Source organism: Frigoribacterium sp. AC394, assembly GCF_979258095.1.
Genome location: NZ_OZ409834.1, coordinates 2338066 through 2393830 on the forward strand (window position 1 = coordinate 2338066; position 55765 = coordinate 2393830).

A 55765-nucleotide genomic window follows, 5' to 3' on the forward strand; every position below is an offset into this window, starting at 1 on the left:
CCCGGGGCCGCCGTGATCGACGTGGGCATCACCCGCGTGCTGAACGACGAGACGGGCAGGTACCGGCTGCGTGGCGACGTCGACCCGGCGGTCGCGTCGGTCGCCGGGTTCCAGTCGCCCGTGCCGGGCGGGGTGGGGCCGATGACGCGCGCCATGCTGCTGAAGAACGTGGTCGAGGCCGCCGAGCGCTGATCCGCTGGGGCGCGCGTCGACCCCGGACCACGACGCCACCGACTCGACACGACGCCACGACATCCGGTGGCGTCGTGTCGACTTGGTGGCGGCGTGATCCTGCACGACGCCAGAAGGTGGACACGACGCCGGGTTTAAACCCGGCGTCGTGTCCACCTTCTGACGCCCTGGCGCGCTAGGCGTCGCGGCGCGCGCCCTCGTCGGCGTTCACCGTGAAGACGGTCGGCGCCGCGAAGCCCGCCTCGGCGAAGGCCGCGACGACGGCCTGCTCGACCGCGGCGCGTGCCTCCGTCGGCACGAGCGCGATCGCCGAGCCGCCGAAGCCGCCGCCCGTCATGCGGGCGCCGAGAGCACCCGACGCCTGAGCGGTGGCGACCGCGAGGTCGAGCTCGGGCACCGAGATCTCGAAGTCGTCGCGCATCGAGACGTGCGAGGCGTCGAGCAGGTGCCCGATCGCGCGGGCGCCGTCGGTGCGCAGCGTGCGGACGGTGTCGAGCACGCGCTGGTTCTCGGTCACCACGTGGCGCACGCGACGGAACGTCTCGTCGTCGAGCACCTGCTCGGCACGAGCGAGGTCGTCGGCGTCGAGATCACGCAGCGACGAGACGCCGAGGGCTGCGGCCCCTCTCTCGCAGGAGGCGCGGCGATCGACGTACCCGCCGGTCGCGTGCGCGTGCTCCACCTTGGTGTCGACCACGAGCACTTCGAGGCCGGCGGCGGCGAAGCCCAGCTCGACGACGTCGGCGTCGAGGCTGCGGCAGTCGAGGAACACGCCCGAATCGGCCCGCCCGAGCAGCGACGCGGACTGGTCCATGATGCCGGTCGGTGCGCCGACGGCCTCGTTCTCGGCGAGCTGCCCCACGGCGGCGAGCGTCGAGCGGTTGACGTCGATCGACCAGAGCTCGGCGAAGGCGAGCGCCACCGAGCATTCGAGGGCGGCCGACGACGACAGGCCGGCGCCGACGGGCACGTCGGACTCGACGAAGAGGTCGAGACCGGTGGCGGTCGACAGGTCGACGCCCGAGAGGTCTCCGCCGGCGGCGCTGAACGCGGGGGACTCGGCACGGGTCGGGGCGACCTGCAGCGCCCAGGCGATGCCGAAGACGTAGCTCGACCAGCCCGACATCGACGCCGGGTCGAGGGCGTCGAGCGAGATCTCGTGCACGCCGGCCTCGAACGACGACGAGACGCGGAGCAGGCGATCGGTGCGGACGCCGACGGTCACGGTGGTGCGTCGGTCGATGGCGAACGGCAGCACGAAGCCGTCGTTGTAGTCGGTGTGCTCGCCGATGAGGTTCACGCGGCCGGGGGCCGACCAGCGGCCGACGACCTCGGTGTCGAACACGTCGGAGAACCCTCGGGGTGTGGTGGTGTCGGTCATGCTCGTTCGATCGCCTCTCTGATCAGGTCGGCCTGGGCCTCGGGGACGAGGTCGCCGATCCAGGCTCCCATCGCCGCCTCCGAGCCGGCCAGGAACTTCAGCCGCTTCTCGGCCCGTCGCGGCGACGTGATCTGCAGGTTGAGCCGCACGGTGTCGCGGCCCACGTTGACAGGAGCCTGGTGCCAGGCCGAGATGTACGGGGTGGGGTCGCCGTACAGCGCGTCGACCCCCCGCAGGAGGCGCCGGTACATGATCGCGAGCTCGTCGCGTTCGTCGCCGGTCAGCCCCGCGAAGTCGGGCACGTGACGGTGCGGCAGCAGGTGGATCTCGATCGGCCAGCGGGCCGCGAAGGGCACGAACGCTGTGAAGTGCTCGCCGGCGAGCACGACGCGCGGGCCCTCGCGCTCGGAGTCGAGCAGATCGGCGAAGAGCGTCGGGCCGTACGACTCGATGCTGCGCAGCAGACCCAGCGTGCGGGGCGTGATGTACGGGTAGGCGTAGATCTGACCGTGCGGGTGGTGCAGCGTGACGCCGATCGCCTGGCCGCGGTTCTCGAACGGGAAGACCTGCTCGATGCCGGGGAGCGCCGACAGCGCCTCGGTGCGGTGCGCCCACGCCTCGACGACGGTGCGGGCACGGGACTCGCTGAGCTCGGCGAACGAGCCCTCGTGCTCGGGGCTGAAGCAGACGACCTCGCAGCGGCCGACGCTGCGGCGCGTGCGCCCCATGCCGAGGCGGGCGAGGTCGTCGACGCCCTCGGGCGCCTGGTCGTCGGTGAGCAGGGGCCCGAACGAGGGCGAGCGATTCTCGAAGACCGCGACGTCGTAGATGTCGGGGATCTCCGACGGATTGGTGGGCGACGCCGGGGCGAGCGGGTCGAGCTCGGCAGGCGGCAGGAACACGCGGTTCTGCCGTGACGCGGCGATCGACACCCAGTCGCCCGTCAGGACGTCCTGTCGCATCGTCGCGGTGTCGGGGCGGGGGTCGAGCACGCGGGCGTCGGCCTTGCGGTCGGGGCCGAGCGTGGTGTCGGCGTCGTCGAAGTAGATGAGTTCACGCCCGTCGGCGAGCACCGTGGTGCGGGTGGCGATCGACGCCATGGGGGAGCCTCCTCGGTCGTGCCTCGCACCGCGGGATTTGCAGTTGCGAAAGCACCTGAAAGCATACGAAAATGACGGGGTGAACGCCAGCCCGATCGACGAGCAGCTGCCGGCCGGTCGCCGCCGTGACCGGATCGCCGACCTGGTCGGTCGGCGCGGCTTCATCCGCACCGCCGAGCTCGCCCGCGAATTCCGCCTCTCCGAGGTGACGATCCGCACCGACCTCGAGAGTCTCGCCTCCGACGGTCTGCTCTCACGCGTGCACGGGGGTGCGCTGTCTCTCGACCGGCCGGTCGTCGAGCGCCCGTTCGAAGAAGAGAGCTCGGTCGGCATCGAGGCCAAGCGGGCCATCGGGGTGACCGCCGCCTCCTTGGTCCGGTCGGGCGACTGCGTCGTCATCGACGTCGGCACGACGACCACCCAGATCGCCCTCGCGCTGCTCGAGCGAGACGACCTCGACGACGTCGTGGTCGTGACCAACGGTCTGACCATCGCGCTCGCGCTCGAGCAGGCGGTGCCGCGCTTCACGGTGATCGTGTCGGGTGGCACGCTCAGGCCGTTGCAGCACTCGCTGGTCAATCCGCTCGCGACCAGCGTGTTCGCGAGCATCACGGCCGACGTGGCCTTCATCGGCTGCACCGGCGTCGACGCCGCGCACGGGGCGACCAACGTGAACCTGCCCGAGACCGATCTGAAGCGGCTGATGACGCAGACCGCGCGGCGGTCGTATCTGGTGGCCGACGGGGCGAAGCTGGGGGAGGCGCATCTCGGCGTCATCGCTCCCCTCGACACCTTCGAGGCGCTCGTGACGGCCGGGGCGTCGGGTGCTCAGATCAGCGGACTCCGAGGTGCGGGTCTCACAGTGATCGAGGCCGATCGGGACGACGACGACGCGGCCGAGCGTGACGATGGCGGCCATCACCGCGACGGCCATCGACGCGAGGGCGATCACAGCCTCGAGCGTGACGAGACAGGAGACGCGACATGACCGAGCCATCCAGCGAGGGCCCCCGACCGGCGACCATCCATCCGCCCACGGGTGCGCAATACCGCCTGTCGCTCGACGAGGCCGGGCACGAGGTCGGCGCGATCGTGACCGAGGTCGCGGCGGGCATCCGGGCGCTGTCGGTCGACGGGCAGGCGCTCACCGAGACCTTCGCCGAAGACGAGACCCCGCCGTCCGCCTGCGGCATCACGCTGTTCCCGTGGCCGAACCGGGTCGACGGCGGCCGGTGGACCCTCGACGGCGTCGTGCAGCAGCTCGATCTCACCGAGCCCTCGAAGGGCAACGCGTCTCACGGCCTGCTGCGCTACACCGCCTACCGGCCCCTCGTGGTCGAGCGGCATGCGGTGACCCTCGGGGCGACCGTCCACCCGCAGCACGGGTTCCCGTTCCAGCTCGACCTGACCGTGCGGCACGAGCTGGTCGTCGACGGCATGCGGGTCACGCAGACCGTCGCGAACGTCGGTCGGGGTCGGGCGCCGTTCGCCGTCGGCGCCCATCCGTTCCTCCGGGTCGGCGACCACGACCCGGCGACGCTGCGGGTGACGCTCGATGCGGCGACCAGGTCCGAGGTCGACGACCGCAGCATCCCGACGGGTACGGCGCCGGTCGCCGGCACCGAGTACGACCTCACCGCCGGGCCGCTCGTCGGCGACCTCGATCTCGACACCGGGTACCGCGACATCGCTCCCGACGACGCCGGCATCCGCCGGACCCGCCTCACGGCCCCCGACGGCTGGGCCACCGAGCTCTGGCAAGACGAGGCCTTCCCGTTCGTGCAGGTCTTCACGCCTCGCAACTTCCCCCGCGGGGGAGTGAAGGGGCTCGCGGTCGCAGCCGAGCCGATGACGGCTCCCGCGAACGCCCTGGCGACGGGTGAGGGGCTCGTCTGGCTCGACGAAGGCGAGACCTGGTCGGCCCGGTGGGGCATTCGGCGGACCCGCGGTTGACCCCGATCCGCTGAGCGGCTGTCCTGTTTGCGCACTCTCGCGCAGATCGTTTCTTTGTATAGAAAAGCGCGATACCGTGAATCGTCCGGCTGGTTACCGGACGACAGTCGCCGGGTAACGCAGGCGGCCGCTCTTTTCCTGATCCGAATGGCGGCCCCGCCCGCCCGGTGCATCGTGCCCCCGGTCTCCACGCCCCGTGCGTCGGAGCCGGGGGCGCGGTCCGTCACGGATGCGGGGGCACTGCGCCGAGGCGTGTCGCGGTGGACGGAGCGCCGTGCTCGACGCCGGAGAAGAGTGGGCCCCATGGGGCTCGAACCCATGACCCGCGGATTAAAAGTCCGATGCTCTACCAACTGAGCTAGAGGCCCTCATCGACAACAATACGGGATCATGCGCGGCGCCGTCGTCGCTCGGACGACCCGCCGGGGGAGTGAGTGTCAGGGGTCGCGCCTATCGTTGAGGCGATGCCAAGAGACTTCCACCGCCCCACCCAGTTCTCCGGCGCCGAGTTCGAGGCCTTCCAAGGCGGAGACGACCCGGCGACGATTAACCGCGTCGCCCACGAGTCGGCCGCGGCGCTCGTCGCCCGCGTCAAAGACGACCCGTCGCCCGAGATCCTCGACCGCCTCGTCAGCTACACCGACCTGCACGGCATCGATGCGGTCGCCGAGCTGTGGGCTCACGCGGGGGCCCACACCCTGCCCGGCGCCCTCTGGCGCATCTACCTCGTGCGGGCGGTCATCCGGCAGAACCCGGCCGACATCACGTTCCTCTTCGAGCGCGGCGTCGAGTCGTCGTCGACCATCGACCCCATCGTCGCGGGCGCCCCGGCGCCGGCCAGCCCGGAGGAGATCCTCGAACTCGCCGACCTCATCCTCCGCGGCGTGTTCGTCGGCGACTTCGCGACGGCGCTCGAGCGCGGGGCGGCGTTCTGCCGCCTCGCCTCCGCCGGGGCCACGAATCTCGCAGACGACCACGACTCCATCGGCTCCGACCACGCCTCCGACCTGACCCGCCGGGCGCTGCGGCTCTCCGAGCTCGCCGTCGACCTCGTGGCCTGCGCCCACCTCTGGCGCACCGACAGCCTCGACTGACCCCTGCCTCGCGCCACCCGCCCGACGCAAGTCGGCGGGTGCATCAGGTCGCGGATTTCGCACCCGGCGAACGTCGAGGCGGATGCCCGAGACAGCGGGTAACATCGACTCTCGCCGGGCCGCAGTAACCCCGGGCTCCAAATTTAGCCGCTTCGAGCGGCCTCGCGCCGAGAGGCGTTTCTGCGGCCTGGCACCTCTTCCGGCTGAAGCCGACATCACCAGTCGTGCATCGCCCGCAAACTCGCCCAATCCGGCTGCGAGCTCGTGCCGAACCAAGAGTGTGAGAGCGCAAGCTCCTCCGCCGGTTCCGGTCTCCCTAAGACCGGGGTCAGCGGTCCGCTTCCTCCACGAGGCCCTCGGCGTGTTTACCATCCCAGGCGGTGCGCCTCGCGGAGGGAGCGGACACACTCCACGTCACCCGACGTGCTGTCCACAATCGCAGGCGCGAAGCGTCCTGCACGACCCGACGAGGCCGTCACGATCCAGTCGTGAACAGGTCCCTGAGAAGCGGACGGAGGTGAACCCTGACATGCTGAAGCTCGTGACCCGAGAGACCGAGATGCCCGACGCGGCGCAACCGTCGTCCCCCGACGAGCTGCTGCACAGGGTGGCCGACGGCGACCAGGTCGCCTTCGGAGAGCTGTACGACCAGACGGCGCCACGGGTGCTGGGTCTGATCAAGCGCCTCCTGAAAGACCACTCGCAATCCGAAGAGGTCGCCCAAGAGGTGTTCCTCGAGATCTGGCAGACGGCGTCGCGCTTCGACACGACCCGCGGCAGCGCCGCCAGCTGGATGCTCACCATGGCTCACCGGCGGGCGGTGGATCGCGTCCGCGCCTCGCAGGCCGGTCGTGACCGCGACCTCCGGATCGGCGTCCGCGACATGGCTCCCGAATACGACTCGGTCACCGAGTCGGTCGAGATCCGCATCGAGCACGAGCGCGTCGAACGGGCTCTGGCCCGATTGACCGAGCTCCAACGCCAAGCGGTCCAACTGGCCTACTACGGCGGCTACAGCCACAGTGAGGTGGCCACCATGCTGGGGGTGCCGATCGGCACCGTCAAAACACGACTCCGCGACGGAATGATCCGACTTCGCGACGAAATGGGGGTTGCCTCGTGAACGACCGCAACGAACCCACCGGCACCGATGGTGTCGGCGAAGCGACGGAGAACCTCTCCGGCGCCTACGTGCTCGACGCCCTCGGCGACGACGAGCGACACGCCTTCGAGGGACTCCTCGACGGCTCACCCGATCTGCAGAGAGAAGTGGCCGATTTGCGCGAGACAGCACTGTTGCTCGCTCACGCGGCACAGCCGGTAGCACCCTCGGCCGAGCTGCGGAGCTCGCTGATGGAGAAGATCGCCCGGACTCCCCAGCTGCCGCCGCTGCGGCAGCCCGAGGCCGAGACCGCCGGAGGCGCGGGTGACGAGCACGAGCGCGTCGAGCCCCAGCGTCGTCCCGTCCCCGAGATGGAGCCGACCGAGACCGAGGCGCGCATCCTGCGTCCGACCGGTGCTGCCGAGCGTCGCTGGTTCACCCGCCCCGCCGCGATCCTCGGCGCCGCCGCAGCCGCTGCCGGTCTGTTCTTCGGCGGAGGCGCCGTGATCTCCGCAGTCAGCGGCCCGGGCCAGTCGCAGGAGGCGACGGCCTCGGCTCTCGACGAGATCTACGCCGCGTCCGACTTCCAGCGCACGGTGGCCGAGGTCAGCACGGGCGGGACGGCCACGCTCGTCTGGTCGAACGAGCTGCAGCGCAGCGCGATCGTCGCCGACGGTCTCGAGTCGCTGCCCGGCGACCGCACCTACGAGCTCTGGTACATCGGCGACGACGGCCCCGTCCCGGCGGGCACCTTCGACACGACGACCGACTCGGCCGTCACGCAGGTGCTCAAGGGCGAGATGTCGCCCGGCGACGTCGTCGGCGTCACGATCGAGCCGGTCGGCGGCTCCGACCAGCCGACCACCGAGCCGATCGTGGCCCTGCCGAGCGCCTGACGCGACGCGACCCCGAGAACGACGAGAGGCGCCCCACCTGCTGGTGGGGCGCCTCCTCGGCTCTCCGGGGTTCTCGACCGGCTGGGGCCCGGACCGGCCGGGGGGATCGATCAACCGAAGCGGCCCGAGACGTAGTCCTCCGTCGCCTGCACGCTCGGCTTGGAGAACATCGTGGCGGTGTCGTCGTACTCGATGAGCTTGCCCGGCTTGCCCGTGCCGGCGATGTTGAAGAACGCCGTCTTGTCGCTGACACGGCTGGCCTGCTGCATGTTGTGGGTCACGATCACGATCGTGTACTCCTGCTTCAGCTCTTCGATGAGGTCTTCGATGGCGAGCGTCGAGATCGGGTCGAGGGCCGAGCAGGGCTCGTCCATCAGCACGACGTCGGGCGAGACCGCGATCGCGCGGGCGATGCAGAGACGCTGCTGCTGCCCGCCCGACAGACCCGAGCCGGGCTTGTCGAGGCGGTCCTTGACCTCGTTCCAGAGGTTGGCGCCCTGCAGCGACTTCTCGACCAGGCCGTCCTGGTCGCTCTTCGACATGCGGCGGTTGTTGAGCTTCACACCGGCGAGGACGTTGTCGCGGATGCTCATCGTCGGGAACGGGTTCGGGCGCTGGAAGACCATGCCGACCTGACGACGGACGAGCACCGGGTCGACGCCGGGGCTGTAGAGGTCGTTGCCGTCGATCAGGACCTCGCCGTCGACGTACGCCCCGGGGATCACCTCGTGCATGCGGTTCAGCGTGCGGAGGAACGTCGACTTGCCGCAGCCGGAGGGGCCGATGAAGGCCGTGACGGTGCGGGGCTCGATGGTGATGTTGACGTCTTCGACGGCCTTGAACTTGCTGTAGAAGACGTTGAGGTCACGGACCTCGATGCGCTTGGACATGGTTCCTCCGGGTGGTTCCTGGCCTAGCGGCCGAGCTTGGGTGCGAAGATTCGGGCGATCAGACGGGCGAGCAGGTTCAGCGCCATGACGATCAGGATGAGGGTGAGGGCCGAGGCCCACGCACGGTCGATGTAGGCGGCCGCGTCGGTGCCCTGGCTCACGTACGAGCTGTATGCGAAGACCGGCAGCGACTGCATGCGGCCGTCGAACAGGTTGTAGTTCATGCTCGCGGTGAAGCCGGCGGTGATCAGCAGCGGGGCGGTCTCGCCGATGATGCGCGCGATGGCGAGCATGACACCGGTCGTGATGCCGGCGATCGACGTGGGGAGGACCACCTTGAGGATGGTCAGCCACTTCGGCACGCCCAGTGCGTACGCCGCCTCGCGCAGTTCGTTCGGCACGAGCTTGAGCATCTCCTCCGTGCTGCGGACCACCACGGGGATCATCAGCACGGCCAGGGCGACGGAGCCGGCGGCGCCCATGCGGACGCCTTCGCCGAAGAAGATGACGAACAGGGCGTAGGCGAACAGACCCGCGACGATCGACGGGATGCCGGTCATGACGTCGACGAAGAAGGTGATCGCCCTGGCCAGACGGCCCGTGCCGTACTCGACGAGGTAGATCGCGGTCAGCAGGCCGATCGGCACCGAGATCACCGCGGCGAAGGCGGTCATCAGGACGGTGCCCACGATGGCGTGCAGGCCACCGCCTCCTGCGCCGACGACGTTGCGCATCGACTGGGTGAAGAAGTCGCCGTCGAAGCGACCGGAGCCGGCCGTGACGACCGTGATCAGCAGCGAGACGAGCGGGATGAGGGCGATGATGAACGCCGACCCGACCAGGGTCGTGACGACGCGGTCCTTGGCCCGGCGGATGCCCTCGACCTGCATGGCGACCACGAAGACCAGAGCCGCGTAGAGGACGGTGCCGAGGATGAGCGCGGGCACCCAGTTGAAGCCCTCGGTGACCCCGGCGGCCTGCAGCAGGGCGAAGACGACGCCCATGATGATCCAGCTGCCGATGAGGATGACGACGGGGGCGCCCTTGGGCAGGCGTCCGGTCGTCAGGGTGTTGACGGCCTGGCTCTCGCGACGCACGCCGCTCGTGGTGGGGGTGGTCGTGGCCATCAGTTCGCTCCCGAGAAGGCCTTGCGGCGGTTGATGACGAAGCGGGCGATCGAGTTGACGATCAGCGTGATGACGAACAGCACGAGGCCGGTCGCGATCAGGGTGTTGATGCCGATGTCGTGCGCCTCGGGGAACCTCAGCGCGATGTTCGCGGCGATGGTCGACGAGTTGGTGGACGTGAGGATCGCGGGGTTGATGACGAGCGCCGGCGACAGCACGAGGGCCACGGCCATCGTCTCGCCCAGGGCGCGCCCGAGACCGAGCATGGCGGCGGAGATGATGCCGGGGCGGCCGAACGGCAGGACGGCGATCTGGATCATCTCGAAGCGCGTGGCGCCGAGGGCCAGCGCGGCCTCTTCGTGCAGCACGGGCGTCTGGAGGAACACCTCGCGGCTGAGGGCGGTGATGATCGGCAGGATCATCACGGCGAGGACGATGGAGGCGGTGAGCAGCGTCCGTCCCGTGCCCGACACCGGGCCGGCGAAGATCGGGATCCACCCGAAGGTGTCGACCAGCCAGGTGTAGAACGGCTGGATCGCGGGGGCGAGGACGATGCTGCCCCAGAGGCCGAACACGACCGACGGCACGGCGGCCAGCAGATCGATGATGTAGCCGAGACCCTGCGCGAGGCGGCGGGGCGCGTAGTGCGAGATGAAGAGCGCGATGCCGATGGCGACCGGCAACGCCATGAGCAGGGCGAGGGCCGCCGCGTAGACCGTTCCGAACGCGAGGGGGCCGACGTACTGGAAGAACGAGTCGGGGAATCCCGAGAGCGAGATGTCGTCGGCGTTCGCGGTGAGCGCCGGAATGCTCTGGACGACGAGGAACAGCGCGACCGCGGCGAGGATCGCGAGGATCAGCCCGCCGGCGACGATCGTGCTGCCCGCGAAGATCCGATCGGCGGGACGACGCCGGGGTTTTGGCGCCTGGTGCGGCGCCGAGGTCGTAGCGGGGGCGGTCATCGGACGGATCCTCCGGGTGATCGGTGTTCGAGTCGAGCGGGGCGATTCAGGCAGACGGCCCGGGAACGCACGCGGTGCGCCCCCGGGCCTGTCGTGTGGTGCGGGTCGTTACTTGATCAGCTCGATCGCGGTGGCGACCTGGGTCGAGAGGTCGCTCGAGATGGGAGCCGAGCCGGCGGCCTCGGCCGCGACCTGCTGGCCCTCGTCGCTCGTGACGTAGCTCAGGTACGACTTGACCAGCTCGCCCTGCGCGGCGTCCTCGTAGGACTCGCACGCGATCAGGTAGCTGACGAGGACGATCGGGTAGACGCCGGCGGCATCGGAGGTGCGGTCGATCTCGATGGCGATGTCGCCCTCGGTGCGGCCCTCCTCCTCGGGGGAGGCGTCGACGATGGCCGCGGCGGCCTCGGGCGAGTAGCCGACGAACTCGTCGCCGACCTTGACCTTGGCGACACCGAGGTCACCGGCGCGCGAGGCGTCGGCGTAGCCGATGGTGCCGGTGCCGTTGGTGACCGCGTCGATGACACCGGAGGTGCCGGTGGCGCCCTCGCCGTCCTTCGTCGGCCAGACGCCGTCCGCCTCGGCCGTCCACACGTCGGGGGCGGTCTTGTTGAGGTAGTCGGTGAAGTTCTCGGTGGTGCCCGAGTCGTCGGCGCGGTGCACGGCCGTGATCGGCGTGCTGGGCAGGTCGACGCCGGGGTTGTCGGCGGCGATCTCGTCGGCGTCCCACGTGGTGATCGAGAGGTTGAAGATGCCGGCGATCGTGGCGGGCGACAGGTTCAGCTCGGTGATGCCGTCGAGGTTGAAGACGACGGCGATGGGCGAGACGTACGCCGGCAGCTCGACGATGCCGGTGTCGGGCGTGCAACCGGCGAAGGTGCTCGACGAGATCTCGTCGGTGGTGAACGCACGGTCCGAGCCGGCGAAGGCGGCCGCACCGGAGATGAAGCTCTCGCGCCCGCCACCCGAGCCCTGGGGGTCGTAGTTGACCGTGACGCCCTCGTTGGCCGTCTGGTAGCCGGCGACCCAGGACTCCTGCGCAGCCTGCTGCGACGAGGCGCCGATGCCGGAGATCGTGCCGGAGAGGTCGGAACCGCCCTCGGCGGAGCCGGCCGAGCCGCCTTCGTTCGTGGCGCAGGAGGCGAGGAGCATGGTGCCGACTGCGGCGATGGCGACGAGGCTGCCGGTGCGCTTGAAATTCAAGTGTGATTCCTTCTCGGGTGGTGACGACTGTGTTCTGAGACCGGGTTCCGGCCCCTGCGAGACGCTACGTCGACGGGTTAACCACGGTCGCCCGTCTCGGTGAACGGCAGGTTAACGGGCGGGGAACATCGGAGGCGTCCGCGGCGGCGCTCCGACGCGTTCCGCGCGCCAGGGTGTTGGTGTGCAGATCGCGACGGATCGGGGCCGAAACGGGGTGTTTCGACGAAGATGAGCGGCGTGTCGCGGCCGTCTGGTCGGGTTCAGCACGGCTGCAGCCGTCCGCGCAGTCGCGATTTGCTCGCGGGGCGCGGTCGCGATTTGCACAGGGGCGGGCGCGGTCGCGATTTGCACAGTCGTCGGGCGCCGCGCGCGGGCAGGGCGGCGCCGCGCGCGGGCCGGGCGGCGCAGCGTCAGGCGAGCGGGCCGTGCGTCTCGACGGCGACCAGCGAGGCGTCGGTGGTCGACACGTGCAGCACCGTGTACTCGCCCGGCGACAACGAGGAGGCGCGGCGCAGATCGAGCCGTTCGCCCCCCTTGGTCGCGAGCGCGATCTGACGGATCAGCTCGGGCAGCACGGGGCCGTGGCTGCAGAGCACCGCACTGGTGCGCTTCTTGAGACGTTTCGCGACGACGCTCGCGACGTCGTCGGAACCATTCTCGAAGGAGTCCTGGCTGATGGCGTCGGTCTGCTTGACGCCGACGCGGGTCAGAGTCGAGAGGGGCTCGAGCGTGGCCAGGCAGCGGGCGGCCGTGCTGCTGACGATCCGCTGCGGCGACCAGGCGGCGATCCCGGGGGCGATCGACTTGGCCTGCCGCCGACCGGCGGGGAGCAGCGGCCGCGTGGCGTCCGAACCGCTCCAGTCGCCGGGGGCGGTCGTCTTGGCATGACGCAGGGCGACGAGCGCGAAGGTGCGGGCGTGCTTCGCCGCGACGCGGTCGGCGAACCGGGCGAGCACGTCGGCGTCGCGCTCGTAGGTCAGCTTGGCGCGGGCCTTGTCGATGCCGACCCACTCGATGGCGCCGACCTCGCTGTTGGGTGTGAACTCGCCGGCGGCGACGAAGGCCTCGTCGGTGACCTCGGCGGCCCAGTAGTGCACGATCTTGTCGCGGCCGCCGGGCATGACGTACTCGACGTGCCCGAGGGGGGCGCCGAGGGCGACCCGATAGCCGGTCTCCTCTCGGATCTCGCGCACGGCCGCCTGCGGCGTCGACTCGCCGGGGTCGACCTTGCCCTTGGGCAGCGACACGTCGCCGTGATGATCGCGGTGGATCAGCAGCACCCGGGCCTTGCCGTCGACGAAGCGGAAGAGCACCGCGCCCGCGGCGACGACGGTCGTCGAGGCGACGGTCACCGGCTGCTCCGCTTGCGCTGGTTGATCTGCTTCATCAGCGCGTTCTGCAGGTCGACCAGCGGCCGGCCCGACTCGTCGCGCGCGTGCCTCGTCCACGTGCCGTCGGCCTCGAGCCACCACGAGGCGGTCTCGTCGCTCATGGCGCTCTCGAACAGCGACGCCACCTCGTCGAGGTGGTTCTGCTGGGTGAGGCGGACGAGCGCCTCGACGCGGCGGTCGAGGTTGCGGTGCATCATGTCGGCGCTGCCGATGAACAGCTGCGGGTCGCCGTCGTTCGCGAACCAGAAGAGCCTGGAGTGCTCGAGGTAGCGGCCGAGGATGGATCGGACCCGGATGGTCTCGCTCAGCCCCGGCTGCCCGGGCTTGATGGTGCAGATGCCCCGCACCCACACGTCGACCGGCACCCCGGCCTGGCTGGCCTTGTAGAGCGCGTCGATGATCTGCTCGTCGACGATCGAGTTGATCTTGATCTTGATGCCCGACGGGCGACCGGCCTGGGCGTTCTCGATCTCGTTCTGGATCTGCTTCAGCAGACCGCGGCGGAGATAGCGCGGCGCGACCAGCAGGCGCTTGAACTTCTTCTCGATGGCGTAGCCGGAGAAGCTCGTTGAACAGACGCGTGAGGTCTTTGCCGACCTGGTCGTCGGACGTGAACAGGCCCATGTCTTCGTAGATGCGGCTCGTCTTCGGGTTGTAGTTGCCCGTGCCGATGTGCGTGTAGTGCTTGAGCGTGCCCTTCTCCTGGCGGATGACCAGGGCGAGCTTGCAGTGCGTCTTCAAGCCGACGAGGCCGTAGACGACGTGCACGCCGGCCTTCTCGAGCTTGCGGGCCCAGGTGATGTTGTTCTGCTCGTCGAACCGGGCCTTGACCTCGACCAGCGCCAGCACCTGCTTGCCCGACTCGGCGGCATCGATCAGGGCCTCGATGATGGGCGAGTCGCCGCTGGTGCGGTACAGCGTCTGCTTGATGGCCAGCACGTTGGGGTCGGCGGCCGCCTGCTCGAGGAACGCCTGGACGCTCGTCGCGAACGACTCGTACGGGTGGTGCACGAGGATGTCCTGGCGGGCGATGCTGGCGAACATGTCGGGCTTCATGTTCGGCTCGGTCGGCTGCAGCTGCACGGCCGTGGTGGGCAGGTGCTTCGGGTACTTGAGGTCGGGGCGCGACATCCTGGTGATCTCGAACAGCCCGGCGAGGTCGAGCGGCGCGGGCAGCTTGTAGACCTCCTGGTCGGTCACGTCGAGCTCGCGTACGAGCAGCTCGAGCGTCACGGGATCCATGTCGTCGGTGATCTCGAGACGGATCGGGGGCCCGAAGCGACGACGCAGCAGCTCGCGCTCGAGGGCCTGGATGAGGTTCTCCGACTCGTCTTCGTCGACCTCGACGTCTTCGTTGCGGGTGACGCGGAACACGTGGTGCTCGACGACCTCCATGCCCGGGAACAGGTCTTGCAGGTGGTTCGCGATGAGGTCCTCGAGGGGGATGAACCGCACGCGCCCCGATTCGTCGTCGGGGAGCTGGACGAAGCGCGGCAGCATCTGCGGCACCTTGAGGCGCGCGAACTCCTGTCGCATCGTCTTCGGGTTGCGCACCCGGATGGAGAGGTTGAGCGACAGCCCGGAGATGTACGGGAACGGGTGCGCCGGGTCGACGGCGAGCGGCATCAGCACGGGGAAGATCTGCTCGGTGAAGATCTCGCGCATGCGCACGCGGTCGGCCTCTTCGAGGTCGGACCACTTCTCGACGTGGATGCCGGCCTCGTCGAGGTCGGGCTTGACGATGTCGAGGAACGCGCGCGCGTGCCGCTCTTGCAGCTCGTGCGCCTTGTTGCTGATGTCGGCGAGCACCTCGTTCGGACCGCGGCCGACGTTGGTCGGCACCGCCAGACCGGTCGCGATGCGACGCTTCAGACCGGCCACGCGGACCATGAAGAACTCGTCGAGGTTGCTCGCGAAGATCGCCAGGAAGTTCGCCCGCTCGAGCAGGGGGGTGCTCGGGTCTTCGGCGAGCTCGAGCACCCGCTGGTTGAACGAGAGCCAGCTGAGCTCGCGGTCGAGGTACCGCTCGGCGGGGAGGGTGCCGTCTTCGAAGCTGACGATCTCGTCGAAGTCGTCGAGGAAGTCGGGGGTGACGCCGGCGCCGTCGACTCGGGGTTCGCTGTCCATCGTCCTATCGTGCCACCGCCCGGGCCCCTCGCGACGCCGCTCAGGTAAACGGTGGATGACGAGGGCCGACGGGTGCCCTGAGGAGGAGCGGTGCGGGTGTCAGAGAGCGCCTCCCCGCAGTCGCGCGACCGACCGCCAGGTGATCGTCCGCCAGAGCCATTCGACCGGCCCGTACGACAGGCGGGTCAGCCACAGGCGGCTCGCCACGGCTTGCACGACGAGAAGCCCGAGGGCCAGCAGCAGCCCGGGGGTCGGGTCCGATCGCTCCGATGCGTCGACGCCCGGGACGAGCGCCACGAGGGATGCGATCACGATCGAGGCCGACAGGTAGTTCGTCAGGGCCATGCGCCCGAGTGCCTCGAAGGCGGCGGCGAGGACGCGTCGCACCGGTGTTCTCCAGAGCAGCGCGAACCCGGTGACGTACGCGACGGACAGGACCATGCCCACCGATTCCGCGACGAAGCCGTACGACAGCTCGGGGCCGAGGAGGAGCTGCAGGGCGGCGCCGGCTGCGCCCACCAGGGCTGAGACGGCGAACACCCGGACGACGCGTGGCCCGCCGCGCTCGAGGGCGGCGGGCAGCCCGAACGACGCCGAGGCCGAGCCGAGCGCCAGCAGGCCCGGGACGGTGGCCATCCCGCCGCCGACGGCGAAGCCGGCCGCCAGCAGCACGACCCCCGCCACGGCGACGATCACGCGGGGGGCGAGGATCGCGAGGGGCAGGATCAGTAGCCCGCCGACGGCGTAGATCCGCAGGACGTCGCCGGGGAACACGAGCGCGTGCAGCAGGCCCATGCCGAACAGGGCCCCGAGTCGGAGCAGCAGGGGCGGCCACGGCGACGAGCCCCGGCGCCGCGCCGACGACACGATCAGCTGCAGGCTGAGGCCGAAGAGGAAGCAGAAGATCGGGACGAAGCGCGACTCGACGAGCAGATCGAGTGCGGTGGCACCCACGCTCGGCCGCCAGTCGCCGGCCTCGAGGCCGTAGCCGAGCGTCGTCAGCGACCCCACGTTGGTCAGGAGGATGCCCGCGAGCGCGAAGCCCCGGATCGTGTCGACGAGCCGCCAGCGGGTCGACGGCGATGGCGAGGGAGGCGCGGTGACGAAGTCGAGAACTGGTCCGGTATGAGACATGTCACGATCCTGTCACCGCGCCTCCCGAACGACGTCGTCCCATCGGATGACATCGCCGGGGCGGTGTCGTCCGATGGGACGAGGGTGTTCGGGCTTACTTCTCCTCCTGCTTCAGCGCGAGGCCGAGAGCGAAGAACGTGGGCGCCCAGTGTCCGATGAAGATGCCCCAGCGGTCGGACTGCGCCTTGTCGGACGAGTCCTTGCCCTGCGAGGCGAGCCAGGCGACGAGCGCGATGACGATGGAGGCGAAGCCGCCCCAGTAGGCGTGCTTGCTCTGGACTCCGAGGTCCGAGACGAATTTGACGGGGTTCATGATGATCTCCTGTGCTGCGGTCGAGGCGGGGTCTGTTCCGGTCGACCTCAATCCACACCCTGCCGCTGAGAGCGCCATGGCAGATCGTCGTCCCCCTGGGGAGTAGGCGCCCTCGCACCCGTCAGCGGCCCGATCTGTACCCCGTCCTGTACCCCTTGCCGGGGCGAGGGCCCGATGTCCGAGCTAGGCCCAGCCGCCGACGTACCCCTCGACGTCGGGTTCGTCGACGAGTCTCACCACGGAGGGGCTGCAGCGCACGACGGTCTCGTGCAGTGCATCCGAGCCCCAGCGTCGACCTCTGATCGCCGCTCGCCGGGAGCTGACGGTGAGGAGGGTCGCACCCTCGTCGTCGACGTAGACGATCGCCCCGGGCCCGCGTCCGTCCAGCTCGGCGACGGCCCGGCGCAGCTCGCCGTCGCGCACCCGCACCGGTGCGTCGGCGACCACCACGTCGACCCTGACCCGGTCGAGCCGACGCCCGTCGACCGCCAGCCCCGCGTCGCCGCCGACCACAGGCGCACCGACCGGCGCCCCGCCCGGCGCCCCGCCCGGCGCCCCGACGACCGACGCCTCGGGCACCTCCGCCAGGATCGAGTCCAGGCAGACGAACCGCGCCGCCTCGCCTCCCGTGAGCGGCCCGTGCAGGGCGACGTCGGCGTGCGGCCCGCGCAGCGCCCGGCCGCGGGACCCGGGGGCGGGCACGAGATCGGCGAGCAGCAGGGCCTCGGCGTTCTTCGCCCGTTGTCGATCGGCCAGGTCGCGGCCCGACCACTCCGGCCCGTCGTGCCAGGCCACGGCCGATGGCACGTGCGCCAGCACACCGCCCGCGAGCCAGGCGCGGTAGGCCCACTCCCAGTCCTCGCCGCCGTAGCGGGTGAACGTCTCGTCGTAGCCGCCGGTGTCGGCGAACAGGTCGGCCGAGCAGGCGGTGACCGCGCCGATCACGAAGCGGTACGAGCGGTCGTCGGCGTCGAGCAGATCTCGCGAGTCGGCGTACGCGCGGCGGAGCCAGGCCGGCTCGTCCAGTTCGAGTGCGGGGGCGACCTGCTCGACCCGTGCCTCCTCGGGGGCCCGATCGAGCGCTGCATGACGTCGGCGACCGGCCGCGACGACGTCGGAGGCGAGGGCGGGCAGACGGGTCAGCTCGCGGACGTAGTCGGGCTCGGGCGCGGTGTCGGCGTCGAGGAAGCACAGCACGTCGCCGTCGGCCACCGAGGCGCCGAGGTTGCGGGCGGCGGCGAGGCGGAAGCCGCGGTCCTCTTGCACGACGAGTCGCACCCCGTCGGGCACGCGCGGCGTCTCGGGCGACCCGTCGTCGACCACCACCACCTCGAGCCGCGAGGTCGGATGGGTCTGTCGGGCGAGGGCGAGCAGCGTGCGGTCGAGCTGCGCCTGCTGCCGGTAGTGCGCCACGACGACCGTGACCGAGGGAGGCGCGGGTGGCGTCACCCCGTCGAGGAGGTCCCAGCGGTTCCCCGGCAGGGCGCGCCCCCTCCCGGGACGGGGCGTCGGGCCCGTCACGGGGCGACCTCGCCCCACCACGCCAGGTGCGCCGCGGCGGTGTCGTCGAGCGTGGGGGCCAGAGAGGTGCCGGCCGGAAGCGCCGTCGACCGCGGGTCGCGGTGCGCGGCGAGCAGTGCGGCCGCCAGGGCGCCGTCGGACTCGGGGTCGTACAGGGCGATGCTGCCGGGCCGGAGGGCGTCCATCTCGCGGGTGTACCGGGTGTCGGCGACCACGGCCCGACGACCCTGCTCGGCCCAGTCGAGCAGCGAGCGGGACGCCGACCAGTGGCGGTGCGCCACGAGGGGCACGACGGGTGCGTGGAACGCGGCGGCGTAGGCCTCGTCTCCGAGGCGCCCCGTCACCTCGAAGCGGACGCCGACCGCCGTCGCGGCCGACGCCAGCGCGTCGACGTCGCGCTCGTGACCGGCAGACGGCCCGCCGAGGGCCACGACCGTCGCCGATGCCGCCTCGCCCCGGCGCACCAGGTCGCCGCAGGCCGCGATCGCGTCGTCGTGCCCCTTGCCCGGATAGACGTAGCCGGCGATGACGACGCGCAGCTCGGACGGGTCGGCCGCAGGAGGCGCGGATGCGGCATCCACGCCCCACCCCGCCGATCCCGCCGACACCGCCGCCGCGAACGGCGCGCCCGGTCGCGTCCCGAGCGGGGCGACCAGCACGCGGGGGAGAGCGTCGTCGACGTGCTCGGCCAGCAGCGACCGCTCGTGCTCGCTGCTCACGACGACGCCGTGGGCGGCCCGCGCCATGCGGCGGTACGCGGCGGCGCGCCGGTGCACGGCGGTCTCGCCGTCCGACGGCTGGGGGAGGTCGTGCAGGGTCACCGTCAGCGAGGTGAGGGCGGCCAGCCGTTCGATCCGATCGGCCGCGTCTTCGAGACTCGACCCGAACAGCTTGTCCGTCACGTGCAGATGGACCCGGGCGGGGCGCTCGTCGGCGACGAGGGTCTCGGCGAGCTCGGCCGTCGCGACATCGCGACGCCGCACCGCCGGGTCGGCCTGGATCAGCGAAGCGGCGACGTCGGACGCGTAGGCCGTCACGCCGTGAGAGGACGGGCCGACGACGATGCAGAGTGGGGTGGGCACGCGTCGGACGTTACACGCGGCAGCACCCGCGCCCGAGCGCCTGCCGAGGCCCCTGTGGAGAACACGGACAGCACGCACCCGATCGGCCTCCCTGGGAGTACGTTCCACAGGTGGCCCGAGTCGTCGTCGACGATCGGGCGCCGAGAAGCGGAGGAAGCATGACGCGCCCCTTGCGCGTCGTCGCCGTCCCCGCCTCGCACCCCTACGTGCGTCGGGTGACCGCCGACGACGCGATCACACTCCACGACGACCCGCGCCCCGACGGCGCCGCGCCGGGCGTCTGGTGGCCCCCGGTGGTGCTCGACGCGGCCTGGATCCGCGCCCACGCCGACGAGGCCGACCTGCTGCACATCCACTTCGGCACCGAGTCGTTCGACGTCGCCCACCTCGTGGACGCCGTCGACGCGGCCCACGCCGTCGGCTGGCCCGTCGTCCAGACCGTCCACGACCTCGACCACCCGCAGCTCGCCGACGCCGACCAGGGCCGCTACGTCGCCCAGCTCGACGCCCTGCTGCCCCGCGTCGACGCGGTTCTGACCCTGACCGAGGGCGCCGCGGCCGAGATCGCGCGCCGCTGGGGAGTGGAGGCCGTCGTCGTGCCGCACCCGCGCCTCCTCGGCCCCGAGTCCACCGCCGACACCGCCGACACCGCTCCCATCGGCTTCGCCGCCGAGGGGAGGGTCGTCGGCCTGCATCTGAAGGACCTCCGGCCCGGTGTGGACGGGCCGAGCGCCACGACGGCGCTCGTCGCGGCCCTCGACCTCCTCCGCGCCCGCGGGCACGCCGTCACGGGCGAGGTGCGCCTGCACCGCTCCGTCCGCGACCCCGCCGCCCGCGACGAGGTCCGACGCCTCTGCGCCGCCTCCGACGCGGTCGTCCTCGTCGAGCACGACCGCCTCGACGACACCGCGCTCGCCGCAGGGCTCGCCCGCCTCGACGCCTGCGTGCTGCCCTACCGGCACGGCACCCACTCGGGCTGGCTCGAGCTCTGCTGGGACCTCGGCGTGCCCGTCGTCGCACCCGACACCGGGCACTACGCCGACCAGCACGACGACCCGACCGTCGCCTCCGCCCGGTTCGCCGCCGACGGCTCGGCGCTCGCCGACGCCCTCGACGGGGTGCTCCGGGCGGGTGCCCGCCCCGGCACGACGCATCGACGTGACATCATCACCGCACGATCGGCCGAACGCGACCGGGTCGACAGTGATGTCGTCCGCTCCCACCTGGCCGTCTACCGCGCCGCCCTGGCGCGTCCCCGAGCTCGGCCGGCACCGTCGGATCCCATGATCCAGCCCGCCCGACGACCCGCCCCGCCCGCCGAGAGGACTCCTGCGTGACACCGCCACGACCCTTGCGCATCGCCACCATCGCCCCCCTCCGGTTCCCGATCCGACAGCCGCACGCCGGCGGCGTCGAGTCGGCCCTGTGGAACGAGGTCGCGACCCTCCGTCGACGCGGTCACCACGTCGACCTCGTCGCCCCGCGCGGCTCGGACTTCATGACCGACGGCCCCGCCGAGTACGTCATGCCCGCGGTCGCCTGGGCTGATGGCGAGATCGCCGCAGACGACACCTACCCGGCCGGTTACCTCGACGACGCGCTTCCCCGTCTCGACGCCGCCCTCGACCGCATCCGCCGTCACGCCGACGAGTACGACGTGGTCGTCAACCACTGCCTGCACGGTCTCCCTCTCGAGCGGGCCGGATCGCTCGGGGTCCCGGTCGTCTCGACCCTGCACACGCCCGTCATCCCCGAGCTGCTCGCCGCCGACCGCGCGTCGGTCGGCGGTCGCAGCACGTTCCTGTCGGTCAGCCGCCACACGGCCGACGAGTGGTCGGCCGTGGGCGTCGACTCGGTCGTGCTGCCGAACGGCGTCGACGAGTCGCTCTGGCCTCAGGGGCCGGGAGGCGCGGGTCTCGTGTGGTTCGGACGTCTCGTCCCCGAGAAGGGCACCCACCTCGCGATCGAGGCCGCGCGCCTCCTCGACCTGCCCCTGACGATCGTCGGTCGCATCGGCGACCAGGCCTACTTCGACCGCTTCGTCGCGCCCGCGCTCGGCGACCGGGTCGCCTACGTCGGGCCTCTCGGGCAGGCCGAGCTGGCTGACCTCGTCGGTCGGAGCGCCTGCTCGCTCACGACCCCGGTCTGGGCCGAGCCGTTCGGGCTCGTCGTGCCCGAGGCGCTCATGACGGGCACCCCCGTCGCCGCGCACGACGTGGGGGGCGTGACCGAGATCGCCCGTGGTTCCGTCGGGATCACCACCGTCCCCCTGGGCGACCCGGCCGCGTTGGCCGTCGCCGCCCGGGACCTCATCGAGGCGTCGCGCATGCCCGGGGGGCGCGACGACATCCGCGCCAGCACCATCGCGCGCTTCTCCCTCGGAGCCCGGGTCGACCGCCTCGAGGAGGTGCTGCGCGCGACTGTGCGCCGCGAGGGTCTCCGCCGCGAGGGTCTCGATCACGACGCGCTCGAGGTCGACGCGCTCGAAGCCGACGCGTCGGACGCGTCGCACGCCGAGCGGCCCGAGGAGGCCGCGTGAGCCGACCCGTCGTCGGCTGGTACCTGCACCACCACGGAGGAGGGCACGTCGCACGGTTCCGTGCCGTCCGCCCGCAGGTCGACGCCGACGTCGTGGTGTTCAGCTCGCGCCCCGCGCCCGACGACCTGCCCGCCGACACCCGCTGGACGACCCTCCCGCTCGACGCGGGGGTCGAGATCGACGGGGCCGGGCGTGAGCTCGATCCCGCCGGGGCCGACCCGACGGCGGACGGCGTGCTGCACTGGGCGCCGCTGGGTCATCGGGGTCATCGCGACCGGCTCGCGGCGATCGCCGAGACCGTCGCCCGCGAGCGGATCGACGCGATGGTCGTCGACGTCTCGGTCGAGGTCGGACTGCTCGCGCGCCTCCTCGGCGTCCCGGTCGTGCTGTTCACCCAGCCCGGTGATCGCGACGACGAGCCGCACGCCCTGATCGAACGCCTCGCCGCCGCGATCATCGCGCCCTGGCCGCGCGAGCTCATGGAGCCGGCGCATCTCGCCGCCCATCGCGACCTCGTCGCCTACACCGGCGGCGTCAGCCGGCATGACCGCCGCGCGGCGGCTCGTGAGCCTGCGGCCGGGTCCGACGGCACCCGCGTGCTCGTCCTCGCGGGAGGCGGCGGACACGATGTCACCGCCGACGACATCGAGGAGGCGCGCGCCGCCACCCCGGGAACGCACTGGACGGTGCTCGGGGTCGACGGCGTCGACGGGCGGCCGTCCGTCGTGGTCGACGACCCGTGGCCGGCCCTGAACCGGGCCGACGTGGTCGTCACCTGGGCGGGGCAGAACGCCGTGGCCGACATCGCCGCCGCGGGCGCCCGCGCGATCGTCGTGCCGCAGGCGAGGCCCTTCGGCGAGCAGATCGCCACCGCGACCGCACTCGACCGAGCGGGGCTCGCCGTCGTCGAGCAGGTCTGGCCGACGGCCGAGCGGTGGCCCGAGGTCATCGCGCGCGCTCTCGACCTCGAGCCCGACTGGGCGCGGTGGGGCACGGCCGGCGCCGCCCGACGGGCCGCCGACGTCATCGAGCGCGTCGCCGGCTCGGAGCAGCAGCCCGGTCGGCACGTCGCCGTCGTCACCCTCTGCTCGGCCGCCCGACTCGACCACCTGCGGCATCAGCTCGCGGCCGTCGTGCGCGATGCCGCCTCGCCCGAGCCCGAGCCCGAGCCCGAGCCCGAGTCCGAGCCCGAGCTCGGACCCGAGCCCGTTCCCGGACCCGCCGGCGCGTCGGCCCCGTCACGGTCGACGGCTCCGCGCGTGTCCACCGTCGTGGTCTGGCTCGACGACGATCCCGCCCCGAGCGATCTGGGCGTCGACCTCGTGGTGCACATGCCGCCGGCCTCCGAGGGCTTTCGACTCGCGGCCGCGCGCAACGCCGGGGCCGACGCCGCGGTGGGGCTCGGCGCCGACCTCGTGGTGTTCCTCGACGCCGACTGCGTGCCCTCGCCCTCGCTGGTCTCCCGCTACGTCGACGCCGCCCGCGCCGAACCCGACGCGGTGCTCTGCGGCCCCGTCACGTACCTCGCACCCGGCGTCGACGTCGACGACCCGGCCGTGCTCGCCGACCTGACCGCTCCGCACGCGGCTCGACCTGCGCCTCCTGCGGGGCTGCTGGCCCGGGCCGGCGACGGCGAGTACGCCCTGTTCTGGTCGCTCTCGTTCGCGCTCACGGCACGCGCCTGGCGCTCCGGTCCGCGCTTCGACGAGCGCTACGTCGGCTACGGCGGCGAGGACACCGACTTCGCCTTCGCGTTCCGCCGGGCGGGTCGGCCGCTCGTCTGGGTCGGCGGGGCCGACGCGTACCACCAGCACCACCCGACCTCGTCGCCCCCGTGGCAGCACCTCGACGACGTGCTCCGCAACGGGCGGCTCTTCGCCGAGCAGTGGGGGGAGTGGCCGATGACCGGCTGGCTCGAGGCCTTCGCCCGCGGGGGAGCGGTGCGGCGCATCGGCGACGGCTGGGAGCGCGTGCCCGAGTGGGACGGCTCGACCCGGCCCGGTGCGTGAGCCCGCTCAGCGCGTGAGCGTGCAACGCGTGAGCCCGCTCAGCGCGTGAGCGTGTACTGCACGTCGACCGCGTGGTCGGTGAATCCGCGCGCCGCGTACAGGCGGAGCGCCGCCGTGTTGTCGCCCTCGACGTAGAGGGCCGCCGTGCCGACGCCCTTCTCGGCGAGGCGGGCCATGCCGGCGTCGACCACCGCGCCTCCCAGGCCCTCGCCCTGGTGATCGGGGGAGACCCCGACCGCGTAGAACTCGCCCGGCTGACCGGTCTCGACCTTGAGCCAGCAGAATGCGATCAGCTCGTCGCCGCGCCAGAGCAGCACGAAGTCGTCGGCGTCGAACCACGGGTCGGCGCGGCGGGCGTCGAGATCGCCCTGGTCGAGCGAGCCCTGCTCGGGGTGATCGGCGAACGCACGGGCGTTGAGTTCGAGCCAGGCCGTGTCGTCGACACCGGGGCGGAAGGCCGCGACGCGGTCGCCGTCGGACAGACGGGGTGCGCGCGAGGCCACCGGGGCCCGCTGCTGCAGCAGTCGGCGGGTCTCGACGGCGCCGAAGCGTGAGCCGAGCGCCCGTGCGCCGGGCAGGTCGCCGTGCGCCCAGAAGGCGATCGGGCCGGTCGTCTCGTCGAGCACCGTCTGCACGAGTCGCGCACCGAGACCACGGCGGCGGTGCTCGGGGTGCACGGCCAGCTCGGCCTCGCCCTCACGGACGATCGCCGCCGCCTGGCCGTCGCCCAGCACCCGGGCCTCGCCCGAGCGCAGCTCGACGAGCGACTGGTCGTTGAACGGGGGGCTCCCGTCGGTCGTCGCGGCCGCGGACGCCAGGGCCAGCACGTCGGCGATCCGGCCCGGACCGCCCGTGCCGCTCGTTCCGTCGGAGGCGGCCGAGGAGGCGCGGGTCGACCCGCCGGGATCGCTCACGGTCAGGCCCCCGGCGCGACGTTGTCGTCGTCGTACACGTTGAACCGGTAGCCGACGTTGCGCACGGTGCCGATCAGCGACTCGAGGTCGCCGAGCTTGGCGCGGAGACGGCGGACGTGCACGTCGACCGTGCGGGTGCCGCCGAAGTAGTCGTAGCCCCAGACCTCGCTGAGCAGCTGCTCGCGCGTGAAGACCCGGGAGGGGTGCGTCGCGAAGAACCGGAGCAGCTCGAACTCCTTGAAGGTGAGGTCGAGCGGGCGGCCGTGCACCTTGGCCGAGTAGCTCGCCTCGTCGATGACGACACCCGACGCGTGGATCTTCGACCCGGTCTGCGACTGGGCGAGACGCCCCGTGACGAGTCGGATGCGAGCGTCGACCTCGGCGGGGCCGGCACCCTCGAGGATGACGTCGTCGACGCCCCACTCGGCGTTGACCGCGGTGAGCCCGCCCTCGGTGAGCACGAGCACGATCGGCACGGTGACGCCCGTCGTGCGGAGGATCTTGCAGAGCGACTTGGCGCTCGCGAGATCGGCCCGCGCGTCGACGAAGATCAGATCGCTGGATGGCGCGTTCACCAGTTGCGCGGGTTCGGCGGGGATCTGGCGGGTACGGTGACTGAGGAGTGCGAGCGCGGGGAGGACGTCGGGCCCGCCTGCCGAGGTCAGTACCAAGAGCTGCGCCACACGACCTCCAGTGAATGTACTGTCGAGCAGTCTAAAACATGAGCCCGGCCCATCCCGACCACCCGATGCTAGGGCAGGTCTCGAACGGAGAACGACGAAGTGGCAGATCCCCTGACCCCCAGCGCGGTCGACACGGCGCGGCTCAAGCCGTTGACGATCATCCCCGTGTGGCTCGCCGCCGTCGTCGCGGCCGTGCTCATCGTCGTCGTCGCCCCGCGCGACGAGGCGTTCACCTGGCTCTCCCTCTCACTGGGCGGTCTGATCGTCCTGACGTTCGTGCTGCAGCTCGCGGCGAGTCAGAAGGACGGTTTGGTGTCGCGCACGATGCTGGCCCTCTGCGGCAGCCTCGTCGTGCTCGCCATGGCGACCCTGGTGGTGGCCGTCACCGGCTGACCCGCGCGCGGCCGCCCAGGGCGGCGCGCCTGCCGATGCCCCGAGGGTCTGCTGAGGCCCTCCCGATGTCGGTGGTCGGCGGGTAGGGTTGCCCGCATGGATTCCTTGCTCGCTCTCGAGTTGTTCTTCGTCGGCCTCCTCGCCCTGGCGTCCCTCGGCATCGGGTTCGTGTCGGTCGTCGTGCTGGTCAAGCTCTTCAAGGGTCAGCGCTGACCTTGATCGACATCCCCACCGACCTGCCGTCCGAGCTCGTCCCCCTGTCGTGGTTGATCGGCGTATGGGAGGGCACCGGCGTCGTCGACTACAAGATCGGCGAAGGCGATCCCGACCTGCCCGCCGACGGCTCCGAGCCCGCCGAGCGGCGCGTCCACGAGTTCGGTCAGCGCATCAGCTTCAGCCACGACGGTCTGCCGTTCCTCAACTACAGCTCGTTCACCTGGCTGCTCGACGACGAGCGCACGCCGTTGACGACCGAGACGGGCTACTGGCGGCTCGAGCGGCCGGCCGAGGTGGGCGACCGCGGCCCGGGCATGCTGCCCGGCGTCGGCGTCCAGCCGTACAACTCGGCGCGCGCCGTCGAGATCCTCCGCACCCCCGACGACGGCTTCGGTCTCGAGGTGCAGATCGTGCACCCCACCGGGGTCAACGAGCTCTACCTGGGTCGTGTCAAGGGCCCGCGCATCGATCTGGCGACCGACGCCGTGCTGCGGTCGAGCAATGCCAAAGAGCACTCGGCGTCGACCCGCATGTACGGGCTCGTCGAGAACGACCTCCTCTGGGCATGGGACATCGCGGCCCTCGGCCAGGAGCTCCGCACGCACGCGTCCGGCAGGCTGTCGCGCGTTGACTGACACCTCCGCGGGCGGCGCGACCGACGCGACCACCGCCTCCTCGACCGGCTCCGGGTACCGCTCGCCGTTCGCCGCGCGCGACGGCTTCGTCGACGACGGCACCGGGGTCGCCGCCCACTACGGCGAGCTGATCCGCGAGCAGCGTCTGCTCTCGCAGGGCACGGCGGTCGTCGACCTCTCGAACCGCGGCGTGCTCACCGTGAGCGGCCCCGACCGGCTCAGCTGGCTCAACTCGCTGACCAGTCAGAGCGTCGGGCGTCTGGCGCCCGGCGAATCGACCGAGACCCTGCTGCTCGACGCCAACGGGCGACTCGAGCACGCGGTGCGGCTCGTCGACGACGGCGAGACCGCCTGGCTGCTCGTCGACGGCGACGAGACCGAGCCGCTTCGGGCCTGGCTCGATCGGATGCGCTTCATGCTCCGGGTCGAGGTCGTCGACCGGTCGTCCGACATGGCGACGGTGGGGTCGATGCACGACCTCTCCGCCGACGACCGGGTGCCCGTGCTCACCTCGAACGACGTCGCCATCGCCTGGGTCGACCCCTGGCACGAGGTCGCCGTCGGCGGTCACAGCTACGCCGACTCCGAGAGCCACCCCGGCAGGCAGTGGTCGTACCGAGAGACCCTCGTGGCCCGAGACGATCTCGCCGCGCTGGCCGCGTCTCCCGCCGCCGACCTGCCCGCCGCCGGCACGCTCGCCCTCGAGGCGCTGCGGATCGAGGCCTGGCGCCCGCGTCTCACGACCGAGGTCGACGAGCGCAGCATCCCGCACGAGCTGGACTGGATGCGCAGCGCCGTCCACCTGGCGAAGGGCTGCTACCGCGGCCAGGAGACCGTCGCCAAGGTGCACAACATCGGGCACCCGCCGAGGCGCCTGGTGATGCTGCACCTCGACGGCAGCGACGGCGTGCTGCCCGAGCACGGCGCCGCCGTCGTGCTCGCATCGCCCCCGACCGGCGCGTTCGGTCAGACCGCCGCCGACGCCGACCCCGGTGCCGACCCCGAAGCGCAGCCCCGCTCGCCCACCGTCGTCGGTCACGTGACCAGCGTCGCGCTGCACCACGAGCTCGGCCCCGTCGCGCTGGCGCTCGTGAAGCGCACCACCCCCGAGACGGCGGCACTCGCCGTCGTCGCCGACGACATCGTGGTCGCCGCCTCGCAGGAGGTCATCGTGCCCTCGTCCGCCGGCGCCGCAGCGGGGGTACCCCGCCTGCCCCGTCTCGGCGCCGTCCGCCGCTGACCCGGCGGTGAGCGGGTCCGAGGGCGCGAGCGCCTCGTCGACGCGACGGGTGCGGTCGATGCTGACCCGCGCCTCCGGCGGGTTCGATCCGAGGGTGGCCACCGCGCGCACGATCGCGTCGGGCCCCGCGGTCGTGCAGATCGTCGTGGCGGTCTCGCTCTCGTACGCGATCACGCACTACCTCCTGGGGCACGCGATCCCGCTGCTGGCCGTGACGATCACCATCTCGTCGCTCGGGCTCGCCCGCGACGCCCGGCCGCGACGGGTGCTCGAGAACGCCGTCGGGGTGCTAATCGGCATCGCCCTCAGCGAGGTGCTGCTGATGATCGTCGGCAAGGGGCTCTGGCAGATCGCCCTGGTGCTGTCCGTCGCCCTCCTGGTGGGGCGCTTCTTCTCGTCGAGCAGCGCGTTCGCGGCTGCCGCGGCGACCCAGTCGATGCTCGTGATGCTGCTGCCCGACCCCGACGGCGGGCCCTTCGTCCGCAGCATCGACGGTGCGATCGGCGGCATCGTGGCGCTGCTGATCACGGCGGTGATCCCGCGTGATCCGATCGGTCTGGCCCGTGCCGACGCCGAGCAGCTCTTCGCCGAGGTCGAGCAGGCGTTCGCCTCGCTGGTCGCGGCGGTGCGCACCGACGACGTCCGTCGGGCCGACGACGCCCTCCGCCGCCTGCGCTCGACGCAGCCGCTGCTCGACGACTGGTCGTCGACCCTCGAGTCGGCGCAGTCGATCGCGCGGCTGTCGCCGTTCCTGCGCTCGCGACTGCCTCACCTCCGGCAGCAGGCCGTCGTGCGCCGCTGCGTCGACCTCGCCGTGCGCAACCTCCGGGTGATCGCTCGTCGGCTCGACACCTCCGTCGGCGACGGGGTCGATCGCCGTGCGGTCGGCGATCTGCTCGAGAGCACCGCGCGGGCCGTGGGTGTGCTCGGCGAGTCCCTGCGCGACGTCGAGAGGCGACCCGTCGCGCGCGAGGCGCTGACCGCTGTGGCCCGCCGACTCGACCCGGCCGTGGTCGTGCCGGGTGCGCCCGTGACCGAGGCGATGATCGTGCTGATGATGCGCCCGCTGCTGGTCGACCTGCTCATGGCGACGGGGCTCGACCACGACGAGGCCCGCGCCCTGCTCGCCCGCGTCTGACCGGCCTCGCGACTCAGGCCCGCGCCCTGCTCGCCCGCGTCTGTCCGGTCGACCGACCGGCCCGGCGCCTCAAGCTCGGGGCGCGACCGCCGTCTGACCGGTCGCCCGACCGGCCCCGCGACTCAGGCCCGGGGTGCGACCGCCTGCCACGGCAGCGACAGCTCGCCGAGCCGCCAGCGCGAGCGACCGTGCCGCACCGGCCACCCGCCGTCACGCAGCCCCTGCACCGTCGCCAGCCAGCGCTGCACCGGGCCGTACACCGACAGCGGCGCCGCGACGGCCCACTGGCGATCGAGGTCGACGAGCAGATCGTGCACGCGCTCGCCCGGGACGTTGCGGTGGATGAGCGCCTTGGGCAGCCGCTCGGCCACGACCGACGGCACGTCGAGCTCGGCGAGCCGCAGCGACACGGTGAACGCCTGCGGCCCCTCGGGCGTCACGTCCACCCAGCTCGCCACGCGGCCGATCTCGTTGCAGGTGCCCTCCACGAGCACGCCGCCGGGCTGCAGCCGCGCGGTCATCAGCGCCCAGGAGTCGACGACCTGCGACTCGTCGTACTGCCGCAGCACGTTGAACGCCCTGATCACGGCGGGTCGGCGGTCGCCGTCGAGCGGCACCTCGAAGCCGCCCCGGCGGAAGCTCACGCCCGGTCGCGCCGACAGGTTCGCGAGTCTGACCCGCTCGGGATCGATCTCGATGCCCACCACCTCGACGTCGGGGCGGACCCGCAGGAGGCGCTGGTGCAGTTCGAGAGGGGTCGTCGCGCTCGCCCCGTACCCCAGGTCGACCACCAGCGGGTCGTCGGCCCGGCGGAACGACGGGTGGGCGGCGATCCACCGGTCGACGCGGCGGAGCCGGTTGGTGCCGGTCGTGCCTCGGGTGATCGAACCGATGGGCATGCGCCGAGTCTGCCAGCATGTCGTCGCGATACGCTTGTCGCATGACTTCGACCCTCATCCTCCTGCGTCACGGCAACAGCGAATGGAACGCGAAGAACCTCTTCACGGGATGGGTCGACGTGCGACTCACCGAGCAGGGCCGCGCCGAGGCGAAGCGCGCCGGCGAGCTGCTGCGTGACAACGACCTGCTGCCCGACATCCTCTACACGTCGCGGCTGACCCGTGCCATCCAGACCGCCGACATCGCGCTCGAAGAGGCCGACCGGCTGTGGATCGACGTCAAGCGCTCCTGGCGGCTCAACGAGCGCCACTACGGCGCCTTGCAGGGCAAAGACAAGGCTCAGACGCTCGAGCAGTACGGCCCCGAGCAGTTCCAGACCTGGCGTCGCTCGTTCGACGTGCCGCCGCCCCCGCTCGACGACGACAGCGAGTTCTCGCAGGCCCACGACAAGCGCTACGCCGAGCTCGGCATCGACGCCCCGCGCACCGAGTCGCTGGCCCTCGTCATCGAGCGGATGCTGCCCTACTGGCACAGCGACATCACCGAGAGCCTCGCCGCCGGCGACGTCACGCTGGTGGTGGCCCACGGCAACTCGCTGCGCGCCCTGGTCAAGCACCTCGACGGAATCGGCGACGACGAGATCTCCGAGCTGAACATCCCCACCGGCATCCCGCTGGTGTACGAGCTCGACGACGACTTCGCGCCGACCGGCCCCGGCCGGTACCTCGACCCCGAGGCCGCCGCCGCGGGTGCCGCCGCGGTCGCGAACCAGGGCAAGAAGTAGCTCGAACCGCCCTGCGGCCGCGCTGAGACGGGTGTGGGGCGGGTTCGCGTCATCCGGGGCGGGTCAGCGCTGACCCGCCGCGGAGGACACCGACCCGCCGCACCCGAACCGGCCGCACCCGAACCGCCCGCACGCGAGCCCGCCGCACCCGAACCGCCGGCAGGCGAGCCCGCCGCACCGGGCCCCGGCTAGACGAACTGCGCGCTGATCTCCAGCACCAGCGCGTCGATGTCGACCGGGGTGCTCGTGTCGACGCGGATCACCGGCCACGCCCCCAGGGGCTCTGCGGCGGCCGCCCACTCGCCCCACGCCGCCCGGGTCGACTCGACCGTCCCGTGGGCCGGGTGCCGCCCGCCCGCCGCGATCCGGTCGACGCTGCGCTGCAGGGCCACCTCGGGGTCGACGTCGCACCAGACCTCGACGGTGCGGGGCGACCCGGCGCGGGCCACACCCGACCGTGCGCCCTCGAGCTCGGTCGGGCGGTGCCAGAACGCGTCGACGACCACGCCCGCCTCGACCTCGGCCGCCATCGACCACACGGTCTCATGGGCGATCCGGTCGATCGCCTCGGGGGCGACCATCGGCCCGGCCAGGTCGACCAGCGCCTCCTCGACGGGGTCGTGGGCGAGCAGCGGGCAGCCCAGCACACCCGCGAGCGTGGCCGAGAGGGTGGTCTTGCCCGAGCCGGGCAGACCGTTGACGAGGATCGCGACTGAAGCCATCCCGCCATCCTCTCGCAGTTCTGCGGGGGCGGACGCGAAGGAGGCGCGGTGTCCGTCAGGCGGACACCGCGCCTCCTCGGCGATGCGGGCTCTCAGACCTCGGATGCGACCCAGTCGCCGGTCGCCAGGTACTGGACCTTCTTGGCGATGGAGACCGCGTGGTCGGCGAAGCGCTCGTGGTAGCGCGAGGCGAGGGTGGAGTCGACCGTGTCGACGGCCGCGCCCTTCCAGGTCTCGCCGAGCACCTTGTCGAAGACGCTGAGGTGCAGCTCGTCGATGCGGTCGTCGTCGTTGCGGATCTCCTCGGCGAGGCGCACGTCTTCGGTGGTCAGCAGCTCGGTGAGCTTGTTCGCGATCGCGACGTCGAGCTCGCCGAGCTCCTTGAACGTCGGGCGCAGCGACTTCGGCACGACCTTCTCGGGGAACCGGTAGCGCGCCAGCTGGGCGATGTGCTCGGCCATGTCGCCCATGCGCTCGAGCGAGGCGCTGATGCGCAGCGCGCTCACGACGATGCGCAGGTCGCGGGCGACCGGGTTCTGGCGGGCCAGGATGTCGATGGCCAGCTCGTCGAGGGCGATGGCGCGCTCGTCGATGGCGTCGTCGTCGGCGATGACCTGTTCGGCCAGCGACACGTTCGACTCGTTGAAGGCCGTCGTGGCGTTCTTGATCGAGACGGCGACGAGGCCTGAGATCTCGACCAGGCGCTCCTGGACCTCTTGCAGCTCCTGCTGGAATACCTCGCGCATGTCGTAGTCGACCCTCTCGTAGCTCGCGGGGGCGTGGACGCCCGGCAGCGGGGGCGATGTCGCCCGCACAGTCCAGTCCAGCCTCATGGGTGAAGGTTAACGACCGGTGCCGGTGGTCTGAACACTCACCAAAGTACAGGCCGTCGCAGCCCCTCCCGTTCATCATGCCCCGCGCGGGTCACTATCGTGATGGCATGGACTCAGCCTGGTTGGTTCCGCTGTCGCTGGCCTTCGGGGCCGTGGCCGGTGCCGCGATCGTCATCGTCGTGGTGGCGGCGCACGCCAGGTCCGTCAAGGTGGCACGGCTCGTCGAGGTGTCGCTGCCCGACGGCATCGACGCCGTGCTCGACGCGCTCGAGTCGGCGGGCGTCGTCGTCGACCCGTCGGGCAACGTGCTCAAGGCGTCGCCCCGGGCGCTGCAGCTCGGTCTGGTCTCGGCGCAGCAGCACCTCGTGCACGCCGAGATCGAGGACCTCGTGGCCCTCGCCCGGCGCGAAGGCGAACCGCAGGCCGACGAGCTCACCCTCGCGCGCCTCCCGGGCAGCGAGGCGACGTTCGTGCTGGGCGTGCGCGTGGCGCCGCTCGGCGGTCGGTACGTGCTCGTGCTCGCCGAGGACCGCAGCGAGGGGCGTCGTCTCGACGACATGCGGCGCGACTTCGTCGCCAACATCAGTCACGAGCTGAAGACCCCGATCGGCGCGGTCGGGCTGCTGGCCGAGGCACTCGAGTCGGCGTCGTCCGACCCCGAGCAGGTGCGGCACTTCGCGAAGAGCCTGACCCGCGAGGCCGGTCGCCTGGGGCGCCTCACACAGGACATCATCGAGCTCTCGAGGCTGCAGGCGACCGACGCCCTCGAATCGAGCGAGCCGATCGACGTGCGCGTCGTCGTCGACACCGCGGTCGACCGCAACCGCGTCGTCGCCGACGCCCGCGGCATCTCCCTCGTCGTGCGCGGCGGTCGGCATGCGACGGTGCTCGGCGACGAGCAGATGCTCGTGACGGCCGTCGACAACCTGATCGCCAACGCCATCAACTACTCGCCCGACGGCTCGCGGGTCGGCATCGGCGCCACCGTCGACGACTCGGGCACCGTCGAGGTCGCCGTGACCGACCAGGGCTACGGGATCCCCGACGACGAGCTCGACCGCGTCTTCGAGCGCTTCTACCGCGTCGACCCGGCGCGGTCGCGGCGGACGGGCGGCACCGGGCTCGGGCTCGCGATCGTGAAGCACGTGATCCAGAATCACGGGGGCGACGTGCGCGTCTGGTCGCAGGTCGGCAAGGGCAGCACCTTCACCCTCCGTCTGCCCGAGGCGCGCACGCAGCCGGAGACCCGATCGACCCCCCTGCCGGTCACCACCAGACAAGACCGCACCGCCCGACACGACGGCGCCCGAACAGACGGCGCCCGCCGCGAGGGCGCCACCCGACAAGACATCGAGGCACGATGACGACCCACATCCTGATCGTCGAAGACGAGGAGTCGCTCAGCGAACCGCTGGCGTTCATCCTCGAGCGCGAGGGCTACCGCACGACGGTCGCCGAAGACGGCCCCGCGGCGATCGCCGCGTTCGAGAAGGGCGGCGCCGACCTGGTGCTGCTCGACCTCATGCTGCCCGGCATCCCCGGCACCGAGGTCTGCCGGGTCATCCGCACCAGGTCGCAGGTGCCGATCGTCATGCTGACCGCTAAAGACAGCGAGGTCGACATCGTCGTCGGGCTCGAGCTCGGCGCCGACGACTACGTCACGAAGCCGTACTCGACGCGCGAGCTGCTGGCGCGCATCCGGGCCGTGCTGCGCCGCCGCGTCGACACCGACGACCTCTCCGACTCGATGCTCGAGGCCGGCGACATCCGGATGGACGTCGAGCGCCACGTCGTCACCGTGCGCGGCGCCGACATCGCCATGCCCTTGAAGGAGTTCGAGCTGCTCGAGCTGCTGATGCGCAACGCCGGCCGGGTGCTCACCCGCGGTCAGCTGATCGATCGCGTCTGGGGCGCCGACTACTTCGGCGACACCAAGACGCTCGACGTGCACATCAAGCGCATCCGTTCGAAGATCGAGGCCGTGCCGTCGGAGCCGAAGGCCCTGGTGACCGTGCGCGGACTCGGGTATCGCATCGAGGCCTGACCCCCGCCTCCTGCCCTGTCGCCCTCGCCCGGCCGCCCTCCGATCGGAGCCGAGGAGGCGCGGGTCGGGGCGGACGACGAGAGGCCCGGCCCCGCACACTGCGGGCCGGGCCTCTCGTGGTGCGTGCGGTGCCTACGGAGCGGTGGTGGCGCTCGGCGTGGCGCCCTCTTGGGTCGTGCCCTCGTTCGTCTGGCGGTCGTTGCCCTCGGGGTTGGCGCTGGACTCGGGGAGCGGCGTCGAGTCGGTGCCCGGCTCGGCGCTCGTGGCGGGGGAGGGGAGCAGCGTCGCGTACTCGGGCAGGTCGCCGTTGAGCACGGGCACCTGGAGGGTCTTGCCGGTCTCGGTGCCGTACTGGATGTAGACGGGGAGCAGCGAGCCGACCGTGAGGTCGAGGTCGGACATGAGCAGCTGCTCGTCGCCCTCGGTCGTGCCGCGGCTGACCTGCGAGTCGCCCTCGACGGTGACGGTCTCGGTCTGGCGACCGGCCTCGGTCTCGTACTGGAACGAGACGTCGACGCTGTCGTCGCCCGTGTTGAGCACGACCATGCTGAGGCTGGCCTCGGTGCCGTCTTCGGTCAGCGCGATCGCGTTGCGCACGGCGACGTCGCCGATGTTCAGGCTGGTGCCGTCGCTGGCGTCGTACTGCTTGAGGGTCGCCTGGGGGCTGATGAAGTTGCACCCGGCGGCGACGAGCACGACGCCGACCCCGACGGCGGTGGCCGCCACGGTGCGGCGGGCGAGCGCCGATCGAAGTTCCAGCACAGATCCGTCTCGCACGGGTGTCCTCCAGGATCCAGTCAAAGCAAAAGGTCTCTACAGCCTAGCCACCGCGGGGCAGGCCGGAGGGTAAGGGAGCCCTTACCGGTAGGCCCCCATGTTAGCCTGTGAGCCGCAGGATGGAGCCAGATTGATGCAGTTCGAGCCCGGCGTGACCGAGGTCGACGATCTGCTCGTCGACGTCGCCCGCGCAGTCGTCGTCGTCGCCGCCGGCAGCGGCACCCGTCTCGCCCAGGGGGCGCCCAAGGCCTTCGTCGCGGTCGCCGGCCGCAGCATCCTCGAGCGATCGCTCGAGTCGATCTTCGCGTCGGCCGACCCCGTGCAGGTGGTCGTCGTGGTGCCGGTTGCCCTCGTCGACGAGTCGCGCGCCCTGGTCGACTCCGTCGCCGGGCCGGCCTCGGGCTACGCGTCGGTCGTCGCCGGCGGTGCGAGCCGTCAGTCCTCGGTCGCGGCCGGGCTCGCCCGCGTCGCCCCCTCGGTCGCGACCGTGCTCGTGCACGACTGCGCGCGACCGTTCACCCCGACCGCGCAGTTCGACCTCGTCGCCTCGACGGTCGAGCGGACCGGTCACGGGGTCGTGCCGGGTCTGCCCGTCAGCGACACCATCAAGCGCATCGGGTCCGACGGCGAGGTCGTCGAGACCGTCGACCGCTCCGAGCTGGTCGCCATGCAGACGCCGCAGGGGTTCCCCCGGGCCGAGCTCGACGCGGCCTACGCCACGGCGGGGGCCGAGCACACCGACGACGCAGCGCTCTTCGCCGCGCACGGGCACCGGGTCGTCGTCGTCGAGGGCGACCCCGTGGCCTTCAAGATCACCACCCCGTGGGATCTCCGCCGGGCCGAGACGATCGCCCGCGAGCGCGCCGCAGTCGACCCCGGCCCGCACGCCGCCGACGCCGACGCCGCCACCGCCGAGCGCGGTTCGCGCCCCGACGACGACGCGCACCGGCTCCGCACGGGTCTGGGCGTCGACGTCCACGCCTTCGACGACCGGCAGCCGCTGCACCTCGGTCTGCTGCACTTCGAGGGCGAGGCGGGTCTGGCAGGGCACAGCGACGGCGACGCCGTCGCGCACGCCCTGGTCGACGCCCTGCTGTCGGCGGCGGGCCTCGGCGACATCGGCTCGATGTTCGGCACCGACGACCCGCGCTTCGCCGGCGCGAGCGGCGAGGTCTTCGTCACCGCGACGCTCGAGCGCCTGACCGCGGCCGGGTTCGACGTCGTCTCGGCGGCGGTGCAGGTCATCGGCAACCGCCCGCGGCTCGCACGCCGTCGCCTCGAGATGGAGGCGCGGCTCATCGAGGTCGTCGGCGCACCGGTCAGCGTCTCGGCGACCACCACCGACGGGCTCGGCTTCACCGGGCGGGGCGAGGGCGTCACGGCGATCGCGACCGCGCTGGTCGCCGTCGTCGACGGCACCTCAATAGGCTGATCGCGTGACAATCCGCCTCTACGACTCCCGCGCCCAGGCGCTCGTCGACTTCGAACCGCTCGTCCCCGGTCAGGTGGGCCTCTACGTCTGCGGTCCGACCGTCCAGTCGTCGCCGCACATCGGGCACCTGCGCTCCGCTCTCGTCTACGACCTGTGGCGCCGCTGGTTCACCTACCGCGGTCTCGACGTCACGCTGGTGCGCAACGTCACCGACATCGACGACAAGATCCTCGCCCTGGCCGCCGGCACCGACGAGCAGTGGTGGGCCCGCGCCTACCGCTACGAGCTCGAGTTCACCGCCGGCTACCAGGCCCTCGGCATCCTCGCGCCGACCTACGAGCCCCGCGCGACGGCGAGCATCAGCGAGATGCAGCAGATCGTCGAGCGACTGATCGAGCGCGGGCACGCCTACGCGGCGGACGACGCCTCGGGCGACGTGTACTTCGACACGGCGAGCTGGCCCGACTACGGCGCGCTCACCCGACAGGACGTCGCCGACATGGCGTCGGCCGCCGACGCCGACCCGCGGGGCAAGCGCGACCCCCGCGACTTCGCGCTGTGGAAGGGCGCGAAGGCCGACGAGCCCGCGTCGGCCGCCTGGTCGTCGCCCTGGGGCGAGGGCCGACCCGGCTGGCACATCGAGTGCTCGGCCATGTCGCGTCGCTACCTCGGCCCGGCCTTCGACATCCACGGCGGCGGTCTCGACCTGAGGTTCCCGCACCACGAGAACGAGCTGGCCCAGTCGACGGCGGCCGGCGACGGGTTCGCGCGTCACTGGCTGCACAACGGCCTGGTCAACGTCGACGGTCAGAAGATGTCGAAGTCGCTCGGCAACTCGATCTTCGCCGCCGAGTTCCTCGAGAAGGCCCGACCCGTGGTGGTGCGGTACTTCCTCAGCGCCGCGCACTACCGGTCGACGATCGACTACCACGACGGTGCGCTGGTCGAGGCCGATGCGGCCCTCGACCGGGTCGAGACCTTCCTGTCCCGCGCCGAGCGCCGCCTCGCCGGCACCCGCTTCGCGTCGGTCGGCGCACGGGTCGTCCCCGACGACTTCGCCGCCGCGATGGACGACGACCTCAACGTGCCTCAGGCGATCGCGGTGCTGCACGACGCGGTGCGCGCCGGTAACTCGGCCCTCGACGACGGCGACCTCGACACGGCCGCCCGCGAATGGCAGCACGTGGCCGCGATGGTCGCCGTGCTCGGCATCGATCCGCTCGCCCCCGAGTGGCGCGACGACGACGAGGGCGCGGCGCACCGCGCGCTCGGTGCCGTGATCGACGTACTCTTGGCGGAACGCCAGCATGCCCGGGCCGATCGCGACTTCGCACGGGCCGACCAGATCCGCAGCACCCTCTCGGGTGCCGGGATCCTCATCGAAGACACCCCCAGCGGGTCGCATTGGAGCTTGGAACAGTGAAGAACACCAGCGGAGCACGTAAGGGCCGTCCCGGCAACAGTGCCGTGCGGCAGGGCAGCAAGGGCAAGCAGGTCGGCAGCGGCGGGCAGGGTCGTCAGGCCCTCGAGGGCAAGAAGCCCACTCCCGCGGCCGAAGACCGCCCGTACCACCCCGCCGGCAAGGCGAAGATCGCCCGCGAGCGCCTCGAGAGCGCCCGCGGTCGCAGCAGCAACGGCCCTCGCGCCGGTTCGCCGATCGCCGGTCGCGGCGGGGCGAGCGACGCCCAGCGTCGTCGCCCGAAGTCGGCCGACGACCACGAGATGGTGACCGGTCGCAACTCGGTGCTCGAAGCGCTGCGCACGCGCATCCCCGCGTCGACGCTGTACATCGCGGCGCGCATCGAGATGGACGACCGCACGAAGGAGATCCTGCAGCTCGCCACGCGACGCGGTCTGCCGGTGCTCGAGGTCATGCGCCCCGAGCTCGACCGTCTGACCGGGGCCGACTCGGTGCACCAGGGCGTCGCCCTGAAGGTGCCGCCGTACGAGTACGCGCACCCGATGGACATGCTCGAGACGTCGATCAAGCGTCAGCAGAAGCCGCTCTTCGTCGCCCTCGACGGCATCACCGACCCGCGCAACCTCGGGGCGATCATCCGCTCGGTCGCCGCGTTCGGCGGTCAGGGCGTCATCATCCCGCAGCGTCGCTCGGTCGGTCTCACGGCCTCCGCCTGGAAGACCTCGGCCGGCGCCGCGGCGCGCATCCCCGTCGCGATGGCCTCGAACCTCACGCAGACGCTCAAGTCGTTCAAAGAGCAGGGCGTCTTCGTGGTCGGCCTCGACGGCGGCGGCGACGTGATGCTGCCCGGTCTCGAGCTGGCCGACCGCCCGATCGTGGTCGTCGTCGGCAGCGAGGGCAAGGGCCTCTCGCGCATCGTCGCCGAGACCTGCGACGCGATCGTGTCGGTGCCGATCACCGGCGCCGTCGAGTCGCTCAACGCCGGCATCGCCGCGTCCGTCACGCTCTACGAGATCTCGAAGCTGCGGGCCGAACGCAAGAAGTGACCCCCTGCAGGAGGCGCGGATCGGGCTCGTCCCGGCCCGCGCCTCCTGCATTCTCCGGCCGGGTCAGACCTTGCTGCGCCAGTCGTCGTCGTCGAGCGACTCGGCCTCGGGCAGCGCGATGGACTCCGTCGGCGGCTCGATCACCATCTGCTCGTCGCGACGGTGCCGCAGCACGTCGTTGATGTACGAGGTGAGGGCCTCGGCGATCGGCACGTCGCGGTTCTCCTGCTGCGAGCGGTACCAGCGGTGCTCGAGCAGCTGGTGGAACACCTCGGCCGGCTCGAGACGCCCCCGCAGCTCGCGGGGGATCGACCGGACGACGGGCTCGAAGACGCGGGCCGCCCACTCGTGCGCGATCATCTCCTCGTCGTTGTCGTTGTTGCCCGTCCGGAGCCGGTAGGCGTCGAGGTCGTTCAGCAGGCGTCGGGCCTGGTTCTCTTCGACGTCGAGACCGGTGAGGCGCAGCAGGCGGCGCGAGTGGTGACCCGCGTCGACGACCTTCGGCTGGATCTTCACCTGGGTGCCGCCCTCGGCCGTCTTGATCGCGAGCTCCTCGATGTCGAAGCCGAGGTCGTTCAACCGCTCGACGCGGTCGTTGATGCGCCAGCGCTCGGAGCTCGAGAAGGTCTCGCTGCCGGTGAGCTCCGTCCAGAGGCTGCGGTACTTCGCGACGATGCCGTTGCTGACGTCGACGGCGTCGAGGTTGTCGTCGAGTCGCCCGCCCGCCTCGAGGTCGAGCAGTTCGCCGGCGATGTTGACGCGGGCCACCTCGAGGTCGTTCTCGCGCTGACCGTTCGACAGACCGCCGGGGTAGAGCTTGCCCGTCTCGGCGTCGACCAGATACGCCGCGAAGGCGCCCGCGTCGCGACGGAACAGGGTGTTCGAGAGCGACACGTCGCCCCAGTAGAAGCCGATGATGTGGAGGCGCACCAGCAGCAGGGCGAGCGCGTCGACCAGCCGCTTGGCCGTGTCGGGTCGGAGGGTCTGCGAGTAGAGCGCCCGGTAGGGCAGCGAGAACTTCAGGTGCCGCGTCACGAGCACCGGGTCGAGCGGCGAGCCGTCTTCGTCGTGCCGGTTCGTGATGACGGCGAGCGGGTCGACGCAGGGGATGTCCATGCGCTGCAGGGTCCGCAGCATCTCGTACTCGCCCCGGGCCATCTCGCCCGACGTCTCTTTGATGGCGATGACGTAGCCGCTGAGGTGGGCGAAGCGCACCAGGTGCCGTGAGATGCCCTTCGGCAGCGTCGCGATGGCGTCGTCGGGCCATGCCCCGAGGGGGAGATCCCAGGGGAGGTCGAGCAGGGCCGGGTCGACCGTGGCGGAGGTGATGTTGAGGGAGTCGGGCATCGTCTCGTGGTCTCTGTGTCTCTCGGGTGCGTCTCGAGGGTGTCTGGCGGGAGGTACGGGATCGGCCCGACGGGTCACCGGGCTGGCGCCCAGGTGACCCGTCGGGCCGATGAGGTGTGCTGCTACGCGCTGATGACGGCCTTGTCGCCGAGGCGCTCGCCGCTCTCGGTGTCGAAGACGTGCACGTGGTGCGCCTGCGGCGTGATGTGGATCGTCTCGCCCAGCTTGGGGTGGTTGCGACCGTCGACCCGCACGACGATGTCGACGCGCTGACCGCCGACCTCGGTGTGACCGTAGAGGTAGCCGTCGGCACCGAGCTCTTCGACGACGTCGACGGTCACAGCGAGGCCCTCGCCGGTGGTGTTGACGACGACGTCTTCGGGGCGGACGCCGACGGTGACGCTCTTGCCGTTGGCCTGGCCGACGGTGTCGCGGTCGACCGCGGTGACGGCGGTGCCGAACTGGATGCCGCCGTCGACGACGTCGGCGGGCAGCAGGTTCATGGCCGGCGAGCCGATGAAGCCGGCGACGAACACGTTCTGCGGCTTTTCGTAGAGGTCGCGGGGGCTGCCGACCTGCTGCAGGACGCCGTCCTTCAGGACGGCGATGCGGTCGCCCATGGTGAGCGCCTCGGTCTGGTCGTGCGTGACGTAGACGGTGGTGACGCCGAGTCGACGCTGCAGCGAGGCGATCTGGGTGCGGGTCTGCACGCGCAGTTTGGCGTCGAGGTTCGAGAGCGGCTCGTCCATCAGGAACACCTGGGGCTGACGCACGATGGCGCGGCCCATGGCGACGCGCTGACGCTGACCACCCGAGAGGGCCTTGGGCTTGCGGGCCAGGTAGGGCTCGAGGTCGAGGAGCTTGGCGGCCTCGAGGACGCGGGTCGCGCGCTCCTCTTTGCCGACGCCGGCGATCTTGAGCGCGAAGCCCATGTTCTCGGCGACCGTCATGTGCGGGTACAGCGCGTAGTTCTGGAAGACCATGGCGATGTCGCGGTCCTTCGGCGGCACGTCGGTGACGTTGCGGTCGCCGATGAAGATGTCGCCGCTGTTGACCTCTTCGAGACCGGCGAGCATGCGGAGGGTGGTCGACTTGCCGCAGCCGGAGGGCCCGACCAGGACGAGGAACTCGCCGTCGGCGACCTCGAGGTCGATGCTGTCGACCGCGGGGCGGGTAGAACCGGGGTACAGACGGGTTGCCTTGCTGAACGTGACTGACGCCATGATGTTTCTCCTTCACCGGCAGGTACGTGCCGGACGATCCGTTGTGAATGGATGGTGATCAGACCAAGAGGTCCGCGATGACCACCACCTGACAGTATGGCACCGAACCGAGACGGTCTCATGCGGTGTCCGGGGCGGGGACGGTATCGTTTTCGACACGGTCGCTCGGACAGTCGTCCGGTGCGGCCGGCACCCCCGACAGGGCGCTGCACTCGCAGACCCTCCCCACGCCCCCTACGACGCGACGGCGACACCCCGTGGCGCATCGGAGACCCGTTCCATGACTGACAACACCCCGGACGACAAGATCCTCACCAAGAACCAGCGTCGCGCGGCCGCGCGGCAGAAGGCTCAGCTCGCCCGCAAGAAGCAGAAGCGTCGTCAGAAGACCGGTCGACTGCTGCTGCAGGGCGGCATCGCGCTGGCTCTCGTGGCCGTCGTCGTGATCGTCGTCGTCGTCATCACGAACAGCATCAAGCCCGCCGGCCCCGGCCCCGCCAACATGGCCAGCGACGGCATCCGCATCGGCCAGGACTTCGTCGCCGAGACCACCCCGGCGCTCGCCGCCGACGACGAGCCGGTGCCCTCCGAGACGACGGCCGCGAGCGACACCGTCGACATCGTCGTCTACCTCGACTACCTCTGCCCGATCTGCGGTCAGTTCGAAGCGGCCAACAACGACTACATCGCCGGTCTCGTCGACTCGGGCGCGGCCACCGTCGAGTACCACCCGGTGGCGATCCTGACGAACTCGTCGGTGGGCACCCGGTACTCGAACCGCGCGGCCAACGCGGCCGCGTGCGTGGCGAACTACTCGCCGAACTCGTTCTTCGACTTCAACACCGCCCTCTTCGACCAGCAGCCCGAGGAGGGCACCCGCGGTCTCGACGACGCGACGCTGTCGGACATCGCGACGGGCATCGAGGGCGTCGTCGACCCGGCGCGCATCACGACCTGCATCGACGACGAGGAGTTCGCGTCGTGGGTCACCAGCGCGACCGAGCGCGCCGTCGACGGCCCCATCCCGAACAGCACCGTCGACGCCCTGCCGGGCACCCCGCTGGTGCTGGTCAACGGTCAGCAGTACGAGGCGAGCACGCCGTTCACCAACGAGGAGTTCCGCAACTTCGTCGTGACGGCCGCCGGCAACAGCTACGCCGACAACAGCACCGCCACGCCGACGCCGACCGAGTCGGGCGCGCCCGCCGAGCCGGCCGAGACCGAGACGCCCGCGGCGACCCCCGCGGCGACCCCCGCAGGCTGATCGCGCCCGGCGCCGCGGCTCAGGTCGTCCTGCGCGGGTGGGGGAGCACCCCGGGCCGCTTGACCGGCAGCTCGTGCAGCACGACGTCGCGGACCGCTCCGGCGTCGAGGGTGAGCGTCAGGTAGCTGGCGTGCGGCTGGCGGCGCCGGTCCGTGGGCGACCCCGGGTTCAGCAGGCGGAGGCCCACCGGGGTCGTGGTGTCCCACGGGATGTGGCTGTGGCCGAAGAGCAGGAGGTCGGTCTCGGGGAAGAGGCGGTCCATCCGGCTCTCGCGCGCCTCCTTGGCTCCGGTCTCGTGGACGACCGCCAGGCGGACGCCGTCGACGGTGGTCCGCACCACCTCGGGCAGCCTGTCGTCGAACTCGGGGCCGTCGTTGTTGCCGCGGACCCCGATCAGGAGGCGCGCGCGGGTCTCGAACTCGTCGAGCAGCGGCAGGCCGGTCCAGTCTCCGGCGTGCACCACGACGTCGGCGCGATCGACGGCGGCCCAGACGGCGGACGGCATGGCCCTGGCCTTCTGCGGCACATGGGTGTCGGACACGACGAGCACGGAGGTCGGCATCCCCCCACGCTAGGGGCGCGGGATGCGATGCGGCCCGTTATCGTCGTTTCAGGGTTGGCTTGCTCTGTCGGCTCGTCAGCCTGACCGCAGCGCACCACCAGAAACGAGGACGACATCGTGGGACTCTTCCGCAGCCAAGCCACCGAGGTGGCCCGGCAGGACGCCGCCGTGCGTCACTCGCTCTGGGCGGACGCCTTCGGCGCGCTCGCGACGCGCGCCGTGCAGATCATCGCCGTGGTCATCGTGGCCGCCGCCCTCATCTACGTGTTCCTCAGCCTCAGCCTGGTGACCCTGCCGGTGCTGCTCGCGCTCATCTTCGCCTCGGCGATGCTGCCGGTGGTGTCGTTCCTCCGGAAGCACCGAGTGCCCTCGGTGCTGGCGACCCTCATCTGCCTCTTCGCCGTCGTCATCATCCTCGGCCTCATCGCCTGGCTGATCGTCTGGGCCGTCGAGAATCAGGCCGCCTCGCTCGTCGAGTCGGCGACGCAGGGCATAGAGCAGCTTCAGAACTGGATCACGACCCTGCCCTTCTCGATCACGGACGACCAGATCCAGGGCGGCATCGACGCGGTCACCGACTTCGTCACCAGCGCGCAGTTCGGCTCGGGCGCCCTCGCCGGCGCATCGGCCGTCGGCAGCTTCCTGACCGGTCTCGTGCTGATGATCGTCGTGCTGTTCTTCTTCCTCAAAGACGGCCCGGCCATCTGGGAGTTCATGCTCCGCCCGTTCCGCGGCGAGCAGTACGCCCGTGCGCGTCGCATCGGCGACAAGACGGTGTCGACCCTCGGCGGCTACGTGCGGGGCACGGCGACCGTCGCGGCCGTCGACGCGATCGGCATCGGCGTCGGCCTCTGGATCATCGGCGTGCCCCTGGCGCTGCCCCTGGCGGTCGTCGTCTTCCTCACCGCGTTCATCCCGCTCGTCGGAGCCACGGCGGCCGGCATTCTCGCCGCCCTCGTCGCCCTCGTCGCCAACGGCGTGCCGGCCGCGATCTGGGTCGTGGTCGTCGTGGTCGTCGTCAACCAGCTCGAGGGCAACTTCCTCCAGCCGGTGCTGATGGGTCGCACGCTGCAGCTGCACGGTCTCGTCATCCTGGTCGCCCTGACCGCCGGCACGATCCTCGGCGGCGTGGTCGGCGCGGTCATCGCGGTGCCGCTGATGGCCGTCGCCTGGGGCATCACGCAGGTCTGGAACGGCGAGCACGAACCCGCCGAGATGTTCCGGCAGAAGAGACGCGAAGAGGTCCGCTAGCGGTCTGGCGACCCTTCCGATCCGAGGAGGCGCGGTGCGAGTTCGACTCGCACCGCGCCTCCTTCGTCTGCTCCCGTGTGCTCGCCGAAAAAAATGCAGATTCTGCAGATAGATGGTTGCAAATCGTCAACCACCGAGTATGGTTGACGTTCTGCAACCAACGGACCAGCCATCGGCGTCGGGTCCCCACCATCTCGAATCACCGGAGCGCACCTTGTCGCAGACCACGACCGCCGCGGGCACGAAGCCCGCAGCACCGCACGAACCGGGCGAAGCGCCCGGCATGAGCCACCGCGAAGTCCTCACGGCCCTGTCGGGTCTGCTGATGGGCATGCTCGTGGCGATCCTGTCGTCGACCGTCGTGTCGACCTCGCTGCCGCGCATCGTCAGCGACCTGAACGGCAGCCAGACCTCGTACACCTGGGTCATCACCGCGACCCTGCTGGCGACCACCGTGAGCACCCCGCTCTGGGGCAAGTTCTCGGACCTCACGAACCGCAAGGTGCTGCTGCAGGTCGCCCTGGTGCTGTTCGTGCTCGCCTCGGTCGCGGCCGGCTTCTCGCAGAACACCGCGACCCTGATCACGTTCCGCGTGTTCCAGGGTCTCGGCGCCGGCGGCCTCACCGCCCTGGTGCAGGTCGTCATGAGCGACATCATCAGCCCGCGTGAGCGCGGCCGCTACATGGGCTACCTCGGCGCCGTCATGAGCGTCGGCACCATCGGCGGCCCGCTGCTCGGCGGCGTGCTGACCGACAGCATCGGCTGGCGCTGGAACTTCTTCGTCGGCGTGCCCGTCGGCATCGCGGCCCTGATCGTCATCCAGAAGACGCTGCACCTGCCCGCCAAGCCGAAGAAGGCCGTCGTCGTCGACTACTGGGGCGCCGGGCTGATCGCCGGCGGCGTCTCGCTGCTGCTCGTCTGGGTGTCGCTGGGCGGCAAGCAGTTCGAGTGGAACTCGACCGCCAGCTGGCTGATGGGCGTCGGCGCGGCCGTGCTGCTCGTGCTCGCCGTGATCGTCGAGTTCCGCACCAAAGAGCCGATCATCCCGCTCACGCTCTTCAAGAACCGCACGTTCACGTTCGCGGTGATCGCCTCGCTCAGCGTCGGTGTCGCGATGTTCGGCACCAGCGTGTTCCTCGGTCAGTACATGCAGCTGGCGCGCGGTCAGTCGCCGACCATGGCGGGCATCCTGACCCTGCCGATGGTGCTCGGCCTGCTCATCTCGTCGATGGTCGCCGGTGCGCTCATCTCCAAGTACGGCAAGTGGAAGCCCTACATGATCGTCGGGTCGGTGCTGCTGGCCGCCGGTCTGTTCCTCATGTCGACCATCGAGTACGACACGAACTTCTTCGTCGTCTCGGTCTTCATGGCCATGATGGGTCTCGGCATCGGCATGGTGATGCAGAACCTCGTGCTCGTCGTGCAGAACTCGGTCGACGTGAGCGTCGTCGGGGCGGCCTCGTCGAGCGTCGCGTTCTTCCGCAGCCTCGGCGGCACGATCGGCGTCTCGGTCATGGGCGCCGTGCTCGGCACCAAGGTCTCGGGCTACATCACCGACGACCTGACCAGCGCCGGCGTCGACCCCAGCGCCCTCGGGGGCGGCTCGGCCTCGAGCATCCCCGACCTGAGCACGCTGCCCGGCCCGATCCGCACCATCGTCGAGTCCGCCTACGGCCAGGGCGTCGCCGACGTGTTCCTGATCGCCGCGCCGCTCGCGATCATCACGATCGTGTTCGTCTGCCTGCTGCCGAACGTCGAGCTCGGCACGAAGAGCGGCATCCAGCGCGCCGCAGCGGCCTCGTCCGACGACGAAGGGGGCGCGGCTCCGGTCGACGGGAACGACGCCTCGCCTGCGGTCAAGGGCGCGGCGGCCACTGCCGGTCTCGCACCTGCGGTGTCGAGCGGCCCGGTGACGAGCGGTGCTCCGACCTCTCCGGTCGACGCCGGAGTCATGACCGGGACCGACGCCACGGCCGATGCCCGGGCAGGGGCAGGGGACAGGGCCGGGTCCGGCGCCGTCGCAGGGGTCGACGCCCCGGGGCGTCACCACGCCCACACGACGACGCGCACCGGGACGATCGATACGATCATCGCGACGGGTGCCGCCGAGGTGGCGGGTCACCCGGTGTCCGACGACGAGCTGGCCGAGAGCCCGGTGTTCTCGTCCCTGGTCGAGGAGAAGGATGTCGCAGCGGACCGATGACGCGACGCGGGCGGGCGCGGTGCCGAGCGCACCGCGCCTCCCGAGCCCCGACGACGAGGGTCGCGAGGGTCTGATGGCGGGCGTGGTCGACGAGATCGGCTCGATGATGGTCGAGGCCAAGCGCACCATCGCGGCCGCGGCCTCGCGGTTCGACCCCGACGTGCCGCCGACGGCGTTCTACGTGCTGCGCTACGTCATGAAGCACCAGCCGTGCACCGCGGGCGACATCGTCAAGGCGATGGCGATGGACAAGAGCGCCGTCAGCCGCCAGGTCGCGCTGCTGCGCGACGCCGGGTTCGTCGACGTCGTGGCGGACGCGAGCGACGGCCGCGTGTCGATGCTCCGCAGCACCGAGCGGGCCGACACCCGCATGCTCGAGGTGCGGCACGAGAACCGCGCCGTGTTCCGCAGTCACGTCGAGGGCTGGACGGACGACGAGCTCGGCGAGTTCGCCGGCTGGCTCCGCCGCTTCAACACGCCGTCCGTCGAGCCCCGGTAGCTCAGGCGCCGGTGCCGGTGCTGGCGCCGGTGCCGGAGCGGGCGAGTTCGGCGCGGGCGGGCGGCGGCGGAGGCCCGGTTGCGCCGGACTGGACCGTGTTCGGGCGCGCGTCGTGGTCGCGGTGCGGCACGGACGCCCGCTTCCGCCGGACTCGCCCGGGGTCGCGGGCGACCCGACCCGTGCCTCCTCGGCCCTCGCCGGAGGCCGCCGACCACGAAGGCCCCCTCCGCAGTACGCGGAGGGGGCCTTCGTCGGAGCAGGTGCTAGATCGTGGCCGTGTCGATCACGAAGCGGTAGCGGACCTTGCTGGCGACGACGCGCTCGTAGGCGTCGTCGACCTCGTCGGCCCCGATCGTCTCGATCTCGGCGCCGATGCGGTGCTCGGCGCAGAAGTCGAGCATCTCCTGCGTCTCGGGGATGCCGCCGATGTTCGAGCCCGCGAGGCTGCGACGGCCGCCGATCAGCGACCCGGCACGGAACGACTGCGGGTTCTCGGGGAGACCGACGAACACCATGGTGCCGTTGAGGCGCAGGGTGCGGGCGTAGGCGTCGATGTCCATGTCGGCCGAGATCGTGTTGATGATCAGGTCGAACGAGTTCTTGAGCTTGCCGAAGGTCTCGGGGTCGCTCGACGCGTAGTAGTGGTCGGCGCCGAGCTTCAGGCCGTCCTCCTGCTTCGACAGCGTCTGACTGATGACGGTGACCTCGGCGCCCATGGCGTGCGCGATCTTGACGGCCATGTGACCGAGACCGCCCATGCCGACGACCGCGACCTTCTTGCCGGGGCCCGCGCCCCAGTGCTTCAGCGGCGAGTACGTGGTGATGCCGGCGCAGAGCAGCGGAGCGGCCTCGTCGAGCGCGATGCCTTCGGGGATCGACAGCACGTAGTTCTCGTCCGCGACGATCTGCTTGGCGTACCCGCCGTAGGTGGGCTCGCCCGAGTACTGGCGGCCGTTGTAGGTGGCGACGTTGCCCTTGACGCAGAACTGCTGCTCGCCGGCCAGGCAGTTCTCGCACTCGCGGCAGCTGTCGACGAAGCAGCCGATGCCGACGCGGTCGCCGACCTTGTGCTTGGTGACGTCGCTGCCGACCTCGGTGACGATGCCGGCGATCTCGTGGCCGGGCACCATCGGGAAGATCGCCTTGCCCCACTCTTCGCGGGCCTGGTGGATGTCGCTGTGGCAGATGCCGGCGAACGCGATGTCGATCTGGACGTCGTTCGGACCGACGTCGCGGAGCTCGACGGTCGAGTGCTCGAAGGGGGCGCCGGCGGACGGCGTCAGCAGAACGGGGACTGTGGTGGTCATGGGTTACCTCCGGGGTTGCGAGTGACTCGCGCGTCTGTGGGCGCGCTGATCTCCGACGACGCTGTGGGGGACGACACGAGCCTAGGCGCGCCTCCCTGGGCCTTGCTCGTGACGGGAACCGTTCTCAGATCGGGCCTGCAGGAGGCGGGGGCCGAGGAGGCGCGGGTCAGCCGAGCAGGTCGGCCTGCCAGACGAGGGCGGCGGCCCCGACGAGCGGACTCTCGTCGCTCAGACCGGAGCGCACGACGCGGACGCGCCGGGCGTAGTCGTTGACCGGGGCCGCATCGACGCTCTGGCGCACCAGGTCGAGGTAGTCGTCGCTGACGCGGGAGAAGCCCCCGCCGATCGCGGCGACGTCGAGGTCGAGCAGGGTCGTGACCGACGAGATGGCCTCGCCGACGGCGTTGGCCGATCGGCGGACGGCGGCGACCGCGATCTCGTCGCCGGCGACGTAGCCGGCGGCCAGGTCTTCGCCGCGCTCGCCCTGCCAGCCCTGCGCCTGCGCCCACGCGACGACGTTCGGACCCGACGCGATGACCTCGAGCGTGGCGGCCCAGGCGCTCTCGCCCTCGGGCCGGTCGGCGATCTGGATCTGGCCGATGTGACCGGCGTTGCCCGTGCCTCCGGACAGGAGACGGCCGTTGACGATCAGCCCCCCGCCCACACCGGTGGAGACCGTGATGGCGAGTGCGTTGTCCGCACCCTGCGTGGCACCGACCCAGTGCTCGGCGAGGGCGAGGCTGACGCCGTCGAGTCGGAGGGTGACCGGGGCCGAGTCGGGCAGCGTGGCCGCGGCGAGCGAGGCGACCAGCTCGCGCAGCGGGAAGCCGCGCCAGGCAGGCAGGTTGATCGGCGAGACCGTGCCGGCGACGAGGTCGACAGGGCCGGCGCTGCCGATGCCCGCACCGACGAGGACGTCGCCGCTCGGCAGCGACGCCAGGGCGTGGGCCACGACCGTGCGGACGGCCTCGGCCAGCTCGTCGGACGTCGATGTCGCACCCGTCGGACGCCGCTCGCGGCTGCCGTGGAGGAGGGTTCCGTCTGCGGCGACGAGCGCCGCCTCGACCTTGGTGCCGCCGACGTCGACGGCCAGTGCGTATTCGCTCACGTCGTCAGCGTAGCGGCGGGGTGCGACATCGGCCGGGCCCGGTCTAGGGTGACGTGTCGCCTCGTGGCCCCGACGCCGAGGCACCCGACGGACCGTTATCGAGAGGCGCTTCATGACCACCAGCGAGGGACGCCCGCAGGGCGCCAAGGACGCATCTGCGGACGCTGCAGCGGGCGGAGCCGACGCGATGGGCGCACGGGTCGTCGTCATCGGCGACGCGCTCATCGACGAGCTGCGCACCGAGACGGGCTCGAGCGATCACGTCGGCGGCGCCGGTCTCAACGTCGCCGTCGGTCTCAGTCGCCTCGGTGTTCCGACCACGCTGCTGGCGTCCGTCGGCGACGATGCCGACGGGCGCTCGATCCGGAGCTTCCTCGCCGAGCACGGGGTCGACCTGCTCGAGACGGTCAACCCACTCGGCACCGGGCGGGCCGTGTCGCTGCGGGTCGACGGCGAGCCGTCGTACGTGTTCACCGACGCCGCCGTCGCCCGCGGCCTCGACTTCTCTGCCGAGCAGCTCGCCGCCCTCGACGCGGCCCCGCTGATCGCCGTCAGCTCGTACCCGTTCGACGACGTGGCCCTCACCGACCGCCTGCTCGCGGTCGCCGGCGACTCGCCCCGTCGCCTGGTGGTCGACCCCAACCCCCGGCCGGGGTTCCTGCCGGGCGGCGACGCCCAGGTCGCCGCCTTCGGAGCCGGATTCGCCCGCGTGGCCGCGACGTGTCTCCTCGTCAAGATCGGCGACGACGACGCGGAGCTCGTCACCGGCGGCCCGTTGTCGGACTGGCAGGAGGCGCTGCTCACCGCCGGTGCCGGGGGAGTGCTCGCGACGCGCGGGTCCGACGGGGCGAGCCTGCTGCTGGCCGGCGGGGCGGAGCTGCGGCGCGGCATCTCGACCGCCGACGGCGAGGTCGTCGACACGATGGGCGCGGGCGACGCGACCTTCGCCGCGATCGTCTCGTCGCTGCTCTCCGCGCGGCGCGAACCGGGGTCCGTGGACTGGGCCGACGCGCTCGGACGCGCGATGGACATCGCCGCCGCCACGGTGCGCTCGCCGGGGGCGCTGCTGCGCGCGCCGGGCCTCTGACGCGACCCGCGCCTCCGCGGCGATCGATGTGACGCGACGAGGGGCTCGCGGTGCCCTGAGGGCCCCCGATGCGTCACTTCGATGCCGTGCGCGTGCCGCGCGGTGCGGTGCGGTGCGGTGCAGTGCAGTGCCGCGTGCTGCTCCGCTCCGCTCCGACCCGCGCCTCCGCGGCGATCGATGTGACTCGAAAGGGCGCTTGCGCCGCGCGGAGGGCCCCCGATGCGTCACTTCGATGCGGTGCGTGCGGCGCGCGCTGCTGCGTTCGCTGAGCCGCGCCTCCTCGGCGATCGATGTGACGCGAAGGGGGCGTTGCGGCTCGCGCGGGGGTCTTGTTGCGTCACTTCGATGGGGCGCGGGGCGCGGGGCGCACCCGCGCGGGGCGCGTCAGGCGCTGGCCTCGTGCGTGCTGCGCGCCTTGCCCGACAGGTACCAGTGCGAGCGCGCGCCGGTCTCGACGGGCTGCATGCCGACCACGACCTTGCCCCGCGAGTGGTGCTCGGCGAGGTCGTCGAACGCCTGCGTGATGTAGTCGAACGGGTAGAAGCCCGAGATGAGCACCCGCACCTTGTTCTCGGCGATCAGCTTCGCGAGGGCGGCGAGCACCATGGCGGGCTCGGTGTCGTCGCGCTCGGGCCGGATGTAGTGCATTTCGAGGTCGAGGCGGTGCTCGCTCGAGCTGAACCGCGCCTCCTTCACTCCGAGGCTCGTCGCCAGCGCGGGGTTGTCGCCGCCGAAGTTGTCGATGAACGCGGTGATGGGGCGCTTCGCGGCCTCCTCGATGCGCTGCTGCAGACCCTCGCCGTACGTGATGGGCGTGACGCCGATCGAGCGCAGGTAGTCGTGGTTCGGCGGACTGCAGGTGCCGATCACCTTCGCCCCCGCCGCGATGGCGAGCTGGCACTCGATGTGCCCCACCCCGCCGGCCGCCGCGGTGATGACCACGATGTCGCCCGGCCCGAGGTGCAACGAGCGGACCACGTCGTAGGCCGTCACTCCGGCGAGATAGAGCCCGCCGGCGACCTCCCACCCGACGTTCGACGGCTTCTTCACGATCGACGACGCGGGGACGGTCACGTAGGTGGCGTGCGCTCCGCCTTCGATCGCGTGACCGATCACCTCGGCCCCGACCGCGAAGTCGCGAACCGCCGAGCCGCGCTTCTTGACGATGCCGGCGAAGCACGACCCCTGACGGGCCGGGAACTCGAGCGGCAGCCGGTCGGTGAAGTCGCCCTTGCGGATGAAGTTCTCGATGTGGTTCAGGCCGGCGCAGACGACCTCGACGACGACCTCGTCGTCGGCGGGGACGGGCAGCTCCTGGGTGACGAAGTGCAGCTCGTCGACGTCTCCGTAGCGTTCGAACTCGACGGCTCTTCCGGTGCGACTCATGACCGACCTCCTTGTGGCGTTGCCTGATTGTGCGCCTCCTGGCGGCGGTGCGCACGCCCCCGTCCGAGGTCGTCGGGTGGCGCTAGAGCCGCTCGGTCGGCACGGCGAACGTGTCGCAGGCCCCCGCGCCGCCGGCGCGACCCGTGTCGAACCACCTCTGGCGCTGCTCGGCCGAGCCGTGGGTCCACGTGTCGGAGTCGACGCGGCCGCCCGACGCCTCCTGGATGCGGTCGTCGCCCACCGCCGCCGCGGCGTCGAGCGCGTCGGCGATCTGCGCGTCGGTCACCGGTTCGAGGAACGTCGTGCCGGAGTCGTCCGTGACCGTCGTCGCCGCGCCGACCCAGGCCCCCGCGTAGCAGTCGGCCTGCACCTCGAGGCGGATGGTGTCGGAGCCGGGCCCCGTCGCACTGCGGTCGGCGCGGTCGAAGGCGCCGGTCAGCTGCTGGATGTGGTGGCCCCACTCGTGCCCGACGACGTACATCTGCGCGAGCGGACCGGCGCTCGCCCCATACTGCTCGCGCAGCTGGTCGAAGAAGTCGGTGTCGACGTAGAGCGCCTGGTCGGGCGGGCAGTAGAACGGGCCGGTGGCGCTCGTCGCGCTGCCGCAGCCGGTATCGACGGCTGCCGTGAACAGGAAGAAGTCGGGCGTCACGTAGTCGCCGACGCCGAGCTGCGCGGCCTCCGTCGACCAGTACGTGTCGAGCGAGTCCGCCGCGCCGGCCATGCGGCAGTCGATGCTCGCGTTGGCGTCGGCGCCCGTCTCGCAGCCCTCGAGCGGAGCCGCCGCGATCTGATCGGGCGAACCCGAGCCGGTCGACGTGCCGTCGAGCAGCCCGCTGAGGTTCACCCCGGTGAACTGGTTGATCAGGGCGACGACGATGATCGCCACGACGCCCGTCCCGCCGGCCGCGATGCCGGTGGTGCGACCCCGGCCGCGCCGTCGGACCTTGCTGCTGTCGATGCGCGCATCGTCGTTGAAAGACATGCGTCAGAAGCTACGCGGGTCGCGAGGGCCGCGGCGCGTCGAGGTCAGGCCTGGTCGGCGCCCTCGGCCCGCTCGCGCTCGGCGCGGAGCAGCGCACGACCGGCGTCGCGGTCTTTCACGCGCTGCTCCTCTTCTCGCACCTCGGCCAGGTTCGCGCGCTCGGTGACCAGCCAGGCGGGCATCTCCTTCAGCAGATCGTGGATCTCGTCGGTGGTGAGCGCGTCGTCGACGCCGGCGCGCGCGAGGCCCGAGATCGTGACGCCCAGCTTCTGCGCGACGACGGGGCGGGGGTGCGGGCCGGTGCGGCGCAGCTCGGCCAGCCACTCGGGCGGGTTCGCGGTGAGCTCGGCGAACTCCTCGCGGGTGACGGGCGTGTTCTGGAACGACTCGGGCGTGGCCGGCAGGTGCACCCCGAGCTTCTTCGCGGCAGTGAAGGGCTTGAGCGTCTGCGGGGTCTTCTGAGTCATGCCGCAAGGGTACCGGGAGGCGCGGGTCGGCACGAGCGCGCACCCCGGTACCCTGGGGCGATGACGACCGAGCCGACCCGCGCCTCCTTCCGCATCGGGTTCGTCCCCGGCGTCACACTGTCGAAGTGGTCGCGCCTGTGGGAGGAGCGCCGGGCCGACCTGCCCCTCGACGTCGTCGAGATCGACGCCTCGAGCGCCCTCGACGCCCTGCACGGCGATGCCGCCGTCGACATGCTGCTCGCGCGGCTGCCCCTCGCCACCGACGACGACCACTCGGTCATCCGTCTCTACGACGAGCGCGCGGTCGCCGTCGTCTCGAAGGACCACCCGCTCGCCGCGCTCGGCATCGAGCACGAGCTGACCGCCGCCGACCTCGAGGGCGAGACCCGTCACGACCTCGATCCGACGCTGACCGACGCCCAGGCCGTCGACGTCGCGGCGACCGGCGCCGGCGTCGCGGTCGTGCCGCAGTCGATCGCGCGGCTGTACTCGCGCAGCGGCCTGACCTACCGCTTCGTCTCGGATCTCGAGCCCACCGTCGTCGCGCTGGTCTGGCTCGTCGACCGCAGCGACGACGACACCGACGACTTCATCGGCGTCGTCCGCGGGCGCACGGCGCGCAGCAGCCGGTCGAGGAGGCGCGACGAGCCCGAGCAGGCGGCCCCGGCCAAGAAGGGGTCGGCTCCCGACCCTCGCGGCGCCAAGCCGAAGCGGACGCCGCCGCAGGGCCGCGGACCGCAGCGCGGCACCGGGCGCAGCCGCCCCCGTCGCGGCCGCTGAGCTCCGGCCGCTGAGCCGCGTCAGCCTCACGCCGTAAGGAGGGGTACGCGCGCGGGGTACAGCGCTGCGCCCGAAACCCCTACCCCTCCGTGCTGAGCGGCCTGCGGGCCGCCGCGGCGTAGCGTCCACGCCACGATCGCATCGACGACCGGCCGACGACGGCCGGCGCAGACGAAGGAGGCGCGATGACGTTCAGCAAGGGAGATCACGTCACCTGGAACACCCCGCAGGGCGAGACCCACGGCACGGTCGTGGAGAAGCGCGTCCAGGAGTTCCAGCTCGACGGGCAGAAGTTCAAGGCGTCCGACGACGAGCCCTACTTCGTCGTCGAGAGCGACAAGAGCGGCTCGAAGGCGGCCCACAAGGAGTCCGCGCTGAGTAAGAAGAAATAGCCACACCCCAGACCCCGCGACACCCGCGACCCAAGGAGACAGCATGGCCGACCTGACCGATGTGCGCTGGAACGACGAAGCGCGCGACAAGATCCTGACCGACTCCGACCGCGTCCTGCAGGAGGCCGTCCGCGATGCCGCGGCCGCTCACTCGGGCGAGTCGTGGGAGGAGTCGTACAAGGCGATCAACGACGCGGTCAAGGACCGCTTCATCGACTACGAGCCCGGCCCGGACGTGCGCAAGTACGCCGAGGCCATCGAGCGCGGCGAGTACAGCTGACCTGCGCCTCCCGGGGGTGCGCGGTCAGGTGACCCGCGCCTCCGGGGCGTCGACGCGGTGCACTCGGGGGTGCACCGCCACGGCCGTCGCGACGGTGACGACCAGCACGGCCAGGGCGATCAGCGTGGTCGACGTGCCGACCAGCTCGGCGAGCGGACCGACCGCGATCTCGCCGACCGGCATGCCTGCCAGCGACGCGACCGTCACGGCCGAGATCACCCGCCCGCGGTAGAGGCCGGGAACCTGCCGCTGCACCGCGATGTCGAGCGGCACGGTGAACACCTCGAGTCCGATGCTCGCGACGAAGAGCCCGACGCTGATCCAGAAGAACCAGTGCAGCGGGTCGAAGGCGACGGGGTCGGTGGTGATCGTGAAAGCGAGCAGCACCAGGGGGATCGCGAGCGCCCCCGCGCCGAGGCAGGCGGCCCACA

53 protein-coding genes, 1 tRNA gene and 1 pseudogene (2 of these 55 running past the window's edge) are annotated in these 55765 nt (G+C 71.5%); 27 read left to right on the plus strand and 28 right to left on the minus strand.

Annotated elements, in window-relative coordinates:
• A protein-coding gene (locus tag ACZZY9_RS10845; protein ID WP_463464666.1) for a bifunctional methylenetetrahydrofolate dehydrogenase/methenyltetrahydrofolate cyclohydrolase crosses the window boundary here: on the plus strand, positions 1–192 show its final stretch. 717 nt of this gene lie to the left of the window's left edge; only the last 192 of its 909 coding nucleotides appear in the window; its start codon lies beyond the left edge, outside the window; it ends in the stop codon at positions 190–192.
• A gap of 175 nt (positions 193–367) precedes the next feature.
• On the opposite strand, the gene galK is transcribed toward ACZZY9_RS10845, so the two are convergent.
• The gene (galK, locus tag ACZZY9_RS10850) at positions 368–1573 is read right to left on the minus strand and encodes a galactokinase (protein WP_320479325.1); all 1206 of its coding nucleotides are present in this window, start codon (positions 1571–1573) and stop codon (positions 368–370) included.
• Positions 1570–2673 carry a galactose-1-phosphate uridylyltransferase gene (galT, locus tag ACZZY9_RS10855; RefSeq protein ID WP_463464068.1) on the minus strand — a complete coding sequence of 368 codons (1104 nt, stop codon included), beginning with the start codon at positions 2671–2673 and terminating at the stop codon, positions 1570–1572. Before galT ends, galK begins: the two co-directional genes overlap by 4 nt.
• Before the next feature lie 79 nt (positions 2674–2752).
• On the opposite strand from galT, the gene ACZZY9_RS10860 reads away from it, so the two are divergent.
• Positions 2753–3661: a DeoR/GlpR family DNA-binding transcription regulator gene (locus ACZZY9_RS10860; RefSeq protein WP_463464069.1), complete on the plus strand. Its 909-nt coding sequence runs from the start codon at positions 2753–2755 to the stop codon at positions 3659–3661.
• Positions 3658–4626, plus strand: a complete 969-nt coding sequence (locus ACZZY9_RS10865) for an aldose 1-epimerase family protein (protein ID WP_463464070.1) — start codon at positions 3658–3660, stop codon at positions 4624–4626. Before ACZZY9_RS10860 ends, ACZZY9_RS10865 begins: the two co-directional genes overlap by 4 nt.
• A gap of 295 nt (positions 4627–4921) precedes the next feature.
• Here the strand turns inward: ACZZY9_RS10865 and ACZZY9_RS10870 are convergent.
• Positions 4922–4994 (minus strand) — tRNA-Lys (locus ACZZY9_RS10870).
• A 96-nt stretch (positions 4995–5090) separates the two neighbouring features.
• Between ACZZY9_RS10870 and ACZZY9_RS10875 the strand changes: the two genes are divergently transcribed.
• The 3 genes from ACZZY9_RS10875 (at position 5091) to ACZZY9_RS10885 (ending at position 7718) form a co-directional block, all read left to right on the plus strand.
• Entirely contained in the window at positions 5091–5720 is a 630-nt protein-coding gene (locus tag ACZZY9_RS10875) for a DNA-directed RNA polymerase subunit beta (RefSeq protein ID WP_192061310.1), read from the plus strand.
• 529 nt (positions 5721–6249) lie between these two features.
• The gene (locus ACZZY9_RS10880) at positions 6250–6843 is read left to right on the plus strand and encodes a sigma-70 family RNA polymerase sigma factor (RefSeq protein ID WP_463464071.1); all 594 of its coding nucleotides are present in this window, start codon (positions 6250–6252) and stop codon (positions 6841–6843) included.
• Positions 6840–7718, plus strand: coding sequence for an anti-sigma factor (locus tag ACZZY9_RS10885; RefSeq protein WP_463464072.1), 879 nt, complete (start codon positions 6840–6842; stop codon positions 7716–7718). The genes ACZZY9_RS10880 and ACZZY9_RS10885 overlap by 4 nt, the downstream gene beginning before the upstream one ends.
• A 110-nt stretch (positions 7719–7828) precedes the next feature.
• Here ACZZY9_RS10885 and pstB read toward each other — a convergent pair whose 3' ends face one another.
• From pstB to ACZZY9_RS10935, 10 genes and pseudogenes are all read right to left on the minus strand, one after another.
• Positions 7829–8608 (minus strand): phosphate ABC transporter ATP-binding protein PstB, encoded by a 780-nt coding sequence (pstB, locus tag ACZZY9_RS10890; protein WP_192061313.1) that lies wholly within the window; start codon positions 8606–8608, stop codon positions 7829–7831.
• A gap of 23 nt (positions 8609–8631) precedes the next feature.
• Positions 8632–9735: a phosphate ABC transporter permease PstA gene (pstA, locus tag ACZZY9_RS10895; protein ID WP_463464073.1), complete on the minus strand. Its 1104-nt coding sequence runs from the start codon at positions 9733–9735 to the stop codon at positions 8632–8634.
• On the minus strand, positions 9735–10697 hold the full coding sequence (gene pstC / locus ACZZY9_RS10900; RefSeq protein WP_463464074.1) for a phosphate ABC transporter permease subunit PstC: 963 nt from the start codon (positions 10695–10697) through the stop codon (positions 9735–9737). Before pstC ends, pstA begins: the two co-directional genes overlap by 1 nt.
• A 108-nt stretch (positions 10698–10805) precedes the next feature.
• The gene (locus ACZZY9_RS10905; protein WP_463464075.1) at positions 10806–11900 is read right to left on the minus strand and encodes a phosphate ABC transporter substrate-binding protein PstS; all 1095 of its coding nucleotides are present in this window, start codon (positions 11898–11900) and stop codon (positions 10806–10808) included.
• A gap of 410 nt (positions 11901–12310) precedes the next feature.
• Positions 12311–13348, minus strand: a complete 1038-nt coding sequence (locus ACZZY9_RS10910; RefSeq protein ID WP_463464076.1) for an NUDIX hydrolase — start codon at positions 13346–13348, stop codon at positions 12311–12313.
• Positions 13249–15418, minus strand: a pseudogene (locus ACZZY9_RS10915) (RNA degradosome polyphosphate kinase). Before ACZZY9_RS10915 ends, ACZZY9_RS10910 begins: the two are co-directional and overlap by 100 nt.
• A gap of 99 nt (positions 15419–15517) precedes the next feature.
• Positions 15518–16552: a DUF418 domain-containing protein gene (locus ACZZY9_RS10920; protein WP_463464077.1), complete on the minus strand. Its 1035-nt coding sequence runs from the start codon at positions 16550–16552 to the stop codon at positions 15518–15520.
• Positions 16553–16646: 94 nt separating this feature from the next.
• On the minus strand, positions 16647–16865 hold the full coding sequence (locus ACZZY9_RS10925; protein WP_192061319.1) for a hypothetical protein: 219 nt from the start codon (positions 16863–16865) through the stop codon (positions 16647–16649).
• 183 nt (positions 16866–17048) lie between these two features.
• Positions 17049–18386, minus strand: coding sequence for a glycosyltransferase family 2 protein (locus ACZZY9_RS10930; protein WP_463464078.1), 1338 nt, complete (start codon positions 18384–18386; stop codon positions 17049–17051).
• The gene (locus tag ACZZY9_RS10935; RefSeq protein ID WP_463464079.1) at positions 18383–19468 is read right to left on the minus strand and encodes a hypothetical protein; all 1086 of its coding nucleotides are present in this window, start codon (positions 19466–19468) and stop codon (positions 18383–18385) included. Before ACZZY9_RS10935 ends, ACZZY9_RS10930 begins: the two co-directional genes overlap by 4 nt.
• 158 nt (positions 19469–19626) lie before the next feature.
• Here ACZZY9_RS10935 and ACZZY9_RS10940 point away from each other — a divergent pair, with 158 nt between their 5' ends.
• Genes ACZZY9_RS10940 through ACZZY9_RS10950 form a run of 3 tightly spaced genes read left to right on the plus strand, consistent with a single transcriptional unit; the run spans position 19627 to position 24016 of the window.
• On the plus strand, positions 19627–20805 hold the full coding sequence (locus ACZZY9_RS10940) for a glycosyltransferase (RefSeq protein ID WP_463464080.1): 1179 nt from the start codon (positions 19627–19629) through the stop codon (positions 20803–20805).
• Entirely contained in the window at positions 20802–22007 is a 1206-nt protein-coding gene (locus tag ACZZY9_RS10945) for a glycosyltransferase (RefSeq protein WP_463464081.1), read from the plus strand. Before ACZZY9_RS10940 ends, ACZZY9_RS10945 begins: the two co-directional genes overlap by 4 nt.
• The gene (locus ACZZY9_RS10950; RefSeq protein WP_463464082.1) at positions 22004–24016 is read left to right on the plus strand and encodes a glycosyltransferase; all 2013 of its coding nucleotides are present in this window, start codon (positions 22004–22006) and stop codon (positions 24014–24016) included. Before ACZZY9_RS10945 ends, ACZZY9_RS10950 begins: the two co-directional genes overlap by 4 nt.
• A gap of 38 nt (positions 24017–24054) precedes the next feature.
• Here ACZZY9_RS10950 and mshD read toward each other — a convergent pair whose 3' ends face one another.
• Together mshD and ACZZY9_RS10960 are read right to left on the minus strand one after the other, a co-directional pair.
• Positions 24055–24930: a mycothiol synthase gene (mshD, locus tag ACZZY9_RS10955; RefSeq protein ID WP_463464083.1), complete on the minus strand. Its 876-nt coding sequence runs from the start codon at positions 24928–24930 to the stop codon at positions 24055–24057.
• Between the two features lie 2 nt (positions 24931–24932).
• Positions 24933–25613, minus strand: coding sequence for a winged helix-turn-helix domain-containing protein (locus ACZZY9_RS10960; protein ID WP_192061324.1), 681 nt, complete (start codon positions 25611–25613; stop codon positions 24933–24935).
• A gap of 99 nt (positions 25614–25712) precedes the next feature.
• Here ACZZY9_RS10960 and ACZZY9_RS10965 point away from each other — a divergent pair, with 99 nt between their 5' ends.
• From ACZZY9_RS10965 to ACZZY9_RS10980, 4 genes are all read left to right on the plus strand, one after another.
• Positions 25713–26006, plus strand: coding sequence for a hypothetical protein (locus ACZZY9_RS10965; protein ID WP_463464084.1), 294 nt, complete (start codon positions 25713–25715; stop codon positions 26004–26006).
• A gap of 215 nt (positions 26007–26221) precedes the next feature.
• Positions 26222–26857 carry a nitrobindin family protein gene (locus ACZZY9_RS10970; protein WP_243215467.1) on the plus strand — a complete coding sequence of 212 codons (636 nt, stop codon included), beginning with the start codon at positions 26222–26224 and terminating at the stop codon, positions 26855–26857.
• On the plus strand, positions 26850–28097 hold the full coding sequence (gene ygfZ, locus ACZZY9_RS10975) for a CAF17-like 4Fe-4S cluster assembly/insertion protein YgfZ (protein ID WP_463464085.1): 1248 nt from the start codon (positions 26850–26852) through the stop codon (positions 28095–28097). Before ACZZY9_RS10970 ends, ygfZ begins: the two co-directional genes overlap by 8 nt.
• 7 nt (positions 28098–28104) lie before the next feature.
• Positions 28105–29235, plus strand: a complete 1131-nt coding sequence (locus ACZZY9_RS10980; protein WP_192061328.1) for an FUSC family protein — start codon at positions 28105–28107, stop codon at positions 29233–29235.
• A 122-nt stretch (positions 29236–29357) separates the two neighbouring features.
• On the opposite strand, the gene ACZZY9_RS10985 is transcribed toward ACZZY9_RS10980, so the two are convergent.
• A complete protein-coding gene (locus ACZZY9_RS10985) occupies positions 29358–30134 on the minus strand; it encodes a class I SAM-dependent methyltransferase (protein ID WP_463464086.1) in 777 nt (258 codons plus the stop codon).
• Positions 30135–30175: 41 nt separating this feature from the next.
• On the opposite strand from ACZZY9_RS10985, the gene ACZZY9_RS10990 reads away from it, so the two are divergent.
• On the plus strand, positions 30176–30919 hold the full coding sequence (locus ACZZY9_RS10990; protein ID WP_192061330.1) for a phosphoglyceromutase: 744 nt from the start codon (positions 30176–30178) through the stop codon (positions 30917–30919).
• A 188-nt stretch (positions 30920–31107) separates the two neighbouring features.
• Here the strand turns inward: ACZZY9_RS10990 and ACZZY9_RS10995 are convergent, their stop codons facing one another.
• Together ACZZY9_RS10995 and phoU are read right to left on the minus strand one after the other, a co-directional pair.
• Positions 31108–31641, minus strand: coding sequence for a P-loop nucleotide/nucleoside kinase family protein (locus ACZZY9_RS10995; RefSeq protein ID WP_463464087.1), 534 nt, complete (start codon positions 31639–31641; stop codon positions 31108–31110).
• 92 nt (positions 31642–31733) lie between these two features.
• Positions 31734–32387, minus strand: coding sequence for a phosphate signaling complex protein PhoU (phoU, locus tag ACZZY9_RS11000; protein WP_463464667.1), 654 nt, complete (start codon positions 32385–32387; stop codon positions 31734–31736).
• 194 nt (positions 32388–32581) lie between these two features.
• Between phoU and ACZZY9_RS11005 the strand changes: the two genes are divergently transcribed.
• On the plus strand, positions 32582–33838 hold the full coding sequence (locus tag ACZZY9_RS11005; protein ID WP_463464088.1) for a sensor histidine kinase: 1257 nt from the start codon (positions 32582–32584) through the stop codon (positions 33836–33838).
• A complete protein-coding gene (locus ACZZY9_RS11010) occupies positions 33835–34518 on the plus strand; it encodes a response regulator (protein ID WP_463464089.1) in 684 nt (227 codons plus the stop codon). Before ACZZY9_RS11005 ends, ACZZY9_RS11010 begins: the two co-directional genes overlap by 4 nt.
• A gap of 132 nt (positions 34519–34650) precedes the next feature.
• On the opposite strand, the gene ACZZY9_RS11015 is transcribed toward ACZZY9_RS11010, so the two are convergent.
• Positions 34651–35295, minus strand: a complete 645-nt coding sequence (locus ACZZY9_RS11015; RefSeq protein ID WP_192061334.1) for a hypothetical protein — start codon at positions 35293–35295, stop codon at positions 34651–34653.
• Positions 35296–35428: 133 nt separating this feature from the next.
• On the opposite strand from ACZZY9_RS11015, the gene ispD reads away from it, so the two are divergent.
• From ispD to rlmB, 3 genes are read left to right on the plus strand one after another with little or no spacing between them, the layout of a single operon-like run.
• A complete protein-coding gene (gene ispD, locus ACZZY9_RS11020) occupies positions 35429–36727 on the plus strand; it encodes a 2-C-methyl-D-erythritol 4-phosphate cytidylyltransferase (RefSeq protein ID WP_463464090.1) in 1299 nt (432 codons plus the stop codon).
• A 4-nt stretch (positions 36728–36731) separates the two neighbouring features.
• The gene (gene cysS / locus ACZZY9_RS11025; protein WP_463464091.1) at positions 36732–38150 is read left to right on the plus strand and encodes a cysteine--tRNA ligase; all 1419 of its coding nucleotides are present in this window, start codon (positions 36732–36734) and stop codon (positions 38148–38150) included.
• On the plus strand, positions 38147–39193 hold the full coding sequence (rlmB, locus tag ACZZY9_RS11030; RefSeq protein WP_463464092.1) for a 23S rRNA (guanosine(2251)-2'-O)-methyltransferase RlmB: 1047 nt from the start codon (positions 38147–38149) through the stop codon (positions 39191–39193). Before cysS ends, rlmB begins: the two co-directional genes overlap by 4 nt.
• Before the next feature lie 63 nt (positions 39194–39256).
• On the opposite strand, the gene ACZZY9_RS11035 is transcribed toward rlmB, so the two are convergent.
• Together ACZZY9_RS11035 and ACZZY9_RS11040 are read right to left on the minus strand one after the other, a co-directional pair.
• On the minus strand, positions 39257–40540 hold the full coding sequence (locus tag ACZZY9_RS11035; RefSeq protein WP_192061338.1) for a DUF4032 domain-containing protein: 1284 nt from the start codon (positions 40538–40540) through the stop codon (positions 39257–39259).
• 122 nt (positions 40541–40662) lie between these two features.
• A complete protein-coding gene (locus ACZZY9_RS11040; RefSeq protein WP_192061339.1) occupies positions 40663–41763 on the minus strand; it encodes an ABC transporter ATP-binding protein in 1101 nt (366 codons plus the stop codon).
• A 280-nt stretch (positions 41764–42043) separates the two neighbouring features.
• Here ACZZY9_RS11040 and ACZZY9_RS11045 point away from each other — a divergent pair, with 280 nt between their 5' ends.
• On the plus strand, positions 42044–43027 hold the full coding sequence (locus tag ACZZY9_RS11045) for a DsbA family protein (RefSeq protein ID WP_463464093.1): 984 nt from the start codon (positions 42044–42046) through the stop codon (positions 43025–43027).
• 19 nt (positions 43028–43046) lie between these two features.
• On the opposite strand, the gene ACZZY9_RS11050 is transcribed toward ACZZY9_RS11045, so the two are convergent.
• Positions 43047–43589, minus strand: a complete 543-nt coding sequence (locus ACZZY9_RS11050; RefSeq protein WP_463464094.1) for a metallophosphoesterase family protein — start codon at positions 43587–43589, stop codon at positions 43047–43049.
• Positions 43590–43706: 117 nt separating this feature from the next.
• Here ACZZY9_RS11050 and ACZZY9_RS11055 point away from each other — a divergent pair, with 117 nt between their 5' ends.
• The 3 genes from ACZZY9_RS11055 (at position 43707) to ACZZY9_RS11065 (ending at position 47542) form a co-directional block, all read left to right on the plus strand.
• Positions 43707–44840: an AI-2E family transporter gene (locus ACZZY9_RS11055; protein ID WP_192061342.1), complete on the plus strand. Its 1134-nt coding sequence runs from the start codon at positions 43707–43709 to the stop codon at positions 44838–44840.
• A 283-nt stretch (positions 44841–45123) separates the two neighbouring features.
• Positions 45124–47043 carry an MDR family MFS transporter gene (locus tag ACZZY9_RS11060; protein ID WP_463464668.1) on the plus strand — a complete coding sequence of 640 codons (1920 nt, stop codon included), beginning with the start codon at positions 45124–45126 and terminating at the stop codon, positions 47041–47043.
• Positions 47024–47542 carry a MarR family winged helix-turn-helix transcriptional regulator gene (locus ACZZY9_RS11065; RefSeq protein WP_463464095.1) on the plus strand — a complete coding sequence of 173 codons (519 nt, stop codon included), beginning with the start codon at positions 47024–47026 and terminating at the stop codon, positions 47540–47542. The genes ACZZY9_RS11060 and ACZZY9_RS11065 overlap by 20 nt, the downstream gene beginning before the upstream one ends.
• A gap of 263 nt (positions 47543–47805) precedes the next feature.
• Here ACZZY9_RS11065 and ACZZY9_RS11070 read toward each other — a convergent pair whose 3' ends face one another.
• Together ACZZY9_RS11070 and ACZZY9_RS11075 are read right to left on the minus strand one after the other, a co-directional pair.
• Entirely contained in the window at positions 47806–48849 is a 1044-nt protein-coding gene (locus tag ACZZY9_RS11070; RefSeq protein ID WP_243216540.1) for an NAD(P)-dependent alcohol dehydrogenase, read from the minus strand.
• A gap of 166 nt (positions 48850–49015) precedes the next feature.
• Complete coding sequence (locus ACZZY9_RS11075; RefSeq protein ID WP_463464096.1) at positions 49016–49957, minus strand: ROK family protein; 942 nt, start codon at positions 49955–49957, stop codon at positions 49016–49018.
• Positions 49958–50069: 112 nt separating this feature from the next.
• On the opposite strand from ACZZY9_RS11075, the gene ACZZY9_RS11080 reads away from it, so the two are divergent.
• Positions 50070–51044, plus strand: a complete 975-nt coding sequence (locus ACZZY9_RS11080; RefSeq protein WP_463464097.1) for a carbohydrate kinase family protein — start codon at positions 50070–50072, stop codon at positions 51042–51044.
• Between the two features lie 384 nt (positions 51045–51428).
• On the opposite strand, the gene ACZZY9_RS11085 is transcribed toward ACZZY9_RS11080, so the two are convergent.
• The 3 genes from ACZZY9_RS11085 to ACZZY9_RS11095 all read right to left on the minus strand — a co-directional run bounded on the left by ACZZY9_RS11085 (position 51429) and on the right by ACZZY9_RS11095 (position 53882).
• A complete protein-coding gene (locus tag ACZZY9_RS11085; RefSeq protein WP_463464098.1) occupies positions 51429–52430 on the minus strand; it encodes an NADP-dependent oxidoreductase in 1002 nt (333 codons plus the stop codon).
• 82 nt (positions 52431–52512) lie between these two features.
• Positions 52513–53415 carry a KPN_02809 family neutral zinc metallopeptidase gene (gene ypfJ / locus ACZZY9_RS11090; RefSeq protein WP_463464099.1) on the minus strand — a complete coding sequence of 301 codons (903 nt, stop codon included), beginning with the start codon at positions 53413–53415 and terminating at the stop codon, positions 52513–52515.
• Positions 53416–53459: 44 nt separating this feature from the next.
• The gene (locus ACZZY9_RS11095; protein WP_192061349.1) at positions 53460–53882 is read right to left on the minus strand and encodes a DUF5997 family protein; all 423 of its coding nucleotides are present in this window, start codon (positions 53880–53882) and stop codon (positions 53460–53462) included.
• A 60-nt stretch (positions 53883–53942) separates the two neighbouring features.
• Here ACZZY9_RS11095 and ACZZY9_RS11100 point away from each other — a divergent pair, with 60 nt between their 5' ends.
• From ACZZY9_RS11100 to ACZZY9_RS11110, 3 genes are all read left to right on the plus strand, one after another.
• Positions 53943–54662, plus strand: coding sequence for a LysR family transcriptional regulator substrate-binding protein (locus ACZZY9_RS11100; RefSeq protein ID WP_320477522.1), 720 nt, complete (start codon positions 53943–53945; stop codon positions 54660–54662).
• A gap of 185 nt (positions 54663–54847) precedes the next feature.
• Positions 54848–55054, plus strand: coding sequence for a hypervirulence associated TUDOR domain-containing protein (locus ACZZY9_RS11105; RefSeq protein ID WP_463464100.1), 207 nt, complete (start codon positions 54848–54850; stop codon positions 55052–55054).
• 43 nt (positions 55055–55097) lie between these two features.
• Entirely contained in the window at positions 55098–55334 is a 237-nt protein-coding gene (locus ACZZY9_RS11110; RefSeq protein ID WP_463464101.1) for a hypothetical protein, read from the plus strand.
• Between the two features lie 24 nt (positions 55335–55358).
• On the opposite strand, the gene ACZZY9_RS11115 is transcribed toward ACZZY9_RS11110, so the two are convergent.
• On the minus strand, positions 55359–55765 hold the end of the coding sequence (locus ACZZY9_RS11115) for an MFS transporter (protein WP_463464102.1). The gene runs 838 nt beyond the window's last position; the window shows 407 of its 1245 coding nt (coding positions 839–1245); its start codon lies beyond the right edge, outside the window; it ends in the stop codon at positions 55359–55361.

Excerpts from the sequence above, each read along its gene's own strand:
- ACZZY9_RS10875 (WP_192061310.1), top strand. The coding sequence starts at position 5,091 with ATGCCAAGAGACTTCCACCGCCCCACCCAGTTCTCCGGCGCCGAGTTC.
- ACZZY9_RS10920 (WP_463464077.1), bottom strand. The coding sequence starts at position 16,552 with ATGTCTCATACCGGACCAGTTCTCGACTTCGTCACCGCGCCTCCCTCG.
- pstC (WP_463464074.1), bottom strand. The coding sequence starts at position 10,697 with ATGACCGCCCCCGCTACGACCTCGGCGCCGCACCAGGCGCCAAAACCC.
- ACZZY9_RS11065 (WP_463464095.1), top strand. The coding sequence starts at position 47,024 with ATGTCGCAGCGGACCGATGACGCGACGCGGGCGGGCGCGGTGCCGAGC.
- ACZZY9_RS11060 (WP_463464668.1), top strand. The coding sequence starts at position 45,124 with ATGAGCCACCGCGAAGTCCTCACGGCCCTGTCGGGTCTGCTGATGGGC.
- ACZZY9_RS10880 (WP_463464071.1), top strand. The coding sequence starts at position 6,250 with ATGCTGAAGCTCGTGACCCGAGAGACCGAGATGCCCGACGCGGCGCAA.
- ACZZY9_RS10990 (WP_192061330.1), top strand. The coding sequence starts at position 30,176 with ATGACTTCGACCCTCATCCTCCTGCGTCACGGCAACAGCGAATGGAAC.
- galT (WP_463464068.1), bottom strand. The coding sequence starts at position 2,673 with ATGGCGTCGATCGCCACCCGCACCACGGTGCTCGCCGACGGGCGTGAA.
- ypfJ (WP_463464099.1), bottom strand. The coding sequence starts at position 53,415 with ATGTCTTTCAACGACGATGCGCGCATCGACAGCAGCAAGGTCCGACGG.
- ACZZY9_RS11100 (WP_320477522.1), top strand. The coding sequence starts at position 53,943 with ATGACGACCGAGCCGACCCGCGCCTCCTTCCGCATCGGGTTCGTCCCC.
- pstA (WP_463464073.1), bottom strand. The coding sequence starts at position 9,735 with ATGGCCACGACCACCCCCACCACGAGCGGCGTGCGTCGCGAGAGCCAG.
- ACZZY9_RS11010 (WP_463464089.1), top strand. The coding sequence starts at position 33,835 with ATGACGACCCACATCCTGATCGTCGAAGACGAGGAGTCGCTCAGCGAA.
- ispD (WP_463464090.1), top strand. The coding sequence starts at position 35,429 with ATGCAGTTCGAGCCCGGCGTGACCGAGGTCGACGATCTGCTCGTCGAC.
- ACZZY9_RS10940 (WP_463464080.1), top strand. The coding sequence starts at position 19,627 with ATGACGCGCCCCTTGCGCGTCGTCGCCGTCCCCGCCTCGCACCCCTAC.
- ACZZY9_RS11035 (WP_192061338.1), bottom strand. The coding sequence starts at position 40,540 with ATGCCCGACTCCCTCAACATCACCTCCGCCACGGTCGACCCGGCCCTG.
- ACZZY9_RS11045 (WP_463464093.1), top strand. The coding sequence starts at position 42,044 with ATGACTGACAACACCCCGGACGACAAGATCCTCACCAAGAACCAGCGT.
- ACZZY9_RS11005 (WP_463464088.1), top strand. The coding sequence starts at position 32,582 with ATGGACTCAGCCTGGTTGGTTCCGCTGTCGCTGGCCTTCGGGGCCGTG.
- ACZZY9_RS11070 (WP_243216540.1), bottom strand. The coding sequence starts at position 48,849 with ATGACCACCACAGTCCCCGTTCTGCTGACGCCGTCCGCCGGCGCCCCC.
- ACZZY9_RS10865 (WP_463464070.1), top strand. The coding sequence starts at position 3,658 with ATGACCGAGCCATCCAGCGAGGGCCCCCGACCGGCGACCATCCATCCG.
- ACZZY9_RS11105 (WP_463464100.1), top strand. The coding sequence starts at position 54,848 with ATGACGTTCAGCAAGGGAGATCACGTCACCTGGAACACCCCGCAGGGC.
- ACZZY9_RS11110 (WP_463464101.1), top strand. The coding sequence starts at position 55,098 with ATGGCCGACCTGACCGATGTGCGCTGGAACGACGAAGCGCGCGACAAG.
- ACZZY9_RS10995 (WP_463464087.1), bottom strand. The coding sequence starts at position 31,641 with ATGGCTTCAGTCGCGATCCTCGTCAACGGTCTGCCCGGCTCGGGCAAG.
- ACZZY9_RS11095 (WP_192061349.1), bottom strand. The coding sequence starts at position 53,882 with ATGACTCAGAAGACCCCGCAGACGCTCAAGCCCTTCACTGCCGCGAAG.
- ACZZY9_RS11040 (WP_192061339.1), bottom strand. The coding sequence starts at position 41,763 with ATGGCGTCAGTCACGTTCAGCAAGGCAACCCGTCTGTACCCCGGTTCT.
- pstB (WP_192061313.1), bottom strand. The coding sequence starts at position 8,608 with ATGTCCAAGCGCATCGAGGTCCGTGACCTCAACGTCTTCTACAGCAAG.
- galK (WP_320479325.1), bottom strand. The coding sequence starts at position 1,573 with ATGACCGACACCACCACACCCCGAGGGTTCTCCGACGTGTTCGACACC.
- ACZZY9_RS11050 (WP_463464094.1), bottom strand. The coding sequence starts at position 43,589 with ATGCCGACCTCCGTGCTCGTCGTGTCCGACACCCATGTGCCGCAGAAG.
- ACZZY9_RS10985 (WP_463464086.1), bottom strand. The coding sequence starts at position 30,134 with ATGCCCATCGGTTCGATCACCCGAGGCACGACCGGCACCAACCGGCTC.
- phoU (WP_463464667.1), bottom strand. The coding sequence starts at position 32,387 with ATGCGCGAGGTATTCCAGCAGGAGCTGCAAGAGGTCCAGGAGCGCCTG.
- ACZZY9_RS11085 (WP_463464098.1), bottom strand. The coding sequence starts at position 52,430 with ATGAGTCGCACCGGAAGAGCCGTCGAGTTCGAACGCTACGGAGACGTC.
- ACZZY9_RS11080 (WP_463464097.1), top strand. The coding sequence starts at position 50,070 with ATGACCACCAGCGAGGGACGCCCGCAGGGCGCCAAGGACGCATCTGCG.
- ACZZY9_RS10925 (WP_192061319.1), bottom strand. The coding sequence starts at position 16,865 with ATGAACCCCGTCAAATTCGTCTCGGACCTCGGAGTCCAGAGCAAGCAC.